The organism is Desulfosporosinus nitroreducens (genome assembly GCF_023897015.1).
GTDB classification, from domain to species: domain Bacteria; phylum Bacillota; class Desulfitobacteriia; order Desulfitobacteriales; family Desulfitobacteriaceae; genus Desulfosporosinus; species Desulfosporosinus nitroreducens.
This window is the reverse complement of the sequence record NZ_JAMHFY010000027.1, coordinates 1-57,671: the sequence shown is the minus strand read 5'-3', so window position 1 is coordinate 57,671 and position 57,671 is coordinate 1. Positions and strand designations below refer to the sequence as shown.

Annotated in this window: 58 protein-coding genes and 5 pseudogenes (1 of these 63 running past the window's edge); 43 read left to right on the top strand and 20 right to left on the bottom strand. The window is 40.1% G+C overall.

Features of this window, described 5'->3' with window-relative positions; genetic code table 11:
• The 17 genes from buk to M8E35_RS21590 all read left to right on the top strand — a co-directional run.
• Positions 1-436, top strand: partial view of a butyrate kinase gene (buk, locus tag M8E35_RS21670; RefSeq protein ID WP_252472395.1) — the 3' portion only. It extends 644 nt beyond the left edge of the window; only the last 436 of its 1,080 coding nucleotides appear in the window; its start codon lies beyond the left edge, outside the window; it ends in the stop codon at positions 434-436.
• Positions 437-1,033: 597 nt separating this feature from the next.
• Positions 1,034-1,681, top strand: a complete 648-nt coding sequence (locus M8E35_RS21665) for a TetR/AcrR family transcriptional regulator (protein WP_252472393.1) — start codon at positions 1,034-1,036, stop codon at positions 1,679-1,681.
• 4 nt (positions 1,682-1,685) lie between these two features.
• Complete coding sequence (locus M8E35_RS21660; RefSeq protein WP_252472391.1) at positions 1,686-2,852, top strand: efflux RND transporter periplasmic adaptor subunit; 1,167 nt, start codon at positions 1,686-1,688, stop codon at positions 2,850-2,852.
• A 12-nt stretch (positions 2,853-2,864) separates the two neighbouring features.
• Entirely contained in the window at positions 2,865-5,957 is a 3,093-nt protein-coding gene (locus tag M8E35_RS21655; protein WP_252472389.1) for an efflux RND transporter permease subunit, read from the top strand.
• Between the two features lie 595 nt (positions 5,958-6,552).
• Positions 6,553-7,755: an MFS transporter gene (locus tag M8E35_RS21650; RefSeq protein WP_252472387.1), complete on the top strand. Its 1,203-nt coding sequence runs from the start codon at positions 6,553-6,555 to the stop codon at positions 7,753-7,755.
• Between the two features lie 138 nt (positions 7,756-7,893).
• A complete protein-coding gene (locus M8E35_RS21645; protein ID WP_252472386.1) occupies positions 7,894-8,526 on the top strand; it encodes a cobalamin B12-binding domain-containing protein in 633 nt (210 codons plus the stop codon).
• Positions 8,527-8,554: 28 nt separating this feature from the next.
• The gene (locus tag M8E35_RS21640) at positions 8,555-9,532 is read left to right on the top strand and encodes a uroporphyrinogen decarboxylase family protein (RefSeq protein WP_252472384.1); all 978 of its coding nucleotides are present in this window, start codon (positions 8,555-8,557) and stop codon (positions 9,530-9,532) included.
• A 319-nt stretch (positions 9,533-9,851) separates the two neighbouring features.
• On the top strand, positions 9,852-10,541 hold the full coding sequence (locus M8E35_RS21635; protein WP_252472382.1) for a hypothetical protein: 690 nt from the start codon (positions 9,852-9,854) through the stop codon (positions 10,539-10,541).
• A 302-nt stretch (positions 10,542-10,843) separates the two neighbouring features.
• Positions 10,844-12,043, top strand: a complete 1,200-nt coding sequence (locus M8E35_RS21630) for an RNA-guided endonuclease InsQ/TnpB family protein (RefSeq protein ID WP_252472380.1) — start codon at positions 10,844-10,846, stop codon at positions 12,041-12,043.
• A gap of 241 nt (positions 12,044-12,284) precedes the next feature.
• On the top strand, positions 12,285-12,722 hold the full coding sequence (locus M8E35_RS21625) for a LysE family transporter (RefSeq protein ID WP_252472378.1): 438 nt from the start codon (positions 12,285-12,287) through the stop codon (positions 12,720-12,722).
• A 178-nt stretch (positions 12,723-12,900) separates the two neighbouring features.
• Positions 12,901-13,809 carry a hypothetical protein gene (locus M8E35_RS21620; protein ID WP_252472368.1) on the top strand — a complete coding sequence of 303 codons (909 nt, stop codon included), beginning with the start codon at positions 12,901-12,903 and terminating at the stop codon, positions 13,807-13,809.
• A gap of 93 nt (positions 13,810-13,902) precedes the next feature.
• The gene (locus M8E35_RS21615) at positions 13,903-14,103 is read left to right on the top strand and encodes a DUF8691 family protein (RefSeq protein WP_092334678.1); all 201 of its coding nucleotides are present in this window, start codon (positions 13,903-13,905) and stop codon (positions 14,101-14,103) included.
• A 31-nt stretch (positions 14,104-14,134) separates the two neighbouring features.
• Positions 14,135-14,341, top strand: a complete 207-nt coding sequence (locus M8E35_RS21610; RefSeq protein WP_252472366.1) for a hypothetical protein — start codon at positions 14,135-14,137, stop codon at positions 14,339-14,341.
• A gap of 75 nt (positions 14,342-14,416) precedes the next feature.
• Entirely contained in the window at positions 14,417-14,650 is a 234-nt protein-coding gene (locus tag M8E35_RS21605; RefSeq protein ID WP_252472356.1) for a hypothetical protein, read from the top strand.
• Positions 14,650-14,823, top strand: coding sequence for a hypothetical protein (locus tag M8E35_RS21600; RefSeq protein WP_309446493.1), 174 nt, complete (start codon positions 14,650-14,652; stop codon positions 14,821-14,823). Before M8E35_RS21605 ends, M8E35_RS21600 begins: the two co-directional genes overlap by 1 nt.
• Before the next feature lie 488 nt (positions 14,824-15,311).
• Positions 15,312-15,689: a BlaI/MecI/CopY family transcriptional regulator gene (locus M8E35_RS21595; protein ID WP_252472354.1), complete on the top strand. Its 378-nt coding sequence runs from the start codon at positions 15,312-15,314 to the stop codon at positions 15,687-15,689.
• Between the two features lie 2 nt (positions 15,690-15,691).
• Positions 15,692-17,728, top strand: coding sequence for a M56 family metallopeptidase (locus M8E35_RS21590; RefSeq protein ID WP_252472353.1), 2,037 nt, complete (start codon positions 15,692-15,694; stop codon positions 17,726-17,728).
• A 317-nt stretch (positions 17,729-18,045) separates the two neighbouring features.
• On the opposite strand, the gene M8E35_RS21585 is transcribed toward M8E35_RS21590, so the two are convergent.
• Complete coding sequence (locus M8E35_RS21585) at positions 18,046-18,825, bottom strand: methyltransferase domain-containing protein (RefSeq protein WP_252472351.1); 780 nt, start codon at positions 18,823-18,825, stop codon at positions 18,046-18,048.
• Between the two features lie 189 nt (positions 18,826-19,014).
• Between M8E35_RS21585 and M8E35_RS21580 the strand changes: the two genes are divergently transcribed.
• The 3 genes and pseudogenes from M8E35_RS21580 to M8E35_RS21570 all read left to right on the top strand — a co-directional run bounded on the left by M8E35_RS21580 (position 19,015) and on the right by M8E35_RS21570 (position 20,563).
• Positions 19,015-19,239 carry a hypothetical protein gene (locus M8E35_RS21580; protein WP_252472349.1) on the top strand — a complete coding sequence of 75 codons (225 nt, stop codon included), beginning with the start codon at positions 19,015-19,017 and terminating at the stop codon, positions 19,237-19,239.
• Positions 19,240-19,464: 225 nt separating this feature from the next.
• Positions 19,465-20,014 (top strand): annotated as a pseudogene (locus tag M8E35_RS21575) (N-6 DNA methylase); the annotation flags it as partial.
• A gap of 300 nt (positions 20,015-20,314) precedes the next feature.
• On the top strand, positions 20,315-20,563 hold the full coding sequence (locus tag M8E35_RS21570; RefSeq protein ID WP_252472347.1) for a hypothetical protein: 249 nt from the start codon (positions 20,315-20,317) through the stop codon (positions 20,561-20,563).
• Between the two features lie 31 nt (positions 20,564-20,594).
• Here the strand turns inward: M8E35_RS21570 and M8E35_RS21565 are convergent, their stop codons facing one another.
• A complete protein-coding gene (locus M8E35_RS21565) occupies positions 20,595-20,972 on the bottom strand; it encodes a hotdog domain-containing protein (RefSeq protein ID WP_252472345.1) in 378 nt (125 codons plus the stop codon).
• A gap of 367 nt (positions 20,973-21,339) precedes the next feature.
• Here M8E35_RS21565 and M8E35_RS21560 point away from each other — a divergent pair, with 367 nt between their 5' ends.
• The 13 genes and pseudogenes from M8E35_RS21560 (at position 21,340) to M8E35_RS21505 (ending at position 32,850) form a co-directional block, all read left to right on the top strand.
• A complete protein-coding gene (locus M8E35_RS21560) occupies positions 21,340-21,540 on the top strand; it encodes a hypothetical protein (protein WP_252472344.1) in 201 nt (66 codons plus the stop codon).
• Between the two features lie 312 nt (positions 21,541-21,852).
• Positions 21,853-22,113, top strand: a complete 261-nt coding sequence (locus tag M8E35_RS21555; protein WP_252472342.1) for a type II toxin-antitoxin system Phd/YefM family antitoxin — start codon at positions 21,853-21,855, stop codon at positions 22,111-22,113.
• A 418-nt stretch (positions 22,114-22,531) separates the two neighbouring features.
• Entirely contained in the window at positions 22,532-22,945 is a 414-nt protein-coding gene (locus tag M8E35_RS21550; RefSeq protein WP_252472340.1) for a MarR family winged helix-turn-helix transcriptional regulator, read from the top strand.
• Between the two features lie 377 nt (positions 22,946-23,322).
• Positions 23,323-25,185: a heavy metal translocating P-type ATPase gene (locus M8E35_RS21545; protein ID WP_252472338.1), complete on the top strand. Its 1,863-nt coding sequence runs from the start codon at positions 23,323-23,325 to the stop codon at positions 25,183-25,185.
• Between the two features lie 331 nt (positions 25,186-25,516).
• Positions 25,517-25,831, top strand: coding sequence for a PadR family transcriptional regulator (locus M8E35_RS21540; protein WP_252472336.1), 315 nt, complete (start codon positions 25,517-25,519; stop codon positions 25,829-25,831).
• Positions 25,832-25,845: 14 nt separating this feature from the next.
• Positions 25,846-26,373: a DUF2812 domain-containing protein gene (locus M8E35_RS21535; protein ID WP_252472334.1), complete on the top strand. Its 528-nt coding sequence runs from the start codon at positions 25,846-25,848 to the stop codon at positions 26,371-26,373.
• 276 nt (positions 26,374-26,649) lie between these two features.
• Positions 26,650-26,850: pseudogene (locus M8E35_RS27045) on the top strand (MerR family DNA-binding transcriptional regulator); the annotation flags it as partial.
• A gap of 21 nt (positions 26,851-26,871) precedes the next feature.
• Positions 26,872-27,399 carry a helix-turn-helix domain-containing protein gene (locus tag M8E35_RS21530; RefSeq protein WP_252472332.1) on the top strand — a complete coding sequence of 176 codons (528 nt, stop codon included), beginning with the start codon at positions 26,872-26,874 and terminating at the stop codon, positions 27,397-27,399.
• A gap of 186 nt (positions 27,400-27,585) precedes the next feature.
• A complete protein-coding gene (locus tag M8E35_RS21525; RefSeq protein WP_252472330.1) occupies positions 27,586-28,776 on the top strand; it encodes a M28 family metallopeptidase in 1,191 nt (396 codons plus the stop codon).
• Positions 28,777-29,198: 422 nt separating this feature from the next.
• A complete protein-coding gene (locus M8E35_RS21520) occupies positions 29,199-29,753 on the top strand; it encodes a flavodoxin family protein (protein WP_252472328.1) in 555 nt (184 codons plus the stop codon).
• A 205-nt stretch (positions 29,754-29,958) separates the two neighbouring features.
• Positions 29,959-30,321, top strand: coding sequence for a BlaI/MecI/CopY family transcriptional regulator (locus M8E35_RS21515; protein ID WP_252472326.1), 363 nt, complete (start codon positions 29,959-29,961; stop codon positions 30,319-30,321).
• Positions 30,322-30,335: 14 nt separating this feature from the next.
• A complete protein-coding gene (locus M8E35_RS21510; protein ID WP_252472324.1) occupies positions 30,336-31,313 on the top strand; it encodes a M56 family metallopeptidase in 978 nt (325 codons plus the stop codon).
• A gap of 10 nt (positions 31,314-31,323) precedes the next feature.
• Positions 31,324-32,850 (top strand): hypothetical protein, encoded by a 1,527-nt coding sequence (locus M8E35_RS21505; protein WP_252472323.1) that lies wholly within the window; start codon positions 31,324-31,326, stop codon positions 32,848-32,850.
• A gap of 348 nt (positions 32,851-33,198) precedes the next feature.
• Here M8E35_RS21505 and M8E35_RS21500 read toward each other — a convergent pair whose 3' ends face one another.
• The 6 genes from M8E35_RS21500 to M8E35_RS27040 all read right to left on the bottom strand — a co-directional run bounded on the left by M8E35_RS21500 (position 33,199) and on the right by M8E35_RS27040 (position 38,391).
• The gene (locus M8E35_RS21500) at positions 33,199-34,272 is read right to left on the bottom strand and encodes a sensor histidine kinase (RefSeq protein WP_252472321.1); all 1,074 of its coding nucleotides are present in this window, start codon (positions 34,270-34,272) and stop codon (positions 33,199-33,201) included.
• Positions 34,269-34,943 (bottom strand): response regulator transcription factor, encoded by a 675-nt coding sequence (locus M8E35_RS21495; protein WP_252472319.1) that lies wholly within the window; start codon positions 34,941-34,943, stop codon positions 34,269-34,271. Before M8E35_RS21495 ends, M8E35_RS21500 begins: the two co-directional genes overlap by 4 nt.
• A 105-nt stretch (positions 34,944-35,048) precedes the next feature.
• Positions 35,049-36,221, bottom strand: coding sequence for an ABC transporter permease (locus M8E35_RS21490; protein ID WP_252472317.1), 1,173 nt, complete (start codon positions 36,219-36,221; stop codon positions 35,049-35,051).
• 3 nt (positions 36,222-36,224) lie between these two features.
• Positions 36,225-36,905 carry an ABC transporter ATP-binding protein gene (locus M8E35_RS21485; protein WP_252472315.1) on the bottom strand — a complete coding sequence of 227 codons (681 nt, stop codon included), beginning with the start codon at positions 36,903-36,905 and terminating at the stop codon, positions 36,225-36,227.
• Positions 36,905-37,786 (bottom strand): efflux RND transporter periplasmic adaptor subunit, encoded by an 882-nt coding sequence (locus tag M8E35_RS21480; RefSeq protein WP_252472313.1) that lies wholly within the window; start codon positions 37,784-37,786, stop codon positions 36,905-36,907. The genes M8E35_RS21485 and M8E35_RS21480 overlap by 1 nt, the downstream gene beginning before the upstream one ends.
• Positions 37,787-38,178: 392 nt before the next feature.
• Positions 38,179-38,391: a helix-turn-helix domain-containing protein gene (locus M8E35_RS27040; RefSeq protein ID WP_373887473.1), complete on the bottom strand. Its 213-nt coding sequence runs from the start codon at positions 38,389-38,391 to the stop codon at positions 38,179-38,181.
• On the opposite strand from M8E35_RS27040, the gene M8E35_RS21475 reads away from it, so the two are divergent.
• The gene (locus tag M8E35_RS21475) at positions 38,383-38,553 is read left to right on the top strand and encodes a hypothetical protein (protein WP_252472311.1); all 171 of its coding nucleotides are present in this window, start codon (positions 38,383-38,385) and stop codon (positions 38,551-38,553) included. The genes M8E35_RS27040 and M8E35_RS21475 overlap by 9 nt on opposite strands.
• 36 nt (positions 38,554-38,589) lie before the next feature.
• Positions 38,590-39,984: an efflux RND transporter permease subunit gene (locus M8E35_RS21470; RefSeq protein WP_252472309.1), complete on the top strand. Its 1,395-nt coding sequence runs from the start codon at positions 38,590-38,592 to the stop codon at positions 39,982-39,984.
• 213 nt (positions 39,985-40,197) lie between these two features.
• Here the strand turns inward: M8E35_RS21470 and M8E35_RS21465 are convergent, their stop codons facing one another.
• Entirely contained in the window at positions 40,198-40,953 is a 756-nt protein-coding gene (locus M8E35_RS21465) for an SDR family NAD(P)-dependent oxidoreductase (protein WP_252472308.1), read from the bottom strand.
• Positions 40,954-41,162: 209 nt separating this feature from the next.
• Between M8E35_RS21465 and M8E35_RS21460 the strand changes: the two genes are divergently transcribed.
• Positions 41,163-42,059, top strand: a complete 897-nt coding sequence (locus M8E35_RS21460) for an AraC family transcriptional regulator (RefSeq protein ID WP_252472306.1) — start codon at positions 41,163-41,165, stop codon at positions 42,057-42,059.
• 584 nt (positions 42,060-42,643) lie between these two features.
• Here M8E35_RS21460 and M8E35_RS21455 read toward each other — a convergent pair.
• Both M8E35_RS21455 and M8E35_RS21450 read right to left on the bottom strand, forming a co-directional pair.
• Positions 42,644-42,964, bottom strand: a pseudogene (locus tag M8E35_RS21455) (thioredoxin domain-containing protein); the annotation flags it as partial.
• A 285-nt stretch (positions 42,965-43,249) separates the two neighbouring features.
• Positions 43,250-43,492: a helix-turn-helix transcriptional regulator gene (locus M8E35_RS21450; protein ID WP_252472304.1), complete on the bottom strand. Its 243-nt coding sequence runs from the start codon at positions 43,490-43,492 to the stop codon at positions 43,250-43,252.
• Positions 43,493-43,641: 149 nt separating this feature from the next.
• Here M8E35_RS21450 and M8E35_RS21445 point away from each other — a divergent pair, with 149 nt between their 5' ends.
• Positions 43,642-43,830: a hypothetical protein gene (locus M8E35_RS21445; RefSeq protein WP_252472302.1), complete on the top strand. Its 189-nt coding sequence runs from the start codon at positions 43,642-43,644 to the stop codon at positions 43,828-43,830.
• A gap of 132 nt (positions 43,831-43,962) precedes the next feature.
• Here the strand turns inward: M8E35_RS21445 and M8E35_RS21440 are convergent, their stop codons facing one another.
• The 3 genes and pseudogenes from M8E35_RS21440 to M8E35_RS21430 form a co-directional block, all read right to left on the bottom strand.
• Entirely contained in the window at positions 43,963-44,148 is a 186-nt protein-coding gene (locus M8E35_RS21440) for a hypothetical protein (protein ID WP_073031014.1), read from the bottom strand.
• Positions 44,149-44,234: 86 nt separating this feature from the next.
• Positions 44,235-44,405: a YgaP-like transmembrane domain gene (locus tag M8E35_RS21435; protein WP_252472300.1), complete on the bottom strand. Its 171-nt coding sequence runs from the start codon at positions 44,403-44,405 to the stop codon at positions 44,235-44,237.
• A gap of 324 nt (positions 44,406-44,729) precedes the next feature.
• A pseudogene (locus M8E35_RS21430) lies at positions 44,730-44,849 on the bottom strand (DUF2922 domain-containing protein); the annotation flags it as partial.
• Between the two features lie 44 nt (positions 44,850-44,893).
• On the opposite strand from M8E35_RS21430, the gene M8E35_RS21425 reads away from it, so the two are divergent.
• Positions 44,894-45,211, top strand: a complete 318-nt coding sequence (locus M8E35_RS21425; protein WP_373887472.1) for a hypothetical protein — start codon at positions 44,894-44,896, stop codon at positions 45,209-45,211.
• Between the two features lies 1 nt (position 45,212).
• Here M8E35_RS21425 and M8E35_RS21420 read toward each other — a convergent pair whose 3' ends face one another.
• Positions 45,213-45,596: a LytR/AlgR family response regulator transcription factor gene (locus M8E35_RS21420; protein ID WP_252472409.1), complete on the bottom strand. Its 384-nt coding sequence runs from the start codon at positions 45,594-45,596 to the stop codon at positions 45,213-45,215.
• Between the two features lie 105 nt (positions 45,597-45,701).
• Here M8E35_RS21420 and M8E35_RS21415 point away from each other — a divergent pair, with 105 nt between their 5' ends.
• Positions 45,702-45,914 (top strand): helix-turn-helix domain-containing protein, encoded by a 213-nt coding sequence (locus M8E35_RS21415; RefSeq protein WP_176786079.1) that lies wholly within the window; start codon positions 45,702-45,704, stop codon positions 45,912-45,914.
• Positions 45,915-46,091: 177 nt separating this feature from the next.
• On the opposite strand, the pseudogene M8E35_RS27035 reads toward M8E35_RS21415, so the two are convergent.
• Positions 46,092-46,310: pseudogene (locus tag M8E35_RS27035) on the bottom strand (AIPR family protein); the annotation flags it as partial.
• Positions 46,311-46,672: 362 nt separating this feature from the next.
• Between M8E35_RS27035 and M8E35_RS21405 the strand changes: the two are divergent.
• The 3 genes from M8E35_RS21405 to M8E35_RS21395 all read left to right on the top strand — a co-directional run bounded on the left by M8E35_RS21405 (position 46,673) and on the right by M8E35_RS21395 (position 52,713).
• Complete coding sequence (locus tag M8E35_RS21405) at positions 46,673-49,459, top strand: ATP-binding protein (RefSeq protein ID WP_252472298.1); 2,787 nt, start codon at positions 46,673-46,675, stop codon at positions 49,457-49,459.
• On the top strand, positions 49,456-50,382 hold the full coding sequence (locus tag M8E35_RS21400) for a hypothetical protein (RefSeq protein WP_252472296.1): 927 nt from the start codon (positions 49,456-49,458) through the stop codon (positions 50,380-50,382). Before M8E35_RS21405 ends, M8E35_RS21400 begins: the two co-directional genes overlap by 4 nt.
• Before the next feature lie 744 nt (positions 50,383-51,126).
• Positions 51,127-52,713, top strand: a complete 1,587-nt coding sequence (locus M8E35_RS21395) for a hypothetical protein (protein ID WP_252472294.1) — start codon at positions 51,127-51,129, stop codon at positions 52,711-52,713.
• Positions 52,714-52,980: 267 nt separating this feature from the next.
• Here the strand turns inward: M8E35_RS21395 and M8E35_RS21390 are convergent, their stop codons facing one another.
• The 4 genes from M8E35_RS21390 to M8E35_RS21375 all read right to left on the bottom strand — a co-directional run bounded on the left by M8E35_RS21390 (position 52,981) and on the right by M8E35_RS21375 (position 56,874).
• The gene (locus tag M8E35_RS21390) at positions 52,981-54,516 is read right to left on the bottom strand and encodes a DHA2 family efflux MFS transporter permease subunit (protein WP_252472292.1); all 1,536 of its coding nucleotides are present in this window, start codon (positions 54,514-54,516) and stop codon (positions 52,981-52,983) included.
• A 13-nt stretch (positions 54,517-54,529) separates the two neighbouring features.
• Positions 54,530-55,651 carry an efflux RND transporter periplasmic adaptor subunit gene (locus tag M8E35_RS21385; RefSeq protein ID WP_252472290.1) on the bottom strand — a complete coding sequence of 374 codons (1,122 nt, stop codon included), beginning with the start codon at positions 55,649-55,651 and terminating at the stop codon, positions 54,530-54,532.
• Between the two features lie 15 nt (positions 55,652-55,666).
• Positions 55,667-56,323 (bottom strand): HlyD family efflux transporter periplasmic adaptor subunit, encoded by a 657-nt coding sequence (locus M8E35_RS21380; protein WP_252472288.1) that lies wholly within the window; start codon positions 56,321-56,323, stop codon positions 55,667-55,669.
• An 83-nt stretch (positions 56,324-56,406) separates the two neighbouring features.
• Positions 56,407-56,874 carry a CBS domain-containing protein gene (locus M8E35_RS21375; protein WP_252472286.1) on the bottom strand — a complete coding sequence of 156 codons (468 nt, stop codon included), beginning with the start codon at positions 56,872-56,874 and terminating at the stop codon, positions 56,407-56,409.
• A 200-nt stretch (positions 56,875-57,074) separates the two neighbouring features.
• On the opposite strand from M8E35_RS21375, the gene M8E35_RS21370 reads away from it, so the two are divergent.
• Positions 57,075-57,512, top strand: coding sequence for a MarR family winged helix-turn-helix transcriptional regulator (locus tag M8E35_RS21370; protein ID WP_092330869.1), 438 nt, complete (start codon positions 57,075-57,077; stop codon positions 57,510-57,512).
• The last annotated feature ends 159 nt before the right edge of the window (positions 57,513-57,671 follow it).

The following is a 57,671-nucleotide window of genomic DNA, read 5'->3' as shown; positions in this document are numbered from 1 at the left end:
TAATAGATGTGGAGCGCTCCCTTCGGGCGACGTTGCTGGATTATCCTTCTCAGGTAAATACACCCAAAAAGAGCTGAATAATATGCTGATAAAGTCCGGAGGACTTCTGGCGCATCTTGGGACAGATGACGTACGTGAGATTGTTGCTCGTATAGAAAATGGGGACAAGGAAGCGGAACTTATATACAAAGCAATGATATATCAAGTGGCAAAAGCCATAGGTAGTTATTCGGTAGTATTGAAAGGCAAGGTAGATGCTATTGTGCTAACTGGCGGAATTGCCTACGATAAAATGTATGTTGAAACAATTACGGATATGGTTAGCTTTCTTGCTCCGGTGAACGTATATCCTGGAGAATTTGAGATGGAGGCGCTTGCAGAGGGCGCTTGTCGAGTTCTTAGCGGAGAAGAAGCCGCTAAAGTATATAAGGGATAGTACGAGTAAATATGTGATTGAGTTCGCAATTGAATAATAACCCTAATTGCGTAATTTTCCCGGTCGATTATACCAACGACCCACTCCATTCTATAATCCATATAATCACAGCATTATTGAGGTTCAGCCGTAAACGATGGTTGAACCTTTTTTCTCTTAATATGGTTGCAAAATGAGATTGCCACCAGTGGCATGTAAACTTCGTGACCCACTGGGAATACCGTTAGTTGAACACCAAACTAGAAAATTGCCACCCATAATGCTACCCTTTCAGAAGACCTACTCTCTGAAACAAATTACTATAAGCTAATGATCTACTTCAAAAAGTAGGATGTATCAAAAGTGCTTATAATAATTAAGTAATCGTTTTTTAGAATTATTTAGGTTCTGGTCAATTGACCAGGACTTTTTTGTTTGCCTTACAGAAGGATTCGCTGAATTAAAAAACTCGTTTAATTCGGTGAAGACTGATGTACTCCCAGGAGCAAGGGTTGTAATAAAATTAAAGATTGATCTTATAACATTAAAGGAGTATTATGTGGTTAGAATTTCCATAAAATGACCGAACAGTCGGACAATAATTGAATGGAGGTTAATATGGCAAGGTTGAAAGACAAAGAGGAAACCATTCTAAATGCAGCATTTGAAGTGTTTAGAAAGAACGGTTTTACAAATGCCAGCATGAAGGATATCGCAGCAGAGGCTGGACTTGGGAAAGGTACCCTATATGAATACTTTCAGAACAAGGAAGATTTGTTTATACAGGTAGCCAAGGCTGAAACTAGTCATTTCTTTGCTGAAATTAACCGGAGGATCAGTGATAAACTTTCGCTGCGGGAAATATTAAATGAAATGATTAAGTATACCCAGGAAACCTTGGAAGAGACTGAGTTTTTCTTCAAATTTATGGTGTTTGGTAAATTCTTTGAAATGAGCTGCGAGGTGAAGCAAAAGTTATACGAAATGATTTTAAGTAGTAGAGAGGAATCTGTAAACATATTAAGGGAAAAATTTGAGAAAGGAGTAACAGAGGGAATTCTAAGAGAATTCGATTGGGAATTTGCGGCGAATTTCATTCCTGAAATGATCGGAGCCTATTGTAATTTTAAAGCACACATTATGGGTTATTGCTGGACGCAGCAGCAGAAAGATATTGATAGAGAAAAAATGATTGATTTTATCCTAAATGGAATAGCAGCAAAAACAAACTATAGTCGGACACTAGTGCAGTCTAATGAGGGGTGAAGGTATGAGTAAAAAGAGAATAATCTTATTAGTAATTATCGTTGTTATTTTTATCGGTGGAGTTGCGCTGTTTAACCGATACGGAGCTCAGTCAATCTTTGCAGCCAAGGATAATGAAAGTGTGGAACCTGGTACAAGCAACAAGGTGGCAGTGGAAGTAATTAGTCCAAAAGTAGCAACTGAAAGCGAAGGGTTATACTATAAGGCAACCTTGGAAGCTGATCAAGAAGGAATTGTAAGTTCAAAGAATAGTGGAAAGGTAATCAGTATTTTATTTGATGACGGAAAGCAGGTCACTCAAGGTGAGTCGCTTATAATCTTAGATGATCAGGATATTGTAAATCAGATAAAGTCTGCCGAAAGCCAGTTAGAGGTATCAAAAGCTTCTCTGCAAAAGACAGAGGCTAGTCTAGAAAATACTCAACGATCCTACGATCGAATTAAAACCTTAGCAGGACAAGGAGTTGTTGCCCAGGTTGAACTGGAAAACGCAGAAACATCTCTGAAAATGATTAAGGCAGACGTTGCTTCAAGTCAAGCAGCTATTCAAGCAACTCAGACCACTATCGATAATCTCAAAACTACCTTGGCGGATATGACTATCCGAGCTCCAATTACCGGCGTCATGGACGGAAAAAATGTTAGTATTGGGCAGTTTCTTTCTCCGGGAAATGTTCTGGGAAAGGTTAAAGATATTTCATTGATAGATGCTGTTATCGAGATAGACCAAGCTCTGATTCAGACGATAAAAATTGGGCAAAAGGCTAAGGTTAAGCTAAATGAAGACGATTCGGAAAGCTATGAAGGTGTCGTGAAAAGCATTACTCCCTCTGCCGATCCATCCTCAAGATCCTTCAAGGTGAAGGTGCAATTAAATAATGAAACCTTGTCCTTAAGACCGGGGGTATTTGCTAAGGTAAGACTGATAAATGAGGATGATGCAAAAGACCAAAGCTTCGTTATACCAGTAGCGTTAATAACCGGGAACGAAGGTAATTATTTCGTGTACATAAATGATAACGGGATTGTGAAAAAACGGGCAGTAACGGTTGGAAACTTAGTAAACAATCAGGCAGAGATTAAATCAGGCCTTCAAGGAAATGAATCAATAATCTCGACAAACCTCAACATGCTTCAAGAGGGTGATGAGATTACGGTGGGTTCAGAATAGGGGGACTAAGGTATGTTTATAACAAATATTAGTATAAAACGGCCTGTATTTATTACAGTTATCATCATTGTATTCCTTGTTGTCGGAATGCTTTGCTTTCGAGGTTTAAGTATTAATGATATGCCACAAGCAGACTTTCCCTATGTAACGGTGGCCATTGAACAGCATGGGGTTGCACCCGACCAGATGGAAACCAATGTGGCCAAGAAAGTTGAAGAAGCCATAGGACAAATTTCCGGGGTAAAGCATATTTATACAAATATCAGTGAGGGTGTATGCAATGTAATCGTTGAATTTGACCTGGCAAAATCCCCGGATGTTGCGGCCCAGGAAGTGCGGGACAAGGTCAGTTCCATAAGGAAAAGCCTCCCTAATGATATAGAAGAGCCGATTATTGCCAAATATGATTTCACTGCAACCCCTATCTTATCATTGGCAGTAAGCGGCACAATGGATAACCGGGTCATATCCAAGATTGTGGATGATGTCATCACCAAGAGTCTATACACTGTAAGCGGTGTGGGCTCAGTTAAGGTATATGGCAAAGAGGAAAGGGAGATAAAGATCAAGCTGGATCTTGAGAAGCTAGCCGAATATGGTCTGGCTCCAGCGGAGATGGTCAGCGCAGTCCAGAATGGCAACATGGAAAGACCTGGGGGAAAAGTTACCGACGGGCAAACTGAAATATCCCTGCGGACGGATAACAAAGTTAAGAATCTGGAGGATTTTTATAATATTACAGTAGGGGTGCGCTCAGGACGTGAGATTAAGGTTCGTGATGTAGCGACGGTAGCGGACGGAATAAAAGATAAGGACAGTATTTCCTATTATGATGGTAAAGAGGCCATCGGGGTCGATATTATCAAACAGTCAGGTTCGAATACGGTGCTTGTCTCGGATAATGTAAAGAAACAATTAGACTTTATCAAAGGAACTCTCCCTAAAGGAATAACTGTCGATGTTGTGGCGGATAATTCTGTCTCGATACGTGATTCCGTCGACGAAGTCGTAAAAACGATTCTTGAAGGATGTATCCTGGCAATCATTATCGTGTTTATTTTCTTAAGGGAATGGGAAAGTACCTTGATCAGTGGAATTTCCTTACCAACATCGATTGTTACAACCTTTATTGCCATGAAGGTCATGGATTTTTCTCTGAACACCATGTCGCTGATGGCCCTGTCATTAGCCGTGGGCTTGTTAATTGATGATGCCATTGTCGTGATCGAGAATATTGTCCGACATTTACATATGGGCAAGCCGCCTATGCAGGCAGCCAGAGAGGCTACCTCAGAAATTGGGTTAGCGGTAATGGCAACAACCTTTGCTGTAGTTGCAGTTTTTGTTCCTATCGCCATGGTTTCGGGGATTATCGGCAAGTATTTTGTGGAATTCGGACTTACCGTAGCCTTTAGTATGCTGGTCTCCTTATTTATATCCTTCACCTTAGTGCCGATGATGTCTTCCAGATTGTTAAAGGCTGAGAGAAAGACGAAAAAAACCTTTGTGGGTCATTTTCTGGACTGGTTTAATGACAAATTTGATTTGTTGGGAACAAGCTATTCTAAATTTCTGAAGGTTGTTCTCAATCATCGCCTTATCACCCTAATCTTTACGATTGGAATTTTTGTTGCCAGCATGAAGTTGATTCCTCTGTTGGGCTTCAGCTTTATCCCAGCCACGGATGCAGGGGGTATAAATATTAGTGTAAGTACGGACTCTGGTTTGACACTGCAGGCGGTCGGGGACAAAGCTAAGGAAATTGAAGAAAAACTTAAAAAATATCCTGAAGTCACTCACGTGTATACAACGGTCAGTTCTGACAAAATTGCAATCTATGCTAAATTAACGGAGAAACAGGAGCGAGAAAAAGCTGCTAAACAGATTGCTTCTGAAGTTAGGGAAGACTTAAAAGGAATCACTGGAATTGAACTGGCAGTAAAAGCAAGTTCCTTAGGCCCCAACGAAGGTAAGGATGTCTCCTTTATTATCCTGGGGAACAACACGGAAGCAATGCAAGCTTTGGCGCTGAAAGGGAAGAAGATGCTCAGTCAGGATCCTCATGCCAAAGATGTAGAGCTGGATCTTAAAACTGGCAAAACGGAAACTAAACTAGAGGTGGACAGAGATAGGGTTTCTGATCTGGGTGTTAATGTGTCCCTGGCGGCCACGACGATACAGGCGCTTTTCGACGGAATAGATGCGGGCAAATTTGAGTGGGCAGGGGATAGGTATAATGTAAGGGTATCCTTGAAAGACGATCAGCGGAAGAGCTTAGACAATCTGAATGGTATTTATGTCAATGGTTCAAATGATCAAATGATCCCCCTTGCTAATGTTACTAAGAAAGTTCTTTCCACTTCATATTCAACTATCCATAGGTATGATAGATTGACTCAGATTGAGCTTTCAGCAAATGTTGAAGGAATACCTACGGGGGACTTTTTAAACATGTATACGAACAAGCTCACGAAAGAGTTGGATATTCCCGAAGGAGTCTTTGTAAAGGTTGGAGGCATGAACGAGATGATGCAGGAAGGCTTTGCTAGTCTTGTAACTGCGCTCTTGATGGGTATCCTGTTTATGTTCTTGGTTATGGCTATGCAGTTTGAAAGCTTTTTAGATCCTGTTGCTATCATGTTCTCTTTGCCAATGGCGCTGATCGGTGCTGTTCTGGGACTGTATATTGCTGGAAGTGAGCTGAGTATCTTGTCCCTGATTGGAATCATCCTCTTGATGGGACTGGTGGCTAAAAACGGTATTCTGCTAATAGACTTTACCAAGCAGAAGATGAAAGAAGGATTTGAAGTAAAAGCGGCTTTGATTGAAGCAGGTTCCGTCCGCTTAAGACCTATTCTCATGACAACTCTGGCCATGATCTTCGGTATGATCCCCGTTGCAGTTGGTTCAGGATCGGGTGCTGAGATGCGTGCGCCGATGGGGCATGCAGTTATTGGCGGTTTGATCACTTCAACCCTATTAACATTGTTTGTTGTTCCGGTGGTCTATTCTTTACTGGACGATATGAAGAAAAAGCTCAGCAGGAAGGCTAAAAAACCTGCATCCCCAGTTTGCCAAACGAATAAAGAGATATCATTGAACTGAAATTGATGATGAAATGCACTCCCTTTTGAGATATTTCTTTTAACAATTTGGAACAAAAGCACAAGCAAACGATTCGGATGAGCGGGTCGGATGCTTGTGCTTATTTAGATATATGAATATAAGAAATGATCTGCTTGCGGAGGTACGCTTTTTATCACTGGATATCTAATACAGTATCGGCTCCCTTGATGTCGACCATTAACTGCTCTTGAGGGTTATTAGCATGGTAATAACCTTTTTTCGTCATATAATTAAACATTTTTTCATGTTGCCGTGAGCCAGATAGACAAAAGACTTCCTTTGCAGGAGGTCTTTTTTTAGTAGGGACTTAAGTTGCAGATTTGTTTCGACGACTTGTTTGAAAATTTATTCAATTAGACAAATGTTATGGTTGAAAAAGCTTCTTTTTCGTATTATTATGAATATATAGATATATATACATCTGTATGTATATACAAATTTTATTCACACAGATGGATTATATTCATCGAAAAGGGGGGAGCGATATTTAAATAGTAACGGTTGGCCTGAAACCATTCACCATGAAAATCAAGGACTTATGAATACAAAAATAGTTGATAGAAAGGAAGATATTATGAATGATAAAAGGCAGTCCTTAGTATTATTGGCTATCTTCTCTTTTGGTTTTCTGGCTATGGGTATTGGAACCATTACACCTGCCATAGCAACTATAGGAGGAGCATTCCCCTCTATAAGTTTCAGTACCCTGTTGCTTGTATCCACGATTCCTGCCCTAGTATCCATCCCGGTATCAATCCTTGGAGGCAGTGTTGCCGGAAAATCTGTGAAATATAGGACATTAGCGCTCTTTGCAACCTTGGTGTTCAGTATCGCAGGAGCAATTCCCTACTATTTGCAGGATTTTAACCAAATACTGTTGGCTAGAGGTCTTTTTGGCTTGGGACTGGGGCTTATTATGCCCCTGAACAGTGCTTTAATTTTTAATCTCGTACCGGAAGATAAGCAGGCCGGCGTCATGGGAATCAATAGCGTTGTCATGAACATCGGAGGAATTGTGCTCCAATTGCTGGGCGGTGTTCTTGCTTCAATTGGCTGGAATTATAGCTTCTTAGCCCATGCTCTTGGTATAATTACATTTATAATAGTATTGGTTTTCCTGCCGGAACCTCAAAAGCAAGAAATGTCTGCAGGTACAGATGGTAAGGCAAGGGAAAAATTAAAAATGCCCGGCTCAGTTTTTGGCTGGAGCTTATTATTTGGAATAGTTACAATTTTAGACTATCCATCCCTGACCAATATGTCTTCGGTACTTTTGACCATCAAAGCCAACGCTGCAGTTGCCGGAGTGGTCCTAATGTTTATGACTGTCGGAGGAATGGCGGCCGGAGCAATATTTGGCAAAGTGTTTCAAAAATTTGGTCGGCAGACCCTTAGTATAGGACTTGTCTTTTTTATAGTTTCCCAAGTGATTTTTTCTTTCAGTCAAAGTGTAACTTTGTTTATAATAGGGGAAGCCTGTCTAGGTGTTGGACTAACCCTTAGTATGTCATCGATTTATATGCTTGCCGGTGCATCAGTTCATCCCAGTCAGACTCCCATGGCTATGTCCATAATTGTGTCAGGAATGAATTTGGGTGGATTTCTTTCCGGATACTTTTATGCAGCCATTATGGAACCTCTGCATATTACTACCTTAAGATTTCAGTACTATTTCGGGACAGGTGGATATTTAGCTATCTTAGTATTCTTCTTAATCTTATTTGCAGTCAAAAAACCCGTACCTCTGGAATCAGGAAGGCAAACCCCTGCCCAATAAATTCAAGTTGACACAATTCTTAATGCGGTTTTCTCTTAAGCTAGTTAACATTGTCAACTCTAAGATATAATGTTTTTACTCTCATAGATACTGCAAAAAAGTTACTGCTAAAATTAACAATCAAGGAGGAACTTAATAATGTCTAAGATTAATGAAGTAAAAGCGATGGTAGAGGCAGGAAAAGCCAGACTCGTACCAGGACTGGTGCAGGAAGCCTTGGCTGAAGGAAATGCAGCGAAAGATATTCTGCAAGGAATGGTTGACTCTATGCGTGTTGTCGGGGATCTGTTTTCTGCAGGAGAATTATTCGTGCCTGAAATGCTGATGGCAGCTAAAGCTATGTCCAAGGGTGTGGAAGTGCTAAAGCCGCTGTTTGAGGATCAAAGCACCTCATCTTTAGGGACATGCATTATCGGTACAGTTGAAGGTGATCTCCATGACATCGGCAAAAATCTCGTTTCCATGATGATCGGAAGTGCCGGATTTGACATGGTTGACCTGGGCGTAGATGTAACACCAGCGAAATTTGTAGAGGCAGTTAAAGACAATGAGAACGTAAAAATAGTGGCCTGTTCCGGACTTTTAACAACAACTATGACCAAAATGCAGGAAACCGTTCAAGCCCTAAAAGCCAGCGGACTCACAGGCTTCGAGGTTATTGTCGGCGGTGCACCTGTATCAGCAGAATATGCAGCGTCAATCGGGGCAGACGGTTTTGCTCCCGATGCAGGCAGTGCGGCTGTTAAAGCGGTTGAACTAGCAAAGAATTAAATAAGCAGCTACTTAAGGAGGAAGGATTATGCTGACTAAGAAACAAAATCTATTGGAGACGATTAAAGGTGGGAATCCCGATCGGTTTGTCAAGCAATATGAGTTTATGCACTTTATAATGGAAGCTCCCGGCGGCAGGTTTCCTCAACCGGGGGAAACAATTAAAAATGATTGGGGCATAACCTTCAAATGGCCGGAAGGTCAACTGGGCGGTTTCCCGGTCCATGATGATGAACACAAAGTACTCAAGGATATTACCGAGTGGAAAAAATACGTTAAGGCCCCGGTTATTCCGACTTCCGACGAAGCTTGGGCTGCGGCTATCGCCCATGCCAATACTGTTGATCGCAATGAGGAATTTGTAACCTTGTTCGTTGCCCCGGGAGTATTTGAAATGACCCATCATCTTATGAGCATGGAAGATGCTTTGATGGCTTTATATGAGGAGCCGGAAGCTATGCATGAGCTCATTGATTACCTTACTGAACATGAGTTGGCTTATGCCAAAGCCTTGATTGATCATATCCATCCGGATTGCATTTTCCATCACGACGATTGGGGCAGCCAAAAATCCTCCTTCATTTCTCCTGCTATGTTCGAAGAGTTCTTTCTCCCGGCTTACAAGAAAATATACGCTTTTTATAAAGCGAATGGGGTGGAGCTTATCGTGCACCACAGTGATTCCTATGCGGCTAACCTGGTTCCCTTTATGATCGAGATGGGAGTAGATATCTGGCAAGGAGTCATGACAACGAACAACACACCTGAACTTGTCAAGCAATACGGCAGTCAAATCAGCTTTATGGGGGATATCGACAGCGGTGTCGTTGATTTTCCGGCCTGGACACCTGAGATAGTTGCCAAAGAAGTAGAGCGGGCCTGCAGGAATTGCGGAAAGTTATACTTTATCCCTTGTTTAACCCAGGGAGGAAATTGGAGTTCATTCCCGGGAGTATATGACTCAACCAATGAAGCGATTGAAAAAATGACTAAAGAAATGTTCTAAATAGAAGATTTTTTGGGAGAGGACGGTAGTCCTCCGGAAGAAACAAAGGGGTTCAGCGTAAAAAGCTGAACCCCTTTGGATTAGGTACATACGGGATAAAAGGTAATTCAGTCGTTAAAGTCAATTGGCATTGAGCAGTATAACTTTGGAAGCAGGCCTTTGATTTCCCTTTGAATATGATGACCCGATAACTTCGGCATTTGAGTTTGTTGTTTAATGAGGTATGACGAAAGGTAATTACCAAGAATTGTAGAATAAGATATAGAATTGAAAGCATATTGATTGGTTTTTCTTAGAGACTGTTGAGGAGGAATATGATATGGACAAAGATTACAAAGGATTGTTAAAATACTCAGGTCTTATTTTCATATCAGTTTTGCTAACCTCTAAACTACCGCGTGATTCTTATTCAGTCATCCAATACATTATTAGGCCGATAAGATTTGAACATTCTGTTCTCTACCTTTCGGGGGTAATTCCATTAGCAATGCTTTTTATTGGAATAAAGGGATTGAATAAATTAAAATGGTTTGCAGGAAAGAGTAAGTTACTGATATTTATCATGGTAATTGCTTTTGTAATACCGATTATGCGAAGCTCAGTAGATTTTGTGAAAATCACTTATTTTAGAGGGATGGATAATGAACTAAGGTCAATCGATTTCAAAGATACAGACATCAAAATTAGCGAGATAAAAGCAAATGAAGCTACAATAAATGTGAGACTTTCATTAACTGATTACGGGCGAGATATGAGTAAGTTTAAGGTAAGAATGTATTTGCCGGATTCCTTGGCGAATTATTTTAATGAAGACTTTCTCGAATTTGAGGAATTATACAAAACTTATGGTCATCAACATGAATTAAACATTGATAAAAAGATTAAGGTGCAATTAGCAAACGGTACAACTATTAACGACATAAGTGATACTGATTGGGATTGGGACACCTTCAAGTATGAATTATATAATGACTCAAGCTCCACCGAATTAACTTACCATGGGATTTGAGCTGTTTTTTTAAGCGAATCTTATTCCATATCTTGCGGTTGTCGTTGAAAATAAGCAGGGTCGCAATAACGTCCTATACGTTCAGTAAACTAAAACGCTATACTTCATTAAAGTATCATTTTAAGGAGATATCTTTGATGAACACTGCAGCTTTTTTAGCTTACTGCTTTATCATCGCGCGGCGAGAAGACTCCCATCCTCTATAGGTGGTGAGATGAATCGCCGCCCCAAAGTATTACCGGAACACCTGTTCCAAAACTGTTCTTCCTGTGGTAAAATAAGGGTATAGAACATTGGAGGGGGTGTTCAAAATAATCCGAGTCTTAAAGACAACGTTCCATACTACTAAAGACAACATAGAACGTCTCTTTGCCTGTAATCGCACATCTGCTCATGTTTGGAATGACTGTTTAGGATTGGCCAAAGAGCATTTTCAAAAAAACGGTAACTGGATTGACCGAGGGACGTTGCATTTAGCAACCAAAGGTCAATACCCAGTCCACAGTCAGTCCATACAGGCGGTATACGAAAAATACATTGATGCTAGAGAAAATGCCCATAAAGCAAGGGCATTGGGATTCACCCAAATTCGGTACCCTTACAAAGAAAAAAAGCATTTCAATACTAAATGGAAAAAAGATGGGTTTCGGGTTGGCGAAAACGGAAAAATCGAGTTAAGTTTGGGGCTTTTCAGTGGTAAACGTCAAAAACCTATAGTGGTTCGAGTAAAGGATTTGCCCTCCGGCAAAATTAAGGAGATTGAACTTGTCTATGACCGGGGTCTGCGGTTAGCTATAGCCTATGATGACGGCATAACTCCAAAAGAAAATGATAATCTTGGTATTGCGGCAATAGACCTGGGTGAGATCCACACCATAGCTTCAGTTTGTGATAATGGTCAAGGAGTGATCATTAACGGTCGGAAGATCCGAAGTCTCAAACGATTACGTAATAAGAAAATGAAGGAACTACAAAAGAAGATAGCCAAATGTCAAAAAGGTTCTCGTCAATGGAAAAAGTACCGGCGAGCTTTGTACTACGTCTTGGGTAAGAGTGATGCCCAGTTGACAGATGCCCTTCACAAAACCACCCGTAAATTCGCAAATTGGTGTCTGGAAAATAAAGTAAAGGGAGTCGTTGTAGGCAACATGGAGGGTGTACAACGAAATACTTCTCCCAAAAAGAAAAAGAACAAGCGCAAACGTTCCCGTAAATATAATCAAAAGATGTCTCAATGGCAATTTGGTCGAACCACAACCTACCTGAAATACAAATTGGCAGCCGAGGGAATAAGTCTACAAAAAGTCGATGAATCCTATACAACACAAACGTGTCCCGTTTGTGGGAGGAGAAAGAAAACATCCTCTAGGAATTACAGTTGTACTTGCGGATATCAGGAACACCGGGATATCCACGGAGCGAAGAACATCTTGAGCAAATACAAATATGGGAAGTTCCGGGAAATATCATTGGATCAACAAAAGTATCTACGGATCGCCTAAAGCGGGAGGTAGTAGATGCCATGAACCTGGCCCGTATGCAACAATTGCATATAGTTGCCGGCCTTACCGAAATAATGTACTCGCGCCTCGGGTGAGGTATCTCTAAGCGAGATGCCATTGAGACATACATTTTGGGCTTGCCGGAAGCCCCTACCTCTAATGTTGTGTAGGTGGGGGAGGTTCACTGTAACCTTTACACCGGGCCCAACCAATATCGTTATTCTGTCAACGGTCCAAAACTATGGCCCGAAAAAAGCCTGAATATGCAGCTGGTGCGGCGCTGGCCTTTGGATTATTGCATATTCTCTCGGTGACCTTCAATAGTGTATTATTTGAGGCACTCCCCAAAATTAAACTGGTCATGGGCGGAGTAGGGGCGGTTTACATGCTTTATTTGGCCTGGAAACTATCTAAAATGGATGTATCTGCTGCTGAAACTACTGCTGAAACTGACCAAGTCGGAATCTCATTTAAGGAAGGATTTTTGATGCAATTCATCAATCCGCGTGTTATTTGTATTGACGGTTATTTCAAATTTCATAATGCCTTATTATTCATCCCTTTTTCACCGGGCTTTGTTCGTTTTAATTATTACAATAATAGGATTAGCGGCTTTTGTTTCATGGGTCATTTTTGGGGAGATACTCAAATATTTTTTGCGCACTTATCAATTGAATAATGAGCTGTTGTTTAAAATGCCGGAGCCAAGAGAAATCTTGGCTCTGGCATTTTAACGGGCGTTTAACCAGAGTGCCCCCTAGCCGGTGCCAATCCCTACTCTCGGATCATCGTAAACCCTACTTTCGAGAGGGTTCCTAAGGGTTTAAAAAGTGTATAAATAAAAATGGGGATATGAGGTGAAATTAGTGCTTTCTTTAGCAAAACTATTGAAGAAGGTTCTGGCAGTCTTAGTTCTGATTGCCATGGTAATGTCTGCGTATATGCTTTGGGCACGCCCTTATCAGCTTAATTGGGGTGCAACGGAATTGGAATTGAATCAGGCCATGCCGGGAGATCACTTAGATCCCCAGCCGGAATTCTTCGCGACTCGGGGGATTACCATCTCAGGTACGCCGGAGGAAATCTGGCCTTGGCTGCTGCAGATGGGATATGGTCGAGCCGGGTATTATGGCTATGATATTGTGGAAAACCTCGGAAGTCCGCGAGGGATTCGCAGTGCCGACCACATCTTGCCGGAGTTTCAAGAATTTAAAATTGGAGATGAGGTGCCGATTAGTTCAGTTGCCCGTATGGTCTTTTATGCTATTGAACCCAACCAATACCTGATTTGGACGGGAACGAATCAAAAGGGTAGTTTTCTCTGGGCATTATATCCTATGGATGATAAGCAGACTCGTTTAATCAGCCGTATTCGCTGGTCATTTCATTGGACAGAGCCGGGCTTACTTTCTCTGGATTTATTCACAGAATTCACCGACTATCTGGCAGTCCGGGAAATTTTGCAGGGGGTAAAGGGCAGGGTAGAAAAGCAAAGCGAACCAATGGCCAGGCAAAACATCGAAGTTGCAATCTATGTGCTGACTGCTCTGACCTTTCTGGTCACTTCATTATCCTTGCTCATTCGCCGACTAACCTTGAAGCGTTGGCTGACAGGATTAGCCACAGGGGTGGTCTGGCTGGTAACTTGGTTTTTACCTTTGCCGATTTGGGTGGGAGTTTGCTTGGAAGTTCTGGTATTCTGGACACTCTTTAATCTTCGGGACTTTTTGACGAAAAGATGTAAACTAAATGACAATACCATTTAAATAGGAAGATTAAATTTGGAGTTCATAACTGGGCAATTACTCTTCTGATTTGAAAGGGTTTGGAAATGGTGCTGAGGAGGTGGGGATGAGCAGATGGAATATTACGAGATAATAGTCAATGGCCACCTAGATCCGCGTCGGGCAGATTGGTTTGCGGGACTTGAGATCACCCAACTTTCAGGAGGGAAAAGCCGTCTGGCAGGGGAAGTAGCAGATCAAGCCGCTTTACACGGCATCTTAAATAGAGTTAGAGATATGGGCTTACAGTTGCTGGCGGTAAAACGGCAGGATTGACATACAACTACAAACTATTGAGGGTGAAAAAATGAGAATTATTACTATCATAATGTCTTCATTATCGGGGCTTTTATTACTAGCTGTCTTAATTTGTGGACTCTGGATAAAAACTCAGAAAGCTACTATGGCAGTACCTGATGATGCGATTAACTTTCACATTAATCTGGGAGTGGTCACCGTAGTAATTACGCTTTTGACCATAGGTATGCTTTACTTCAAGGCTATGCGTAGTTGAAACTGTAAATTAGTTATGCTAACAAGTTTGGGCTGTCCTGCTGGACAGCTTTTTGTCGTTTAGGAAAGTATAGATTTGCTGCCTGTTCCATCCGAAGCCCGTTTGCGTATACTGAAATTAGGGCTTGCTAACCCAACTCCCTTTTTTCCTTTCAGGCAACCGGAATCTCAGGATTTTTCTGACTTAATATCCAACTCGGACTTTGAGCAATCCCGCAAGGGTGATGTAGGGAAGCATCTTTGTCCAAACCGAGAGGCCAAATGGTGCACCGGTGCACCATTTGATCCCGGCGCACAGCCGGCAGGCTGATGCAGATCTTCGAAGAATATGGAGATCAACTGTTTACTTCCGGTGATGACGGCAGCAGGTCAAATTCGCCGACGTCGGCGAATTTGACCTGCTGCCAGGCCCTTTTCCTCCGGGGATTCAGGGAGATGAGCGGGTCGAGGCTTTGGGCCGCCAAAAGGAAGCAATCGGCTTGATGAAAGAAGCGGTAGACTTTGCGGCCCCGTGAAGTGGCATGTTAAAAACATCTTCGGCAAGCTGGGGGTGGGGAGCCGCACTCAGGCAGCGGCTCAGGCCCGGCGTTGGGGGCTTTTAAAACAAGGTGATCTCTAATCACAAATTTTTATAGTTTTTTATTTTTGCTTCATCACGATCCATTGTTCAGGCAGGCCTTTGCTATCTTTAACAAAGATGGAGTTCCTTGAATACTTGAAGGTTTTGTATATTTGATTGACAACGCAGGCATTAGTATTGGTGATCTTTTCTAGGGTGTTTGTATTTCTAAATTAGTAGCCAGCGACTCATTAGGAGCATTTAAAGCCAGACTTTTTTGACAGTCTGGCTTTGTAAACGTTGGCTTTTATTTCGCTTTCAGTTTACTTATCAGGATGTAAAAGGAGATTGACAATTATAACTACAAGTGTAATAATGACTACAAAAGTAAACGGAAGAATGGAGGAAACATATGGCTGAGACACCGAAAATATCTGATGCTGAGTGGGAAGTTATGAAAATAGTTTGGTCAAGAAATTCTCCTCTTACCGCCAACGAAATTGTTGATGCCTTAGAAGGCATAGCGGAATGGAAGCCTAACACAGTAAAATCATTAATCACAAGGTTGGTGAAGAAAAAGGCTCTGGGTTATAAGGAAAAGCGCAGGATCTATTTGTACTATTCCTTGGTTAGTGAGACTGAGTGCATTAGGTCAGAGACCCAATCTTTTGTCAGCCGGGTTTTGGGCGGGGCATTTAAACCGCTGTTAGTTACCTTTCTTCAGGAAGAGGAATTATCGAAGGATGATATTGAAGAGCTGAAACGCATCCTGGAAGAAAGGAGGGAGTGATAGTGCCGCCAATTCATCTGGATTATCTTAGCTTCTTTGATTGGGTCTGGAGTGCTTCGGTAAAGGTAAGCTTCCTGGTAATTCTTCTACTGCTTGTGAAATTAGTGGTGAAGAACCGAATCGGAGCCCGTTTGCACTACTGGTTATGGGTTGCTGTTTTTGTCAGTTTGCTTGTACCATGGGCTCCCCAAAGTTCATTGAGCATTTACAATCTTACCAACTTGGATATACAAAAACCGGCTTCTCTCCAAGGAGGGACGGAAATGCCTTCACGTCTTTCCGCAGCAGGCGTTGGAATTAGTGATCAAGAAAAGGTTGATAGCTTAAATCAAATTGCCGCGGCTCTAAAGCCGAGTGTATTACATAATATGGGCGAACCCCAGAATGCTCTGGCCAACTACCGGTTCATTCACCGGCTTTTATTCTTCCTTTGGCTAATAGGGGTTGCTGTTTTGTTCATGATTACCGGCTTAATCAATAGAAGATTTACGATAAATATTCAAGGCCTGCCTGTAGTTGATGCCAATTTAGTCTCTGCCTATATAAGAGCCAAGAACAAACTAAACATCAAGGCCGAAGTTCCTTTAATTCAAACGAAGATAATCACAAGCCCATCGCTCTACGGATTATTCCGTCCCAAACTTTTAGTGCCGGTTGGCCTTTTAGAGGAATTCAACCCTGAGCAGCTTAATCATGTCTTTACGCATGAGTTAAATCATTTCAAATCTAAAGACCTATTGGTAAACTGGTTGACCCAAGGTTTGCTTATACTCCATTGGTTTAACCCTCTGCTTTGGTACGCTTTGCTAAAATTGCGGGAAGATCAGGAAATTGCCTGCGATTATTTGACGATTGAAAAGATGGGAATTGACGACCCTGAGGAATATGCCTTTACGCTGCTCAAGCTAGCAGAGAGCAACTTGAAAGTATCAGGAATTGTCAGTGTGACAAGTTTGTTGGGTACACAGTCACAGATAAGGAGAAGAATCGGAATGATAAAAGATTTTCGTAAAGTACCTTTAAAGTGGGCTTTATTTGTTATTCCAGTCGTAGCTGTTTTGGTATGGGTAACATTGACCAATGCTAAGGTGAGCACTTCCGGTACAGTTGGCAAAGTGGCTGCCGTGACAAATGGCCAAGCGGGTGAGGCTATAACTCAGTCTGATCAATCTTCTTCTGTGCCTGAGGGAGGCTTTAATTACCGGCAATATCTGCCCTTCACCCCCTTACTGCCGAGCTACACTGCCGGCTACGAGCTTACCTCTTCGCAGATCAGCAGCAACCAAAACATGCCTCCGGACAACACTTCCGGTGTAGGGTACTTAGCTGCCTATGGCAGCCACGCAGCATTTACAATCTCAGAAGGGCCCTACAAAGGGATAGAGCCTAATATTTCGGATTACTCTACAAAAACCCAAATTCAAATAGGTGATTTGCCGGCAACATTATACGTCAGAGAGATTGGAGATGCCTTTATTCGATTTACAAAAGATGGTGTGGGGTATACTGCCAGAAATATAATCGGCGGGGGCATTTCAATCGAGGAGTTAAAGAAAATCTGTGCCAGTATAGCAGTTCCGGCTGAAAATCCGCCTTCAGACATTTATATAGGAAAAGGGGGCACTTCGGCTACAGATGGGTTAAGCTTTAAGACTATCCAAGCAGGGGATGTAGTCATTCCCCAGGGATATAAATTCGATATGCAAAATTCTATGATCTATATTCAAGGGGACAAAAAGACAGAAACCTTTTCGTTATACCATACGAATACGAAAGGAACATCAACACCTTTCATTAATGTACAGATGATCAAAGGAGATCACCCGTGGTTCGCTCCAGTGGCAACGCCGGACTCAACATTTGATACGAAACAAATTGACGGAATTGACGTTAAACTGCGTAAAAACTATAATGATCGTCTGCCGGCTGCTGTATTTCAAATTAGCAGCGGTTTAAGATTTGAGATTGCTTCGACGGAATCGCAAGGGATTATCGAGACTATGGTGAAATCGATTGTGCAAGCTTATGCCAAGCAGTAGGGACTAATCGTCAGTAAAGTTGGGAGGAAAAATGGACTATAATCAGGGAAAGGTGATCCCGCCGGAAAAGCGAACTCAAGGAGCGAAAATTTTTGGAAAATAAGCATGAGGCTCAGGCAGGGCAGCCTTCCGGGAAGTCGTTGCGGAAGTGGGCGACGAGGTTTTGCGAAATTGCCCGTTTTGACGGGAATTAAGCTAGCTTACTGAAAGACGGAAAAGCCCAAACCTCCAAACCTCCCTTTCTCCATGAAAGCTGCCGCTGTCTCTGCCGATGGTATGTTATAGAGTCTGTTATCGATGCCGCCAATCATGATAGCTCAAGCCTGCAATGTTCCCCAGATACCAAAGGTCATATCCCTCACAAAAACTGCATCTGCATTTTGCCGTTCACCGTTCAGTCTTTCTTCCAATAAATCAATATCGATTTCTTTTTGATTAGCAGTACCCGATTGGATGATCCGGGGCAGCATCATCTTTACGACCCACGCAAGATCGCTGCCTGTTTCAGGTGTTTGTAAAACGGCTTCCGCCCTTACCTGGGCAATCGTTAATCCAGCCTGCTTAAATACGCAATATAGATTTAAGCCAATATGAACATTACCGCCTTCTTTTGCCACGGTATCCCAAATCCACGCTTGAGCTTGTGTATGTAGCGGTAAATCCATATTCTTAAATGATCCCATTGAATCGCTCTCCTGAAAAACAACCAACCCATTTGTTTTCAGGTAGGGCAGAAGACTCTTAACACTGTGAGTTGCATCTGGTTGATACATCAGAACTCTGCGTCCGATAATCGCATCAAACCGCCCAATGTTTTGCGGCAACCCGCTAATTTCAGCCTTAATAAATTTTGCATTAATGATGCGCCTTTCGACAGCGGCATTTCGAGCTATGTCAAGTGCTGCCTCGTTTGTATCAAAGCCAATTACTTCACCGTCATCGCCCACAATTTCTGCTGCCAATAAAGTTACATCTCCGGAACCGCAGCCTACATCCAGTATCCGGAACCCTTTTTTAATACCTGCATCCATTAAAAGCCGATAAGTAAAATCTTCGCGCTGATTTATCATAAATGCCTTCAATCCCTTCTCATTCATTTACTCGCTCGTTTATAATAATAAGAAATATCGCTTAAATATTCAAATGCCCCTTTGAGACGGCATTCATTGTAGCAGAGCATGACGTATTGACTACAGGTAAAGCAATCCATGTTCGGCTCTATTGTGTTCTTGTCCTAAATTACTCTAGGGTACCATGACTAATCTAATTAAGAAGGGAGAATCTTCATGTTGTTAGTTACAGCAATTTTGTTTCTTGCAATCGGTTTATGGTGTGTACTAAAACCAGAAATCGTTGGAATGTTTGATGGGTTTAAAATCAAACCCTCAACTAATCAGTATTATCATAATTACATTAAACGTTATGGTCTGGCCTTATTTATAGTAGGAGTTGGCACGTTAGTGTATGGTTTGCTAACGATTATTTTGGGGAAAAGTGGCTTGTTGTTTTAATCAATCTTGTTTGAATGCCTGATCTTATTTTTTAGGATAGCCAAACTCTTCATGGGTATTTAACGCCGAGGCAATTTGTGCGGAACGGTACTTCAGGCTAAGGAGGTATTGGAAAGACTTGGTGTATTGGATGGGAAGTCAGAACAAGGGAAAGATGGACCCTATGAAATGAACAATTTTTTGTGTTTATTCCCTCTAATAAAGGGGTTTGCGTTGAAATCATAGGCAGATTATGCATTCATTTTACACAGTTTGTATCACCTGAATGATACGGGAACAATGGCGATTGTACTGCCATGGTGTCTTGTTCCGTGGTGCGGCAGAAGGTGCGATCCGTCAAACCATAATTGAGAAAAACTACCTTGATACAGTGATAGGGTTACCTGCCAACTTGTTTTACGGTGTATCCATCCCAACTACGATTTTAGTATTCAAGAAAAATCGTAAAACAAAAGATATCTTGTTAATCGATGCAAGCAACGAATTTGAAAAAGGTAAGAATCAAAATAAACTTACTGATAAAAACATCAATAAGATTATTGCAACTTACAAAAATCGTGTGGATGTTGATAAATACGCTCACGTGGCAGCACTTGAAGAAATCAAAGAAAACGAGTTTCACTTAAATATTCCTCGCTATGTAGATACGTCTGAAGAAGAACAAGCCATTGATCTTGATGAAGTGAATAAGCAATTAGAGCAAGATAAACAAGAAATTGCGGAGCTTGAAGCTAAGATCAATGAACAGTTGAGAATTTTGGGTATTAATGTGTAGGAATTGAAAGAGTCAAGGATATTGTTTCTTGACTCTTTTTCATTGATAATCCGTTTTAGTGAAAAATACTCTTCAACCAAGGAACCGGTAGGTTCTCACAACATCATTTTTGTCTACTCAAGGCATGTTGAGAGTATAATTTTGATGACGAATAGTGGTTTAAAGGAAAAATGAGGCGAGTCAACCACTATATGTTGTGGTTTTAGAGCAAAAAGCGGACGAATTTTTAGGCAAAAACAGCGATTTGGAGATATGCACGATTATCATCTTTGGGATTTTCGTTTTTTAGGTGGAATAAGGGTGCCACTTGAAAATTCGTGCAATTGCCGCCAAGGGGATGCCAGTGGGATGCGGCATCTTTTTTTCTTTGATGGAAAGAGCTTCAATCCTTTGGATTTTACTCTCCAGGCGGAAAAGCCGTTAAAGAAGGCCCGACACCGCAAAGAACAGTATAAAAAATTGCGCAATCCCAAATCTTCTGGAGCCAACGTATCTCGGTGCTTGCGAAATAGAGAACGCAAAAGAGGTCTAATGATTGATACTCATTAGACCTGCTCAACACAAGTGTTTGAAGGCTAAACTAATCACGGATAATCCCGTAACTGTTTCCAACAAGCACTTCTTTACCGTGTTGATTTTTGTAAAAGGATTTCATTGCAACTTCAGTGAAGCCTTCCTTTTTGTCGGCTTTCGTGATAGTTAGTTCACATGTAATTGTGTCTCCTGAAAAGACAGGGCGAATGAACTTACTGACCATCTCTCGTGCGATATAATTTAAGTCACCGCCGATTTTTGTTCCGACAGAAGCAGTGAGCAACCCTTGTGCCATGAGTCTACCTTGGTCATCTCTCTCAATATGGTGGCTTCCCTTATCTCCAGTTAGTTCTCCAAACTGCAATATTTCTTGTTCTGTAAAAGTTTTTTGATAAGCAAAAACATCGCCTACTTTTAAATTCATAAAACCCATCTCCCAATCGACTATTTATTTGATTTTAATTATATAAAAATTCTGACTTATTGAATATGCATTGGTAGAATTTTTGTTAACTAGAATAAGAGAACTTTACAAAATTCTTAAACTGTGAGGCATTGGCAGTTAACCCCTTCAGTCTGCCACTCAGCCTTATGTTGAAATCATTGTCATCTATGGTAATTTTCACATCGACGACTTTGTCTTTGGGAAACACTGTTTCGTCGAGGATAGCGTTAATTGGAAGGAATGTGCAGATGAGATGTGGAAATCTATATACAACGACATCTAGCTATTATTGAGTGTTTAAAATTATTAAGTTATACAGAAATTTAGGGTTGAGGGGGGAGGATCAATGATTTTGAAAATCATAGGTCTTTTGTTTTTGGGATTCGTATTACATTTAGCTACAATTCTGTTGTCTCGTCATGTTGACCCAGTTGACGAATCAAATGCAGTAGTACGATATTTGGCTTCAATTGTGATTATGGGATTTAATATTCTTAAGGTTTTCATTCTATTTGCCATTGTTTTGCTGGTAATTAATATACACTAGTTTGTAAACTAGATTTTCGCGGTATTAAGGGGTGAGAATTTGGTTTTTAAAAAGTATTAGATTATTATCGTATTGCATGGCGGGAAGCACTGCACCCCCAGCGGAGAAATAATACCTTGCCAATGATGTAGGAGCCGATACTTTGAATTCAAGTTTTCTGAATTTGAGATTAGCACTGAAAGATATTTTGTTTTCCAGAGCAAAAGAAAGTCGCCAAATTCCCGTCTATATAATTATGAAATGACGTGAAAGGCATTTTGTTGTTAAATGAGCATAATAGCGATAGAATAATCAAAAGAGGGAGCGAGTGTTATGCCACAGATCAGACCTATTACAGACCTTAGAAAAACTTACGAAATTTCTGACCTGTGCCATGCGAAAAACGAGCCTATCTTCATCACTAAAAACGGTTATGGCGATTTAGTTGTAATGAGCATCGAAACCTACGAAGCAATGCTTGATGAAAACGAGATTGATAGAGAGATTGCAAAGGCAGAGGCAGAGTATCGTGCTGGCGGCAAATTAATGGATGCCAAAGAAGCGCTCAGCACTCTGCGGAGAAAACATTTTTGATATTGACGAAGCGAAAGAGCAGGTTGTTATTGTGACTATTAGATATTCGAAAGGTCAGTTTTAGGGTCAGGAGCAGTTCAGCCCTCATCGTTTTGACGTTTAGGGTTGAGATAATCTCATCTTTGACAGTTAAAAATTATAAAAAGCTTGAAAGCCCTCGCATTTGCAAGGTGTTCAAGCTTTTTTTTATGACCCTTCGCGAAACGACAAGTTTCGCCGAGTACAAACTCTGGACGGTGGATATCGTACAAGCTTGCGGCTGCTGAGAAAATCAGTACGATTGGAAGAGGATTAAGACTCTGCAGTGGGTAACTTGTTTCCGAATTGTAATATGGATTGTCAGGAAGAGATATTTTTAGTATAATACAACTTGAATATCAAACAATAAGATGATATAACTAAATTTGGAGGATGGCTTATGATTGAGGAATTAACAAATGAACTTTTATTTTTCTTTAACGGGTTTTCGTCTTGGGAAAATTCAATAGTACGTGCAAGTGATTTAACAATTTCAGAGGCCCATGCCTTAGAGGTATTGGGAGAACACGAAAAAATGAATATGAAATCTCTAGCTCAAAAACTGGGAGTTACGACGGGAACTACGACGGTAACAGTCGATAGGCTTGAGAAGAAAAATTTTGCAAAACGTGAATCAACTCAGGAAGATAGACGGGTTAACTTAATTGTACTAACAGAAAAAGGGAAAAAGGCTTTTGCAGAACACCATAACTACCACATACAATTAACGGAACAGATGGTTTCAGTTTTGAGCGAAGATGAAATAAGGCAATTTCAGGATACCCTTAAAAAGATAAATATGGAGACTTTTTAATCTGGGTCAGTAAAGTCTATCCCCAATTAAAAGGAGACAGGAAAAACAGATCCGTAAGGACCAAAAAAAGATACTTAATTGCCTATTTTAATAAAGACTAGAAACCATCAGAAGAGAAGTCCGTTCTTGCCGGTTTCTCGTTTAACAATATCTGTAAACCTACTGAAAACAATGTTGTTTTGAGGGGATATTTTTATCTTAATATATCTTGAATTTCAAATAGTAAGAATATCTTATTTAAGTTGGTGGGCTTATGAATTGAGTAGAAGGTTTGAAAATTTTTCAAAACGTTGAATCAACCCAGGAAGATAGAAGGGCTATCTTAATTGCTCTAACTTAAAACGGTAAAAATATAGGTATATGAAAGGATGATATAGTTGATAAAACTATTAAAAGACGACGAAAAAAGGACAGTCCTATTTCTTGTGATATCGTTCATTTCCGTCGTAATCAGCTTCTTAAATGTAGGGGATTTACCCTTTGATGTCGCATGGTTGGCAATTTTATTGTGCGGGATACCGATCATCAAGGGGGCTGTTATCGGCCTCGTTACCGAATTTGATATTAAAGCCGACGTGCTGGTATCCATCGCCTTAATTGCCGCGGTTATCATTGGCGAAATTTTTGCGGCTGGCGAAGTCGCCTTTATTATGGCAATCGGTGCGTATCTGGAAGAACGCACTGTGGCAAAAGCCCGAGCAGGCATTGAAAAACTGGTGCACCTCACTCCTACAACTGCAAGGGTCGCCAGGAATGGCGAAGAAGTTATTGTCCCTGCCGAGCAGGTCAAGGTTGGTGACATCCTCCGGGTGCTTGCCGGCGAAACCATTGCTGTAGACGGCATTATTATCAACGGTCAAACCTCGGTCAATCAGGCAGTGATGACCGGAGAGAGCCTACCGGTTGACAAGAGCGAGGGCGATGAGGTTTATAGCGGTACGGTCAATCAGTACGGCACATTCGAAATGAAGGCTACAAAAGTTGGCGAGGACAGCTCCCTGCAAAGAATGATAAGGCTGGTACAGTCGGCCGACGCCGGCAAAGCGAAGATTGTCGGGATTGCGGACAGATGGGCTACCTGGATTGTAGTAATTGCCTTGCTTTCTGCCGGAGCCACCTGGTTAATGACAGATGAAATAATCCGCGCTGTGACCATCTTGGTCGTATTTTGTCCTTGTGCTTTGGTGTTGGCAACGCCAACCGCTATTATGGCCGGTATCGGCAACGCTACGAAATTTGGTATCCTGATCCGCGAAGGCGACGCCTTGGAAAGATTATCTGCGGTAAAGCGAATTGCCTTTGACAAAACAGGCACGCTCACCTATGGAAAACCTGACGTCGCAGCCGTTGAGAGCTTTGATCCCAACCTGACCGTTGCTGAATTGCTGTCTCTGACGGCTTCCGCAGAGCTGCGTTCCGAGCATCCGTTGGGAAAATCCATTGTCGCTCATTACAAGCTTGCCTCAACCCCATCCTTACCAGAACCCAGCGATTTTCAGATGCTTGCGGGGCGTGGTGTTTCCGCTCTAGTAGACGGCCGCGCGATACTTGCCGGGAATGCAGAACTGCTGCGCGATAACTCTATCCTCTTACCCCCAACCATCATAGACAAGGCGGATACATACAGAAATGACGGCTGCACCATCATCTTTGTATCTGTGGACGGTCAACCTTCGGGTTTTATCGCATTGTCGGACACTTTACGGCCCGATGCCGTGAATGTTGTTAGGAACATTGAGAAATTAGGGATTAAGAACGTCTTGTTAACGGGTGATAATCACCATGCCGCTTCTCATATGGCAAAGCTCATAGGAATTCAGGACATCCATACCGATTGCCTGCCCGAAAATAAACTGGCTATTATCGAACAGTATCAAAGCGGCGGCGACTTGGTCTGCATGGTAGGCGACGGTGTAAACGATGCGCCTGCGCTAAAAAAAGCCCATGTGGGCATCGCTATGGGAGGTATCGGCAGTGATATCGCCGTGGAAGCAGCCGACATTGCCCTGGTCGGTGACGATATAAAGAGCATTCCCCATTTGCTTGCTTTATCAAAACGAACGATGAATACCATCAAGTTCAATATGGCGATTTCCATGGCACTTAATTTTGCCGCAATTATTCTGGCCATGGTAGGGCTTCTCGGACCTGTTGTGGGCGCGCTGGTACATAATGCCGGTTCAGTCGCGGTGATTATCAATTCATCCTTATTATTACACTGGAAGGATAATAAAAAATGAGCCTTGAGAAATTTTAAACAGAACTATATTCATGGAATAATGGCACACCCAGTAAGATGATTAAAAATTGCCTGTTTGGAGGTCTGACTAATCTAGATTAGTCATCTCAAAACAGGCAATTTTTAAACTGTAGACTGTGAAATTCCTCGTAAGCCATTGTTTGAACAGTGAATTCTTCCTACCTTAATTATAACATACAAAAAATTTTCTTCAGAAAGTTCTATTTGAGGATGAATTCTTAAAAATTATCAAACTATTGACATATACAGTCGTACTGTATAAAATGAGACTATACAGTACGACTGTATAGTCTGGAGCACAGGAGGCATTTATGAACTTAGAAAAATATTTACCCCTAACGGAAACCACTTTTTATATCTTAATGGCTTTGACAGAACCGGGGCATGGATATGCAATCATGAATAAAGTGGAAGAATTGAGTGATGGAAAAGTAAGAACAGCAGCTGGTACCATGTATGGAGCAATTGAGAATTTGATAAAACAGAAATTAATAATGGCAGTTCCTTCGGAGGATAAAAGAAGAAAAGTATATCTGATTACAGATGAGGGAAGGCAGATCTTACAAATGGAGACAGAAAGACTTAAGCATCTGATTTTTGTAGCACAGAATCAGGGTTTCAAATAAGGAGGGCTTAGAAGATGAAAAAGTATTCATATTTTGGATTCTACCATTTTGAACAAGCAAAACCACAAACATTGAATTACCGTGTGGATTATAGAATGTTTGGCATTGGTGGAAAAGCGGAGTTTTTAAATTATGTTGCAATGTTTGAAGATGCTGGTTGGAAACATGTCTATGGAACAAAAATTAGTGGCAGTCAGTATTTTCTGCCACAGCAAGACGCAAAAGTAAATGACATCTTTTCTGATTATGAATCTAAGAGGCAAAGATATATCAGATTGTATCAGCAATGTATAATGAGTGCGGCTTGTGCCATTATGTATTTCATTGTAATTTTATCAATGAATGACTTTAATCTATCAAGTTTTTTGTTCCAGACACCGGGTTTATGGGAGATGCAAGGTGCAAGGTTTTGGGGAGCATTCTGGTTTGAATTTCCATTTATGTTACTACGTTTAATACCCATTTTGCTCTTTGCAGTAGGTGGACTTTGCTACGCAATCTGGGCAATAGAAGCGAATAGATTGTTCGAGAGAAAATATTAAGTCCATAAAATAAGCTCATATGCGAAACATTGGATGGTAAGGAGCTCATTTCGCCAGAAGACTTAAGGGCTGCTTTTATCAACAAAATACTCAGATGGTCTTTTGCTGTTACTTCTATGACCCTGCGAAGCATGGTATTTGATGTTAATGATGGTACTGTGGATGTTTGCTTTGGGTCTCCGGCAATTTAAAGAATGTGCTAAGTCTTGCTAGAGCGTTCGTCAGTTGGAGCGACAGAATGGTGTATTACAATGGATTTGAAGTAAAAAAGGGGGTATTAAGATAAATACCTACAAACTATCTAAGTTATCAAAGCTATTTGGGATACATGCAAACACAATAAGGCTTTATGAAAAACTGGGATTTATACAGGAAGCGAAGAGAGAAGCGAATGGCTATCGTATATTTACCGATATTCATTTGAATCAGATTAAAATCTGCCGATTAATTTTTGGTCACCCGTACACCAATCGACAGATACGTCAATTGGGTTATAAAGTGATTGAAGCAGCATCAATATGTGAAAGCGCTTTATGTCGTTTACATACTATTGAATATATTGAGACGATTCGAAAAGAAATTGTTAGAGCACAAATAACTACAGAAATGCTTAATCAATGGATTAACCTAGAGGTTAGGCCTGTTACAAAGAACCGATATAACCGTAGACAAGCCGCAGATTTATTGGGTACCACAATAGAAACAGTTAGGAATTGGGAACGGAATGGACTTATCTCATCTAATAAATACGGAGCCATGAACGAGAAAGTGTTTAGTGACTCAGATATGGAACGACTGAGAATTATATATATGTTAAGACAAGCGAGCTATAGTATGTCCTCCATCCACCGAAGTTTAGTTATGTATGATGGTGGATATAGAAACTTGGTTCTACCCTTGCTAAATGAGCCAGCAAATGAAGAAGATCTATTGTCTGCAGGCGACCGCTGGCTAAGCACCCTTAATACGCTTGAGTGTGATGCCATGGAGATTTTACCATTAGTAGATAAAATGGAAAAAATGTAAACTTCTACAACCTTACACTTGCACACCACCCCTTTAATGAATGCTATGATGACTAATATCGTTTAGAAAGCTGTGGTGGTTCATTATGTAAGACCTAATTACTATAATATTTTGCAACTATAAAGTGAGGAGATTTTTCAACATCTAGATTTATATGCGCATTAAAGGACGCGGAGAGGAGTTATAATGGAAAATATTGAATTTCTTAACATTATAATTGAAGAACGTCCTGTAGGTTTAGAATCAAACAAAAGATTATTAAATATTATACAAACAAAAGCCTTACAAATGGGATGGGATGTTACTTCTCTTCCCTTTGAATGCAAGATTTGGAGAAAAGGTAAATCTTTTATAAATATAGGAAAAAAGCCATATGAAATATTTCCAAGTACCTTTTCTAAGCCATATAAAGGATATGGTGAAATAATAGTAATTTATTCCTTAGAAGAATTGGTGAGTATAGATATTAATGAAAAAATTGTTTTTCTACGAGGCAGCCTAACAAAGGAGTCTTTGCAACCTAAAAATTTTCCTTTTTATTATCCACATGAGCACAAATATATTATCGACTTGCTAGAAAAAAATAAACCAAAAGCTATTATTGCAGTTACTAGTAAGCATTCAATGTGCGGACTTGATCCCTTCCCTCTGTTTGAGGATGGTAATTTTTCAATTTCTTCTGCTTACATCAATGAGCTAACTGCGAATAATATCTTGCAAGAAAATGGAATTGTTAATCTCTGCATTGACTCTAAAATCATAAATGAAAATAGTAGGCAAATAATTGCTACAAGAAAAGCGAAAAAAAAGACATTTGGTAAAATAATTATCTGTGCACACATGGATACAAAATATGGCACTCCTGGCGCAATCGATAATGCTACAGGTGTAGCTGTAATGTTGAAAGTAATGGAAAATCTACAAAACTATAATGGAATTTATGATATAGACGCTATCCCATTTAATGGTGAAGAATACTATGAAGTAAAAGGACAATTGGAATATTTAAACCATATAAAGGGCGAGTTTGACTCAATTAAGCTAGTCATTAATATTGATTCACCCTGTCATAAAGATTCGCAAACGGCCGTGTCGTCTTACAATTTGGGGGAGGAATTAAGCACGAAGTTAAATATGGAATTGATAAAAAATACTAATATTATTTTGGGAGAAGAATGGTATGCAGGTGACCACGCAATGTTTGCTTTTAAGGGAATTCCATGCATCGCCGTTACATCATCCAATTTATTTGAAACAGTTATACAGATAACCCATACTCAAAGAGACACCATTGACCAAATAAGCGATAATTTGATTGATCAAACAGCAGACTTTTTGACTGGACTTATCAATTCTGTTGGAGAAAGCGCTCTTTGAAAATAATGCCTTACAAGTGTGAAAGGAGTAAAAAAGTTGCATAGCTTCATGTGAGAGTAAGTAAGCATATTCTGAGAAGTACAGAATAGATCTTCGAAAGTATATATTATTTGATGAGAAGGGATCATCAGTAAGCTCTATTGGATCGAGGTCCAATTAAAGGTAAATTTCCATGAGTGGAGAACAAATTGTTAAGAGGGGATTACTCGAAGAAATTGAGTATTGGGAAGAAAAAACTCGTTTAGAATTAGGTAATGGAAAGGTTAAAGAGTTTGCAAGTTAAGAGTGGTTTTGCAGGATTCTAACATTTAATGAAGAAATAACCAAGATAGGAACGTTGATAGACACGGGTGTTTTGACGATGATTTATTGACATGCATGTATAACATAAATAGATACAGTAATACCGGGAGGCAAATAAATTGGACAAGAAAAACATTTTGGTATTGACCGGTAGTCCAAGAAAGAATGGAAATAGTGACAGGATGGCAAATGCTTTTATCCAAGGAGCACTATCAGTTGGACATGAAGTTGTAAAATTTGAATCAGCGAGGAAAGAAATCGATGGCTGTAAAGCCTGTAAAACATGCTGGAAGAAAGGAAAACCGTGCTCTTTTGATGATAGCTTTAATGAGCTTGCTCCGTTGCTGGAAGCAGCAGATGTCCTCGTTTTTTCCACACCATTATATTGGTTTGGTTTTCCTGCACAAATAAAAGCTGCTATCGATAAAATGAATGCATATTTGGTTGATAACTGTAAAACCCCTCTGAAAATTAAGGGAAGCCTTCTGCTGGTATGCGGGGGAGATGAGGGGATGAAAATATTCGACGGGATAATAACTACCTATAGACAAATAGCCAGCTATATGAAGTGGGAAGAGAAAGGCGTGCTGGCAGTACCGAATGTTAGTGAAAAAGGTGATATTGAAGCAACGGATGCACTTTTAAAAGCAGAGGAGTATGGGAAGTCATTGTAGTAAGGTTCGTAAATAACAGCATAGAATCTATAAGAAGTAACCAAAAGCCGGTTTCCTGAGTGGAAAACCGGCTTTTATTTCCAGAAGATGTCATTATAATTTTGGTTCTAGAAAAATTATGCCACCATGAGACGCTTCTTGACATCTCCAGACTATTGCAATAGTATAAAGGTGTAAACTATTGAAATAGTCTGGAGTGTTTTTATTGGAACAGATCAAGTTATTCGATTCCGAACTGCGATTGATGGAGATCATCTGGAGTAAGTCGCCTTTATCAGCCAAAGAAATAAGTCTGATTGCTGCTGTAGAAATCGGCTGGAACAAGAATACCACCTATACCGTTTTAAAAAAGCTTGTGGAGAAAAAGGCTGTCCAACGTACAAACCCTAATTTTCTGTGTGAGCCGCTGATAACGAGAGAAGAGGTGCAGGCCGAGGAAACTAGAAAGCTAATCAATAAGCTCTATAATGGTTCACTTAAAACTTTTTTTGCTTCCTTTTTGCAGAGGGAAAAGTTGTCTGAGGAAGATGTTGAGGAGCTAAAAAAGATCATCCGTGAAAAGCTCTAAAGGTGGTGACGGCCTTGATCGATAATATTTTCTACTTTGTTTTAAATATGAGCATCACTGCGGGTTTAATCGTTATCATTTTACTGATTATTAGAGGGTGCTTTAGCAGATGGATTCCTAAGGCTGCTATTTATTTCTTATGGGGAATTGTTCTTTTTCGATTACTAGTCCCGATATCAATTCCCAGTGAATTTAGTTTGCTAAATCTGCTCAGTGGCTATCTGACAAAAACGGTAGCTGTATCCAAAGGATCAGAGATCATTCCGAATATCAGCACTCTTAATTCAATTCAAGCAGCAAACTCCTATTTTCCACTTGAATATAAATCCGAAACATTGAAAACTATCTTCACCGTTTTAGGGTCTGTCTGGATCTGTGGTGCGTCTATCTTTGTGATTGCCTTAATAGTTATGTATAATCTGACCGCTGCTCAGTTGAAAAAGGCTATCCTTATTAGGGATAGCAGTGTTTTGGGAAGGTGTAGTGATCGGTTAAGTATTAATTCCAAAGTACGGTTGTTTGAGTCCGGTTTTGTGGTATCCCCAATTGTGTTTGGGATCCTTTACCCTCGGATTATTATTCCAAAAGATGTTGACAAACAATCTCTCGAATATGTCTTACTTCACGAGCTTACGCACGTCGAACGCCGGGATAACTTATGGAAAATGATCTCAATGTTTGCGGTTTGTATTCATTGGTTTAACCCCTTGGCTTGGCTCTTTTTATACATAGCAGATCAGGATATGGAACTAGCGTGTGATGCCAAAGTATTGAAGGGCATGGCAGACGAAGATAGAAGATACTATGCCGAGGCGCTTGTCTCCTTGGCGTCCAGACAACGGGCATCTCTTACTGCATTTGGCGGGACAGCGGTCAAGCAGCGAGTTATGAATATTGTAAGTTATAAGCGCGTTTCTCTAATCATGGCAGTGATAACAGCAATGGTCTATCTTACTCTGGCGTTATTACTGCTTACTAATCCTGGATTGTGAGGTATAAGCAATGAAAAAAAGAAGTTTACAATTCTCAATTTTGGTAGTACTTATTTCTATTCTTTTATTAACATCAAGTAGCAACCCCGACCCCAATGCTATGCCAAGTGATAAAGATAATGCCAGCAAGCTTTTACTAGATGCCGGCTTCTGGCATACGCTCAGTGGGGTGACAACAAATTATGTTAAGCTCGAGGATATCAACCCGAAGGCTGTTCCTGAAATAAAGCTAGGTATGAATATTGACATTTTGGGAGGTTTTATCGTCCAGGAAACAACAGACGGGATACTTTGTGGATATGAAATTAGTCCTTTGCTATCTTATGTTTCTTCTGAAGTCCCAAAGAACACGCCAAAAATTCGCAAGCTTGATAAGCAAGGGAATATTTTATGGGATAAACAATACGATTTTCTTTCAATTTCGGGACAAATTAATAACCTAGTGGCCTATCCTGATGGAAGTTATGTTTTTTCGGTTCAAACTTATCCTCATTCAAGGGACCGTGATTTAGTTTTTGAAAAAAGCTTGATCATTAAATGCGATAAGGATGGAAGGGAGCTTTGGAAACAGGAGTTTGAGGATTATTCGGGTGATTTATTCCGTTATCTCTATTTAACAGAGAAGGAGGAAATTATTGCAGTAGGACAATGGCTAAGTCATAACGGGAAGCAGACGAGCAATGGAGCAGCTGATATTGTGGTTACGAAGCTCGCCAAGGACGGTAAGGTCTTACAACAAAAAGGGTTTGGAGGAAACGGTTTTGAGAATCTTAGGTTTGCTCAATATGACAAGGAACTTGGGATCATAATCAATGGTACAACGACATCGAGAGATGGAGATTTCGGGATTAGGGAAGACCTGCCTTACGCTGATTTTGTAGCATGTCTCGATGAAAGCCTTACTTGTAACTGGGTAGTCCAAAGCAAGGAGAAAGAAAGATTTGTCTATGACCAGCTTGCGCTAGCCGATGGTTTTATCTATCTTCTGGGCATTGATCAAGGTAGGGCTATTATCCCTGCTACAGAAGGATTCCGTAACTATGTTTTAGGGGATGATCAAGGTGTGGGTAGCAGTGCACCTGTTTCACAAGGATTCCTGATTCAGATTGATAAAAGTGGCAACAGAGTGTGGAAAAAATCGCATCTATATACGGATTGGGGAAGTACGATGTCCAACCTGCAAAATGGAGATATTGTCATTGCTTCAGGACAGCAAAATCAAGGAATCATGTTGATTCTCGATAAAAACGGTCAGGAAAAGAAAGGACTTGAGGATTTAAAGTTTGTTGCCAAGGAGATTATGCCTACTCAGGACGGTGGTTTCATTGTTACTGCAATCAGAGAAATTAAAACTATCCCTCAGCCTGCTTATGTTTCTTCAATTTGGTCTGACACAGAGCTTGTTGCGGTCAAGTATAAGAATGATTATTCGGTAGAATGGCGAAAGACTTATGATCGACATAAAGATATAAAGGGTTTGGACTATGTGTTTCCACTTGAAAACGGAAAGATCATTGTGGAAGGATTGCAAGAATGAATATAACACTTGAAATATACCGTATTAGATAATCGTCTTCCCCTAAAAGTCCGAGTATTCAGCATCGAGGAGGCTGGAAGCGTGTTGCGTCCAGCCTTGTTCCTGTGTAAACTGAAATTTCGTTGATGAAATATGCGGCATACATTGGATTTGTCGAATACGATTGGTACTAGCCGTATATATGACATTTGTCATATATACGTATGCTTCTACTCACTACAGTCTTATTGAACTTTATATTAACGATGTATAAGAAATGAAAGAACCGTAGAGAAACTTGAAAGAATTTAGTGAGGGTTGTTCTTAGAAAAACCGGGACGGTGAGCAAATTGGGCGAAAAACTCGATTTCACCCAGGCACTTCTTTTAATTCCACTGTAAATATGGACCCTTTTCCCAGTTCGCTTTCAAAGTAAATTTCCCCACTGGATAACTCAACGATTTTCTTTACTATTGCCAGACCCAAGCCATTACCATCCTTTGAACGTGATTTGTCGGCCTTATAGAATCTATCAAAAATACGTTGCTTATCTTTATCTGAGATGCCTTTTCCATTATCCGCAATATCAACTCTAATGATTCCATCGCTTTTGTGAAGAGAAACTCTAAGGACTCCATTTTGATTTGAAAACTTAATGGCATTTTGAATTAGGTTAAGCCATACCTGTTGAAGGAGATGCTCGTCCCCCAAGTATGATATTTTTTCGAGGTCAATATCTAAATTGAGATTTTTCTTTGTCCAATCCGCTTCAAGGATCAAAATAGATTTTCTGATTTGTTCATCAAGCGAAAACTTCGTTGCTTGTTCTCGGATACTTTTGCTGTCAAGTTCCGAAAGCCTTAATAAATTAGAGGAAAGCAAAGATAGCCTTTCACTTTCATTCACAATAATATCGCTATACTCTTGGAGTTGATCGGCTGATAATTTCCCATCATTGATTAGTTTGGCAAATCCTTTAATTGAAGTAATTGGGGTTTTAAATTCATGAGATACATTTGAAACGAAATCTTTGTGAATAGAATCGATGCTCTTAAGCTCTTTAGACATTAAATTGAAATCAGCGGCTAATTGTCCGATTTCATCCTTGCTTTTTATGATAACTTGGGTATCAAAATTACCCTTGGCTACCTCTTTGGACGCCTCGGAAATAAGTTTGATTGGTTTTACAATTTTTCTTACAGCTAATAAAATGATTATCGTACCTATAATCGCACTCACTTGAAACGTTATTCCCGTGGCTACCCTCATTCTTTGAAATTCAGCGTGAAATTCAAATCGGTCTACATCTAGTTCGCTAAAAACGCTATTGCTCATAATCCACATAATAACCCAAAAGGTTAAGGTATTTAATAACCACCAAATTCCTAAAAAGATTAAGGCGAATTTCGTATAGATTGAATTGAAAAACCGTAGCTTTTTCATTTGAATTTTTCAACCTTATATCCTAGTCCTCTCACAGTCATGATTTTAAATTCTTCATACTTATCAAACTTCTCACGCAGCCTTTTAATATGGACATCCACAGTTCGTTCGTCAGTATCGCTATCAAATCCCCAAATTTCAGCCATTAGTTCTTGCCTTGTAAATATTTTTTGGGGATAGTTCAATAGTTTAAATAGTAAGTGAAACTCTTTTTGGGGAAGTAGGATTGCTTCGTTTTTTGTTGTCACTGTTAAGGTGTCATGATCAAGAGTTATATCTCCGAGGACGATTTTATGCTCATTAGAAATCTTAGCACGTCGAAGCAGAGCAGAGACCCGCAGCAACATTTCATCAAAATCAATGGGTTTAACCATATAATCATCTGTTCCTACTGAAAACCCTTGTTTCTTGTCTGCAAAGGTTTCTTTGGCCGTAATCATGAGGATGGGCAGGCTGTATTTAGCTGTTCTAAGTTCATTGGTCAGGGTATAACCATCCATATTGGGCATCATAATATCTAAAATGATAAGATCGATGTGTTCTTGACCCAATAAATCTAAAGCTTCTAATCCGTCCGAGGCGGCAAAGACATTATAGCCATCACGCTTTAAATACATTGTAATCAGCTTTCTTATACTGTCGTTATCATCAACGACTAAAATATTGACCATTTAACGTCCCTCCCAAGCCCCCAAAACCAAGTTTTAAGGGCTATATTTCTAGGGTCTAACTAAATATTGACGGTTCACTTCTAGCAGGAGGTGGGACACCATTGATCATAAACTCCTCAGTGCGTCAATGGGATTTAATCGACTTGCTTTTCTGGCAGGCATATATCCAAACACAATACCCACTAATCCTGAGAATCCTACAGCAAGTGAAATGGTTGATATTGAAATCGAGAATCCTGTTCCGATTAAAGTTGCAGCAGTATAGGCAATTACCCCACCGAGTACTAAGCCGATCAGGCCACCGACGACTGAGAGGAAGATAGCCTCGATCACAAATTGAAGTTGAATTCTATTCGGTGTTGCTCCTAAAGCTTTGCGCAAACCAATTTCTGTCGTACGCTCAGTGATGGACACCAGCATCATATTCATAATACCGATTCCGCCAACAACCAGTGAGATTGCGGCAATCCCGGCAAGGAGCAGGGACATCATCGACATCATCGATTCAAAGGATTCTATCATATCTCCCATGTTAAAGATGGTATAGGCATTATCCTTATAGTTAAAGGCTGGATTTAGCACTCCCTTTATTTCTGTTACAGTATCATCAGCTAAGGTGGTATCTTCAAGGAACACATCTAAACTTGAAATATTCTTTACGCCTAAGCTGCGCAATGCTGTTGTATAAGGGATAACTACTGATTCATTATTTGATCCCATGCTAAATCCGCTCGAACCTTGCAAAGTGCCTATCACAGTATAGGTTGTCCCGTTGAGCATGAGCTCTTTGCCAAGGGGATTAACACCATAGAAGAGTTCATTGACAATATCGTTGCCTATAATTGCAACTTGATTTTTACTATCTAGGTCAAGGATATTGATAGGTCTGCCGGTTTTAAGCAAACTGGAATCCATGTTAAAGTAAACGTCGTTTTTGCCCTGAACTGCTACATTCTCAATGACCTTTCCATTGTAGACAATTCCAGTCTTTCCTGAAATCGTGGGTGATACACCACTGATATTGCCTACTTTGGAAATATTGCTGATATCTTCTTCATTTAGCCCCTGTTTAAGGGGAGTACCCATAGCAGTTACTGTCACTTTGTTAGCGCCAAGTTCGCTCACTTGATTGCTGATACTGTTGGTGGCACCCTGAACAATCGTAATCAAGGCAATAATAGATGCTACTCCAATCACAATACCCAGCATTGTCAAAAATGAACGGAGCTTGTTTTTCACGATATTTTCCCAAGACATCAGGATACTTTCCAATAGCATCTGCTAAACCCCCTGTTCTGTTAAATTTCCGTCAAGAATTTTAACAACTCTTTGGGCGTGACGGGCAATATCAGTATCGTGGGTAATCATAATAATTGTTCTTCCATCATGATTAAGTTCTTCAAAAAGCTCCATCACTTGAGCCCCGGTTTTTTGATCTAAGGCACCTGTCGGTTCGTCGGCAAGCAGAATCGTCGGCTCAGTAACCAGTGCACGAGCAATAGCAACGCGCTGCTGCTGACCACCAGAAAGCTGATTTGGCAGATTTCTCGTTTTATCTGATAATCCTACACGATCCAGTATTTTCGCAGCCCGTTGTTTTCGATCAGAGGATGAAAGGCCGGCATAGATCAAAGGAAGCTCCACATTCTGAAGTGCACTTAAGCGCGGCAAGAGCTGAAAGCTCTGAAATACAAAGCCTATTTCTTTGTTTCGTATAAAGCCAAGCTCGATTTCATCAAGCTCGTTGATATCATTGCCAGAGAGCAGATATTTACCCGATGTCGGGACATCCAGGCAGCCGATAATGTTCATCATGGTAGATTTCCCAGAGCCTGAAGGTCCGAGTATAGATAGGAATTCACCAGAATTGACGGTTAAATTTACGTCATGCAAGACCTCCAGCTCTTCCTCACCCATATAGAAGCTTTTGAAGATATTTTGCATGTTAAGGACTTCAGCCATTAAACGTTACCTCCCGTCCCATTTATCCCTCCGCCGGGGAATTCCAATCCTCCAGTTGCTGCAGTCTTTGTATAGAGAATGGTTTCTCCGCTCACAATACCACTTTTAACTTCTACTGTTATACCATCATTAATACCTGTGGTTAATTCTTTTTTGACAACGGTATCGCTCTCACCTTGCTTAAGGATATAGGGCTCGTTATACTCATTAAATTGAATAGCCGTCATAGGCAATGTGACAACTCCACTCACCTTATTACTGATAATCTTTACCTCTGCTGACATGCCATTTCGAATACTCTCATTTTCTTCAAGGTCGATTGTCGCTGTGAAGAAGGTCACTCCATTCATGATCTGCCCTTCTTTAGATATTGAACTGATGTTGCCTTTAATTTCTTGGTTTATTGCTCCGATTTTAACAGATGCTTCCTTACCTCTCTCTATGGCCGCAATGTCGTATTCGTCGACCTTAACTTTGATTTCGAGATTATCATAATCGACAACGTCTAATAATTTAGTTCCTGCCATAACCTGGGCATCTTCTTCTACGTTAAGATTAACAATTTCTCCACTGATTTTAGATTTTAGTTCTTCTCCAGCTGTGGTTTTCATTAAGACGGTTCCTTCTTTAACAATGTCTCCCTCGCTGACTAAAATTTTGGAGACTTGCATTACCTTTTCTGAAGTGACAGCTTGACGATCTTTGGTTTCAACATTTCCGGAGAAGGAATAGTAGGTGGTAATGTCTGCGGTTTTAGCAACGACGCTTTCATAGGGTGATGGGGTTGGTTTCATGAGAAAGGTCAAGGCAACTACCGCAACTGCCGCCACTATAACTCCCGTAACAATCCATTTAAAGTTTGATTTTCTTTTCTTAGTCATTTTTTTATAACCTCCAAATATATTTCTCGAACTCACGAACATAATCTTAACCTTGCTGTATGAACTCAATATGAACTATAACTTAGAAAATTTATGAGAATTATCCATTTAACATCCGGTTTTTCTAAGTTACTTGTAGTTTCTTCATTCTCTTGTGACTCCTCGAGTGTTGTGGAAGTTTGATTTGTGGGATAGATACGGAAACAGAACTTTATTGTAAAAAAGAGTAAACCCCGGATTAATCCGGGGTTTTAGAGGAATGTCCTGCAAATTACCTCACAATAAATGAAAGCAAGGTGATTGCCTTGCTTTCATTTATTGTATACAGAACTTGGAACAGCATCGATGGACCTCTTTTTTCGGGAGCATAGAGGGTTCCTTCCCGCGTGTTTTTATACAGTTTTTTCCCTGTGGTACTCCTTTAGTATTTCCAATGATATCGCAAGATATAACATCTCATCGTTCGAATCAAAATCGATGTTAACCATTTCTCGAATTTTATTCATCCTATAGAAAAACGAACTGCGCTGTATAAACAGCTTTTTGGCTGCAGCCACCGCATTATATTTGCATTCGAAATAAGAACGGAGTCGGAGATGCGTCATATCCGTTCCGCCTATGAAGAGACAGAAACGGCACTGGAATACGGCATTAGGAAGACGCCGGATTTCTGGTATTATAAGTTTGACGAGTATGTTTTGGTTATATACTGGACAGCTGTAAAGGGCAATACGAGCCGGAACGCGTCTGCAGTGAAAAACTATTAAAGCTTATGCAGCATGATGAAGACAAAAAGACCGAGTATGTCAATCACCATAGAAGTGGAGCTCGATGGAGGGACAACCCTGGATAGTGCTACTAAGACCACTAAAAAGATGGAAAGTATCATTAATAAGTATCCTGAAGTGAAGTATCTATACTCCACGGTTACACCTAATAAGATTAACATAAGCGTAAAATTGCCGGATAAAAAAGACAGAAATGAATCCTTAAGTGAATTTGGCAATAAAGTGCGTAAGGATTTGCAGCAAGTTTCTGGAATTATTATTGCGCTGACTACAGGCTCAGGTATTACGTCAGGAAAGGACGCTCAGTATCACTTCAAAGGCAATGACTTTAACCAGCTTTTAGACTATTCATTGCAAGCCGAGAAAGTCTTAAAACAAATGCCGGGAGCGGTTGACGTAAGTATGAATTACAAGGCTGGAAAGCCGGAAGCAAAACTTGACGTAGATCGCGATCGGGCGGCTGATCTAGGTGTGAGTCCGGTGGTTGTTGCTAATACCTTGGCAACGCTTTTTAATGGGTCTATCGTAACCCAGTATGAAACAGAAAAAGATCGCTACGACGTTAAAGTATTGCTGCAAGATAATCAGAGAAGGGATTTTGACAGTTTGAAAGGAATTTATGTTCCGGGGACAAATGGTGAGATGGTTCCTCTTGATATGGTCACAAAGCAAGTCTTCAGCACAGGTTCAAGTACTATAAACAGATATGACAAGGCCAGAGAAATCCAAGTGACTGCCAATATCGTCGGAGTTGCCAGCGGTTCCTTTGATACGTTGTTTAATGACAAATTGAAAAGTGACACGATGATGCCGGCTGGGGTAAGTCAAGCTGTCTCTGGAGATCAGGAAAGGCTGACAGAAAGCATCGCCAGCTTAATCACGGCATTTTTAATGGGAATTTTATTTCTCTTCTTGATTTTGGCTGCTCAGTTTGAAAGTTTCCTTGATCCATTGGCGATTTTGTTTTCCTTGCCCTTCGCTATCAGTGGAGCACTACTGGCCCTATTTCTTTCAGGCAGCAACTTAAGCATGATGGCATTTATCGGAATAATTATGCTCATGGGGCTAGTCACCAAAAATGCGATTTTATTAATTGACTTCACAAAGCAAAAACGGGTAGAGGGAGTAGAGCGAAGTGCAGCGATACTTCAGGCCGGCTCCACGCGACTTAGACCAATAATTATGACGTCTTTAGCGATGATTTTTGGTATGCTTCCCTCAGCGCTCTCAACAGGTGCGGGAGCGGAATCGCGGGCACCTATGGCTTATACCATCATAGGCGGGTTAATCGTATCGACGGTTTTAACCCTGGTAATTGTACCTGTGGTATATACACTGTTGGATGATCTTAAAGGAGTGTTTAAGAAGAAACCGTCAGTCGTTCCAGTGCAGGAATCGCTTAATAGTTGAAATTATAGGGAAAATTTACATTCCCTGCCGAGTATATTGAACTATCATCAGGATGATGCCTATAAATATAATACCGGTTACGAATTGATTTCTTATCATCTGACATTAAAGGTCCGTACCTTCTATATATGAGGAGATTGAAAATTCGGCGGTTTTGAGGTCTGACTAATCTAGATTAGTCCCCTCAAAACCGCCGAATTTTTTCTCGCATTCTTAAAGCAAATGTCCGCCAGACACTTCAATGTCCTGGGCTGTAACCCAGCCGAAATCATTGGACAATAGGTTCACAATGACCTTGGCAAGATCTTCGGGTTGGCCGATTCTGCCAAACACAGATTGCTCAGCCAGCGGCTTGATGAATTCAGGATGTTTATCGAATACTCCATCGCCAAAATTGCTGAGGGTAGGACCGGGAGAAACTGCGTTGACCCGAATTTTACGAGGGGCAAGTTCCTTGGCGACGTAGCGAGTCCAAGATGAGAATGCTGCTTTTAGCGAGCCGTAGGCGGAGTACCCTGGAAATGATTGATTTTTGGATGTGCTCGTGGTATTAACGATGGCTCCACCATCATCCATGAATCGGACGAGGTGTTGTGTTAAAAAAACGGGTCCTTTGAAGTTCGTATTAAGAATCTTGTCGAAGTACTCTTCGCTCATCTCAGTGAACATCATTGGCCCACCAACACCGCCATTATTGACTAAGTAGTCAAAAGTTGTTCTGTTCCAAATTTCTTTGAGGTTCTTTTTCACTTCTAGAACGAAACCTTCGAATGTTGATATTTGAGTCAGATCCAACTTCAGTGCTGCAGCCCGAACTCCTTTATTCGTCTCAATCTCCTTAACGACAGCTTCTGCTCTATCCTTATAGGAATTGTAGGTGAGAATGACGCTAATTCCGCGCTTGCCAAGCTCAAGGGCGGTCGCTTTTCCAATGCCATTACTTCCACCTGTTACGATTGCAATTTTCATAAGATCCTCCTTTTTGTTGTCCGATCTGGATTCTATTTTAGTCGTTTCTGCTGAAATAACCTAGATCCAATGGTGCCCTTTGATTGCCTAAAACCACCAATATTGATTTTGAAATGCCTGTACTATCCTATATGTTTATATAAAAATAGCCTAAAAATGCCGCAAGGTTTCAGGATTGTGTTGGGAAATAGCAAATGGTGTGATAGAATATGGGTATGAATAATGTTTTAGATGAAATTATCGATCTGATGAAAAGAGCAGGCACTCGACCGATGGAAACCGGAGTACCAGGGCTAAGCATGATTAAGGGAGACATTCCCACCCATCAACTTGCAGCGCTCTACAAGCCGATGATTGGCTTTACAGTTCAAGGAACAAAGATTCTTGCAATTGGGGAGTGCAGCACTACTATGGAAGGACCTTCATATTACGTGTTACCGGTACATGTTCCCGCAACGGCGAGTGTACATCCAGACTGTGATGGTCGTCCTTACATGTCCCTCGGTCTTGAGTTGAATCAGAAGGTTCTTCAGAGTTTATTAAGAGATCTTCCTGAAGATCTCATACCAACTGCTTCTGAACATTTTTTCGGAGCTTGTGAGATAGACATTGAATTTATGGAGGCATGGCTGCGCTTATTGCGATTAACGAAAACATTAAGAGATATTCCAGCTCTTGCACCAGCTTATGAACGGGAAATCCTTTATCGCGTTCTGATGGGACCCCATGGATGGTATCTGAGGCAGCTTGGCTTGCGAGAAAGTAATTTCTCTAGGATTTCTCAGACTGTAAAATGGCTTCGCGATAACTATACGAGGCCAGTTGACATCGGTGAGATGGCATCAAAATCTGGTATGGCTATGAATACTTTTCACCGTCAGTTTAAACGGGCAACGGGCTTAAGCCCCATTCAATTTCAAAAGCAATTAAGGCTTTTGGAGGCTAGAAACCTCATTGCCTTTGAGGGCTATGCAGTAGCCGGCGCCGCATATCAAGTCGGCTATCAGAGTCCCTCACAGTTTAACCGGGAGTATTCCCGCTTCTTCGGTTCATCTCCAGCTCGGGACACTGAAAAACTAAGACTAATCGAAAGCGCAAGGGATTAACTACTAGCTCTCGATAAACTAATCACTTTAAAAAGTTCAGTAATTGCTTTAAACTATCCTATCGAAGTGAATGAAGGCTTGGAATCTAAAGTGGTCAAAGGGATAAAGCTTGTAGAGCAGTATTGTACTGTGTTTAACATCATGAAATTAAGCGCTGACATTGAGGTGTCATGTTATATAAATGGGGTAAAACATAATTGATTAGATAATTAATTAAACTGAATGCTGTATGTACAGGCGGAAAGACAAAGGGGCTGTCGCAGTAAGACAGCCCGAAAATAATAAAAGACGGCGACTGGCAGTGCCAGAAGCCGTCTTTTGTCGTAAAATATAAGTTGATGAAAGCTAATTAAATAATTTCTAGCCTGTTCGTGCCTATCTGGCCAAAGGCTTTACCTAAAAGTGAGGCTTAAATGGATTTTGGGTTTTCAACCTAAAGTTGAGTTTGTAAGAATATCAAATATTAAGTTATTGAAACGCTCTTCCCTAAACAATAAAATAGGGGCATAAAGGAGCGTGAAAAGATGAGAGTCGATTTGGCCCAAAATATATGTAGGTATCGTAAAGAAAAAGGGCTTACTCAAGAAGAGTCGGGCAAGAGCCTGTCCTTGAGGGTCGTCGATATCAGCAACAATGAAGTTGACCTTATCTCGGTATTCTTTCTCTAGAGCCAGCACCACGGGCTCCATGCTCCTACAGCTGGGTCACCATTTGGCATAAAATTCTAAAAAAGTCAGTTTCCCAGATTTTTGAGCTTCTTGGAAAGCAACCATTGGTTGATTAGTTGGGTGGAATTCCGAAGGGCTTGAGTATCTGGGAATTATTAATGCCATTATGGACAAAATGGCAACCGTTAGTATGATTAGGACCTTGGTTTTTGTCTTCGTAATCCACACCTTTAGCATTTTATCAAGGCTGCAGCCCTTTATTTTAGAATAAATCTTATATTGAAAAAAGAATGGAGACAACTCCTATTATGACAGAAGCACCGATTGCGGTCAAAGCAAGGTACCATGGAAATTACCCCATGACCACACTGAGTTGACGAGGATAGGAAGAATCGAATTCCCAAACCGAGGGCCTGGGAATTCGATTCTTTTCGTTATCATTCAGATGCAATTTGTAACACCATTTTGTATTTGTAAACTTTAGCAAAATGAATCTTACGCGCGTAAGATTCTTGGGATAAGTTATTTAATTTCTTGCTCTAGATCAGAAAATAAATCAGAATCAAAAAATTCCTGTACACTGATTCCGAATCCGTCGCACAGCTTCTTGATAGTTACAATTCCCGCATTGTAAGTTATGCCGTTCACGATATCATTCACAGTTGACTGAGTTACGCCGGAAGCATTGCAAAGGGCATTGACTGTCAGCTTATGTTCTTTGCACAGCATTTTAATACGTTTGACTACTGCTTGGGAAATATTCATTTGATCACCTCTAACCGTTATTCCGTTAAATCTAAGATAACAATGTGCATAACAAATGATTACCGGAATACCGTTGAAAATAAAATAGAGATGATTTATACTGTTAATGCTTAAATAAATTAATGTGCGGGGCAAAAGGAGATTTCAGCATGGGGAAAATATCTCTGGATGAAAGGCTGAAAAGAGAAAAGGAAAAACTGCACAGGCTTGTTGAGGAAGCCATAAATAATGGAATTCCGATTATACAGGATGAAGCAGTTATGACACAGAACCGCAAAGTTGATGCCTTGGTGGTCAGACTGCAAAAAGAACTGGGGCATCACATGAGAAGGAAATAAGACATCGAGATAAATAGCTTAGCTATCGGAAACCAAACTTGCTCGCTGTGATGGCGGTCAGAAACGGGAAGAAGTTATTTGGATCAATCCGGTTGCAGCGAGGTCGATAGGGACAACGTCGTTCTGGATTTTTCAGCTGATATCAAGAAGGCGTTTAAGAAGCGATGAAAATTCAGCAGTATCGACGTTAACCTCAAGAATTGTTTCGTCCTTGGGATCATCGGGATACATCACAAAGGTTAGTTTACCGGGTTCCGATTCAAAGATTTCCAGCACATTCTTATCATCAAGGATTTCAATCTTAAGCTTACCGGACATATAAACAACCCCTTTGTGATGATAAACGAAGATTAATGCAGCTCAATATTTTCGCGGGTTGACCAACCCATGATGTCATAAACAATTCAGTAACCAATAGCAGCTTCTAGTAGGTTGAAGAGACCCAAGATACTAGCTGCGGTTGCTATCCATCCTTTGAAAAATCCCATAGCGGCTAAACCGAATAAAACCAAGCTAATAACAACACGTATTCCTCTGTCTAAAGCGCTTAGATTTCTCTGAAAGTTAAGTTCCACAATACGTCCCTCACATTTAATTAAAGATATGTTAATCTTTCCCCCAAAAACTTAAGGGTATTCCTTGAGACTGATAGGCTAAATGGCAGAAAATGAAAATGTCATTCTTCCCTTGGTATAACGATTTCTTATCCGTGGGAGCCCCGAACTTGACGCTGTGGTCATTAAGGTCCGAGAGGTTGAGCGCAAAAACCACTACATAGGCACTAAGGGTGGTTCCACAGATAGGTAGTGTAGCAGGTTGATTTAGAAAAAAATCTTTATAGTGAAGAGGACTGCCGGCAGCTATGACGCTGTCGGCAGTTTCCTTTTCCCTTTGAACAGTTAAGCCTGGGGAGGGTCATAAAGACCATTTGTTGTCGTATCAATGACCTTGATATCCCGTATTCTCGTCAGGGCATTGCTGGGTGTTAAGGATATATCGCTGGCGATAAGGGAATTCATAGCAGGGTCATCAAGTATGGGGAATGGATGTTGAGAAAAAGACCATGAAAAATAAGAAGCTAGCGGAAAATTCGAATTTAAAGAGCTACCAAAGGGTGAGTAATGAGCTGGCCGCTGCCCAGATCAAGCTGCTCACGTCTAAAATCGCTTTTTTCTTCGTGAGTTTGGAAAAAGCGTTCAAGGAACTGAGTTATGAGATGGATTTGCTGGCAAAGGTTGATGACCAGGTGCATGGAGAGTATGCGAAGATGCTGAATGGGTTTTTGATTAGACGATGGAGGAAAGAAAGGGGAAGTAGAGAGGGGGGAGTTGTTAATTATTTTTTGTTGTTAAGAATTATGAAAAAGCATTATTTGAGCTGATTTACGGCTTAGCCAGAACCTTCTCTAAGATAGCTTCAATGTGTTCCTGGGTACAGGGTTTGCATACGATTTGTAAAGGTTTGACCTGCATGAATTGATCGTGATCCTCTGCGGATGTCACAAATACTATACTGCTGGCTGACATGGACTTAGATTGGCGTATTTGTCTGGCAGTCTCAAGACCGGTTAGCTTTTTCATGCTGTTATCAAGAAAGAGGAGGTCAAAAACCAATCCCTGCATTTCAATTTCTTCGAGAAGCTCCTCGCCGCTGCTGAATTCGTAAATATTAAATACAACATCATTTTCTTCTTCATATAGATGAATTAGGGCCTCCAATAAGCGACGGGACAACGGTCTGTCATCGCAAATGCCGATGGTGAACAAAACATCTCCTCCAACATCAAGGGTTTGTTGAATAATTTCAGGACAAATAGTCCAATATGTCAATAGGACTATGCGTCCTAAGATATACTTGCTTTGGTGATGATAATGCGCTTAAAAATACGTGATGTTCGAGAAGATCATGATCTAACCCAGCAGCAAGTTGCACAATACCTGATGTGTGATCAATCTTTGTACTCTAAATATGAGCGAGGAGAGCGTGATGTTCCGCTGAATATCATGATTAAACTCGCCCAGTTTTATAAAACCAGCATTGACTATTTGGTCGGGCTGACAGAAAATAAGAAACCTTATCGCTGAGTGAGAGCTGAAGTTCGGGAAAGGGACGCTTTGGATTTTGTAAAACAAATTGTTTCTTTTTAGCCGGGGTTAAACGCATTTTCGCCTGAAAATATTGTCCGCGGGCACGTTCACAGAACCATTTTGTTCATATTGCGCCCCCTCAGCCTGCGCAAAAATTCTTCTCGAGAATTGCTCCATACGCACATGAAATGGATGTGTTGCAAAAAAGTCAGCATCGCTGACCTTATTTTGGCTGTTTGAAGAACGAGATATATTTCTAATAAGTTCTGTTGCTCGATCCTGATCCATTTTACCAATTTGAGTGAGCTTCATTTGCACGTAGATTCCACCCAAATCTATTTGTCTTTGTGTCTGGTATTTGAAAGAGAAACAGTGGTTTGTCCCCCAAAATATTAAAGGACTTCAGAAACAAGGCTGGAGGGTTTTAGTTATATGGGAATGTGAATTAAAAAAGCAAGTTAGAATAAAGACACTAGAGGATTTAATTAAAGATATAGAAAGTGGTTTATAGGTTATTTGTTCCGCCGTTTCGATTCAATAATATCATTTTGGAATACTATAGAAGAGTTTCTTTTTAAAATGTATCTGTGAATAATTGGCCAAAGTAATTTACCCCTATCTATAATTTAAAATCAACAAAATAGGAACCAAGTCTCGTTACTTTAAAGTCTAAAAATTATCCCTAATTTTCACAGATTGAAAATCAGGGATAATTTAGTTCTAATAATAATTCGTTAAATAGGAGGGGTTTTATTTTGAAGCAAGATTGGCTAAGAGACATTTTGATGACAATAGATAATTTTAAAAATTATGTTCCAAAAGGACTTAAGCTATTAGAAAAAACTGACTCTAAGGATACAGAACAACTCTTATCAACACTTAATAAGGTCTTTGAGTTAGAGGAAAATGCTATAAAAGAAGAGTCTTCTAAGGCATATGTGACGGACACCTATGAAAACAATGTCAGGCATTTTGCAGTACAGCTGGTCATGGCAATGGTTTTAAGTCATAACAGACTTAAAGAGTATGATACTTATAGAAGTCTGCTGGGGCAAAGACATGTTGCCTATGGTTTTTATAGTACTTTTGAGCGTGGATTTGTTGAAAACACAAAAGATTATCAGGAAATTCTTGAAGATGAATCTTTTAAAACGCCGCTTTATTTAGGATTGGTTAAGTTTTTTCAAAACTTTTATGGGAAGTTTTCGGATAACGAAGAAGCAATAAAGCTTCTTTGTCAATTTTATCCTAAAGATGTTAATTTATCTGGAAATACAGATGACATTACTAATGCGGTTTTTCGGCATATTACCAACGCAGGAACATCGAGTGATGATGGCTTTGCCTATAAAGGTATTGATTTAATCAGTAAATATATTGGCAACTTGCCAAAAGAAATTATAGATAAATTACTACAAAAATATGAGCTGTATAGGATTATTAATGAAAAAGTCTATAGACATCAAATTTTCACGATCATTAATAATTCAATCTTAGAGTATAAGGAAAAACTAATATATAAATTCAGTTGCTTAGACAGCCTGCTTCTGGCGAATTATATGAATAACAGCCTTTATGAAAAATATAGTGAGCATGACTCAGAGTTTGTTCCTCAGTATCTTAATTCGAAAATTAATCTGTCAGCTGAAAATATTGGGCTAATTAAACAATCTATGACAGATAAGGTTTATGCTTACTGGACGAATGGCTGTTCAGCAGAGCGCTATTTTGTCATAGATGAAAAAGTCGTTATTAACATTAGCTTTAATGCTGATAAAAAAGAGATTTGGATTAAGCACACTTATAAGTCATCAAGTGGGAAAAAATATGATTTTAAGTACACAGATTGGATGTTAGACAACTATCAATCCAAAGAATTTGAACAGGAGCTATATGATTTTGTATTTGATGAAAGCAGCCGTGAGATTATTTATAATCATTTGACGTTCTCTCTGCTTTATCTTAGCAATTATAGAGGGATGAGTGAGCAATTGATCAATTTTGACCATAAATTCACTTATGACGAAACTATAAATGAACTTAGGATATCTGATATAATATCGCCTATTCCGTATTTTTACGGGAATAAGGTTCACTCGCTATCATGTATAGTGGGCATGAACGGTACGGGTAAAACCAGTACGGTGGACTTTTTAAGAGGTACATTCTTTAAACTCCTTCGCTTGATTGGAGAATATGATGTTCCTTGTGAAAATGGTTATGTCAGAGAAGAGGCTTATGAAGCATATGGCCTTTTGGATAAAGGCTGTGAATTTTTCGTGGTCTTTCACTTAGGTAGTCAGCCGTATTATTTGACTAATATAGAAGGTGTAACTGATTCAATAGCAAAACCATTTAACCGCAGTGCTTACAAAAGTGTCAATGAACTGAGTAAGATTGTTTATTTTTCAAATATGCTCAGTGTTAATCAAGACTATCTCTATATTGATGAGAATATGACATCAAGGAATAAGAGCTCAGAAAATGATCTGGCAAATTCTCTTCGCAATTTTAGGCAGGCGGACTATTCAGAAGCCGCAAGTTTTATACAAAAACGAAAGGCAATAGAGGCGGCTAGACAAAAAGATAGCGGCATTCCAGTAGTCAACAAAGATTTATGTTACCAATTGGCATTTTTAAGCTATTTGACTCCTGAAAAACTGGAATATTATTTTGATATGCCAGCGGATAAGGAGTTTACTCTCAAAAGTGCTTTATTAGATATAGAAGAATTACCGATTACGGCGGCGCATTCACTTTCAGATATGATAGGTGGGGGTGGACGGACACTAAAGCTGTTTCTCACATCGACTGATGCCAAGTTAGAGTATTTTTCGTCGGGGCAATATGCTAAGTTTTCATTCCTTGCTAAACTATATTGGTTTCTAGAAGGTTATCAGATATATATTAAGGATTTTGAATCTATAATCGAGAAAAAAGTATTTAGTCATGATGAAGTACTTATAGAAGGGGAAACAGCGCTCATATTTATTGACGAAGGTGAACTTTATTATCATCCGGAGTGGCAGCGCAGTTATATTAAAACGCTCGTTGATAGTTTTCATAATACTAAGACAGAATCGAAACTTCAAGTGGTCATTACAACTAATTCCCCGTTTATTATTTCCGATATACTCAGCGAGGACATTACTTACCTTTCAAAGGAGGAGAAAAGCTTTGACCGCACCTTTGGTCAAAATATTCATAAACTCCTTATAGACAATTTCTTTATGTCTTATACCATAGGTGACTACAGCCGGGAAATGATTGAGAAAATTATGAAATGGCTGCATGAAGAAAATGACGTTAACGTTGGAGAAGAACTGACTAGCTACTTTGGCGAACCAATAGAACTTGCGGAATATTATAAAAAAATACGCTGTTTAATTGAAAAAATAGGTGAACCAGTCTATAGAGAAAAGTTATTAGATATGCTCAGCAAGTCAAAGCTGGGTATAAAATCTAAATATGAAGCATTATTAGAACAAAAGTATGCAATTGAGCGTGAGCTTGAGGAGTTAAAGGTCAAGGTGAAAGTATGATTCAACTCGATTCTTATTCAGTGGATTTTGAAAAGGAGTATTGGAAAGTAGTTGACAAAATAATAGACAGTAAAACTCAGAAGAAAATTGTTAATAGTTGTAAAAAATTTTTGCCCAATGACTTTTTTGCGGGCAGTAAAGATGAATTTTTCAAGTCATTAATCCTTGCCCCATTTGAAAAATTGAAAAAAGCAGAGGTATATATAACTAAAAATACGATTAGTACCATGAAAAATGAATGTTTTCGCAAAACGAAAAAGAAGTCTCCTTCTTTTAAAATAGTGTACAAGACTATTCACGACGCTTACAAATCAGTTGCAAAATCAGAGGAAAAGGGTACATCTATGCGTGTCCGAATAGTAAAAAACACTGGGCTTACCGTTTGTCCTTACTGCAATAGAGATTATATTAATTCCAGGGCAGAGAATGTTTCTGGTGCACAATTAGACCATTTTTTCAGTAAGTCAGAATTTCCTGTGTTTGCAGTATGTTTATATAATCTCGTTCCTGTTTGCGGTAACTGCAACAGAGTTAAAAATACTCAATCATTGTCATTTACTTCACCTTTTGATAACAGCATAGATTGGGAGAAAGATATTTCTTTTTCTTACAGTGGCAGCACTTTAAAAGACATAAAGATTATAATAAACAACAAGGGGAATTTGGCAAATAATATAAATGGAATGAGAATTGATGAAGCTTATCAAATCCATGGCATTGAGGTTTTAGAATTAATAGAAAAGGAACAAATGTACAATAGTACACAGAGAGAAGAGTTGAAAAGGGTGCTTGCTCCAGTTAATCTGACTGATTTAGAAATCAAAAAGATTATTTTTGGTTCCGAGATTACGAAAGATTGTATGAGAACTAAGCCGCTTGGGAAGATGATGCATGATTTACATAAAGAGTTGAAGATTTACTAAAAGCTTTAAAAATTCAACTGGCTATTTTTAACCACCCAGTTCCTCCCTAAACACTGAGAGAAAGGCCAAGTGCAACAATAAGATTTACATCAGCGGGATTAGCAACGCCAGAAAAGGACAGGAGTATCCATGCCTATAGGATTGGATGAACTGGAAAGGGCGGCTTTCGACGGCGTCACTATAACGGAGGTTCTCAGGCCAATGATATTTGGCAGGGTTTCCGAAATCACCAGTAGCTTAAATGAGTCGATTGAAAAATCGGCTGTTTTGAGGTTTGACTAATCTAGGTTATCCATCTGGCCAATTTTTCAAACGAGGTAAGTTTAAAAGTTATAAAAAAGAGGTTTATAATTTTAGATATAGACTTCTTCTGAAAGTAACATTTTTCAGAGCAATTAATAATGAAAGGATCATTGAGAAGCAATAAACTTTTATTTCCGATTATTCATTTTCCTATCTTAACATATTATCGTTAGGCTTTCAGTGTAGGGGGGAGGTATTGAATTAATCATCAACATTTTAAACGATTGGCTAAAAAATGATTAGTGTGCGGTTTTATAGAACCACTTAATTTGTGCTTATAATATGTTTCTTAAACCTGGTTAAAATACTGATTTAAGTCAAGAAGGACAGTCTACGACTCACCTTACCGTGCTTTGTAGTGATCTTTTCCTAAAATAGTCTTAACATGAAAACGCTCACTGTTTTTCTTATCTATTTGTGTCACCCAGAGGTAACGGCGAAATGGAGGTTGAAATGGAATACAATAGTTTGCAATCAGACATAAGACTGGTTAAAACTTCAAAAGAAGACGCCATTAAAATAATAAAGCAATTTGAAAGGAAATGGATTTATGTAAAACTAATTGTAAATAAGGTCGATAATTATTCCCTACAGGATTATGTTGTTAATTATAATAAGTTTAAGATAGCATATGTAAATGAAGATTCATATTCCCGACTATTATTTGTATATGGAATTGAAGATGAAGATCGTCTTATTATTTCGATTGATGAAATTGTTCAAACAGAAAAAAGTAATACGGAAGATGAAGTGTTGTTAGTATTAAAGAATGAAAAGATAATGACACATATTTGTATTAAGTCTTTTGTACCCAATAAAGAGAGGCTTATTCACGATTTATTAAATATGAATCAGAATCTGATTATTACGGAAGGTAAGACTGATTGGAAACATTTAAAGGCAGCTTTTAAAAAATTCAATTCAGACGGTTTGTATAATGATTTAGAGTTTAAGTTTTTAGAATATGATGGAAGTTTAGCTGATAGTAATGATAGGCTTAAAAATAAAAAAATAGGTGGGGCAGATACTTTAAATACTATTTGTCAATACAATGCTCTTTTTTATAATGAAAAACTTCGTATTTTTGTATTTGACTCTGATAAGGAAAATATCAATAAACTTTATAAAACTGAACAGAGTTATCAATATTTAGGGAATAATGTTTATGTTGTGATATTACCATTACCGAAATTTAGACAAAACACCCCTGCAATTAGTATAGAAAACTATTATACTGACGATGAAATAAAAATAAAAGATAAAAATGATAAGCGACTATATCTAAGCAATGAATTTAACTTTAATAAAGATGATGAAAAAACAGGAAATAAAATTTACTCATTAAAAGCAAAAGAAGATATGCCCAATTTAATTATAGACGATGAAGTATATATAAATTATCGGGGTTTAGAAATTGCCAATAAAGATGAACTAAAGAATTTGATCAAAGAAGGTAAATTAAAAAAAGCCTATACATTGTCAAAAAATGAGTTTGCAGATAATATACTGAATGAAGTAGTTCCATTTAATTCATTTTCAAAAAATAATTTTAAGTTATTTTTTGGTGTTATTGAAGAAATATTTAAAATAAAAGCGCAAACGGCACTAGATGAAGAGCTAGGATTAATATTTAAAAAGGAAATTCAAAAGGATGTCGAAATAGAGTGTTACAAGGAACATCAAGATTTACATTTAAATATTAGATTTTCAGCTGAAATTATAAAAGAACTTAGAAATAATGGGCTCAAAACAAATACCATTTATACAAAAGACAATAAGATAATCATAGCTCAAGCAATATCTATAGAAAAAGAGATAGTTTTAAGTGAAATTAATATTTCTATAGATATCTTAAATTTTATATTGAAAAAAGCTGATAATTCTAATAACAGAGTTTATTTAAATACCTTTAATCGATACAATGATTATGTTTGTTCGTTTGAATTATTTCAGGGTGATAATGGTTACATCGCTTTTAATCATCTACTAAAACAGTTAAAACAATACAGCATTCATAGCAGTAAATAATATGAATTTTGGTGAAAAAGCCCCATTATGCTGAAAAGAAGAACTGCCGGCAGTCGGTTTTCAGTCGAAGGATTAAGCCTGGAGAGGGTCGTAAATAGGGTCGACAAGGAGGGTTAACCCGTCCGGGCTTGTACCAAGAATCTTACGCGCGTAAGATTCTTGGTACAAGCCCGGGAGCAGCCTCTCTCTTTTATGACGAAGAACATGCGGCTTGAAAACCCGCAAAAGTTAAGATAAAGAATTATGAACCCGCTTCAAACCATCCGCTTAAAGAGCCGCTTCCTTCGCGGGAACCATTTTCTGCTTCGTCTTAGCTGTTCTTCTCTTGATAAACAAAAAAACACAGGGAATACAGACAAACAAAGGTATGGCGGAAATCAGAAAAGTATCCGCAATAGCAGAGTTTAAGGCTTCTTTTTGAATAATACCGACTAAAACAGCACTGGCACCACCGGTTGCCGTGGCAGCATCTGTACCCATTTGGGCAAGTGCTGATGAAATCTGACTAAGAAATTGTGTCGCCAGATAGGAATCGGAAGGAATACTGTCCGCGATGTTCCTGACATGAAAAATCTGGCGATTAGTCATGATCGTGGTAAATATGGCAATGGACATAGTCCCCGCAACCTGACGCAAGACATTGGATAAGGAGGATCCCCGTCCGATAAGTTCTTTGGGAATCGAATTCATTCCGGCGGTGGTAATTGGCATCATACATAGCCCAATTCCCATTCCCCGCAGGGCCAGAAGCACAGTCAGCCAGGGAATGGGTGTATTAATAGCCAGGTGCTGCAGCTCATAGGTCGTCGTACTCATTAAAAGCAAACCGGCTATAGCCACAGGGACTACCCCTAGCTTATCAAATAGCCTGCCGCTGAGGGGCATCATTAAGGCCATTAAGACACCTTGAGGTATCATAATAATCCCCGTGTCAATGGGAGTTAACCCCTGCACATTTTGTAAATAGAGGGGGACAAGAAAAGACCCTCCCATTAACCCTGCCATGACCAAACCGCCGCAGATCACACTTAAGGTAAAAACCGGATTTTTAAATAATTGTAAATCGAGGAGAGGGTCTTCCGCTCCGGCTTCCACCCAGATCAGCAGCAGCAGGCTAAAGAAGGAAACAAACAATAGGCCTACGATATATAAGGATGTCCAGCCTTCTTTATTTCCCTGACCTAAAGCCAGAAGCAGGGTCGAAAAGAAAATAACGGATAATACCGCTCCCCCCAGGTCAAAGCTGGCTTGCTTCAGCGGTGATTCTTTAAGCAGGAATATCCCTGCCGTAACGGCAAAAATCCCAAAGGGAACACTGATAAAAAACAGCCAGCGCCAGCTAAAGAAATCAATTAAATAGCCACTGACGGTAGGTCCAACTGCCGGGGCTGCCATAGCCGCGATTCCCCATATGCCCAAGGCTGTGCCGATTTTGTTTTTAGGAACAATCCCGTAAATGATCGTCATGCTTAAAGGGGAAAGTACCCCCCCTGATATGCCCTGCAGGACCCGAAAGGCAATCAGGCTGATATCACTCCAGGCCAAACCGCATAATACCGAAGTTAAGGTAAAGCCGGCTAAGGAGATGATGAATAGTTTCTTAGTCCCAAACCGGTCACCCAGAAAACCACTGAGCGGTATGACAATTGCGGCAGCCAAGGAATATCCCGTTAATACCCACTGCATCGTATCAGTGGTAGATCCAAACACATTGGTCATTTCGGGAATGGCCACATTAATCAAGCTATTATTGAGAACCGTTACAAAGGTTCCCAATATGACCGCGCACAAGGCTAACCACATTCTGTCGTCCCTCCTAATTAATCTGGACTTTAACCCCGTCGGTCAATTGGGAGCCTGGATTAATGACAATCTCATCATTATTGGCAACTCCGTTTATGACGTAATTCCAGTTAGAGTCTTTTTCCTTTAATTCCACCTGGACGAGACGAGCCACATCTTTATCTACCTTGTAAACATAATATTTCTGGTCTTGCTCTATAATAGAGGACTTAGGCAGTTCTGAGATTTTCCCGTTCATGGAATCCAGGGAGATCCTGGCAATCATGCCAACCCGTAATACAGCTGAAGTATTGTCTATCCTTATTTTTACAGGGAAGGTATTGTTGGTTGAATCGGATACAGGGCTGATCAAGTCGATTGTTCCGTTAAATTTCTGGTCTATCCCGTCTACAAATACTTCTACAGGAGTCCCCGGCTTGACCTGAAAAACTTTATCTTGAGGAACGCTTACCTGCAGCAGAACTTCCTGCATGTTAACGATCGTCAGCATTGAGACCCCGGGAGAGGCCATTTCCCCCGGATTAATCAGCTTTTCGGTTACGGTGCCGTCCAGGGGAGAATAGATGGACGCATCCTGTACGGCACTTTGGGCCAGGGCCAAAGAAGCCTCGGCTCCGGGCAATCCGGCCTTTGCTTGCTCGTAGGCTGCTTCAGCTGTCTTCAGCTGAGTGTTGACAGCATCAAAATCACTTTGCGGAACGACTCCGGCTTCCGCCAGGGCTTTGGTTCGATCGTAATTGGTTTGGGTGTAGTCAAGGGCAATTTTAGTCTGAACAATGGTTTGTTTTAAAGTTTCCAACGAGCTTTGGGTTTGGATCACTTTATTCCCACTATCAAACGTATCCAACTGAACAAGCAAGTCGCCTTTTTTGACAATGGTGCCTTCCTTTACGTTTACCCCGGTCACCTTGCCAGCCACCTTGGAGAAAACTTTCGCTTGTTGGTCCACAATAATCTTGCCGCTTAAATTGGCATCATTGGTGGTACTGCCGACTTTCATTACTTTTACCGGTATGGCTGTCGGTGCCGGATTGCCGGAAGATGTAGTCTTTGCAGCGCAGCCGGTCACTATTAAAGCCAATGTTGAAGATAAGAGGGTAATTGCTAATAGTCTGTTGATCATGCCTTTGCTCATGTTTCTTTCACCTGGTTACCCTTTCGCTTGGATTTTTAAGACGACGTTCATACCGGGAGATAATGAAAGCCCCTGTTGGTCATCAATGGATAGTTTGATGGGAATCCGCTGGGTTACCTTGGTGAAGTTGCCGCTGCTGCTGAGAGAAGGCATCAAGGAAAAGCTGGAAACCGTCCCTTCACCGATTTCGATTATTTTTCCTGTCAGGGTATGTCCAGGAAAACTATCCACGGTAAATTCCGCTGTTTCTCCGTTTTGCAGGCGGCTGATATAAGTTTCCTCAATGTTAGCGGAAATGTATAGGTTGCTTTTATCCACCACTAAAGCGATAGGCTGGCCGGGGGAAAGAACTTCCCCTTCTCTGGCCAGGGTTTTGGTTACGGTTCCCGTGATGGGAGCTCGGAGGCTGGCGTTATCCAACAAGCCTGTGGCCAGATTGTTCGTATCCTGCTGACCGACAATCTGGTCAGCGACTACCGTATCACCCTGTTTTATCTGAAGGCTGAGGAGCTTTCCTGATATGCGCGGCATAACCCGGTAAGTATCCCCGTCAATACGGGCGTCTTCAGTAGACACGTAATGGAACCCTTCATACCAGTAGTAGTAACCAATACCTCCTCCGGCAACAACCATTAAGGCTAAAATGATATACAGCACTATTTTTCGTTTCATTCTTATAACTCCTTGCTCTTTCTAACTGGTTAATCGGGTGTTTCCTTTTATATGTAATGATAGTTTGAGGCTGGCCTGCGTCCCTAATGGTCAAAGCCCTGCAGAAGATCCTTGAAACAGTGGCGGATCACATCCCCACGGCTGATGATGCCAACTAATACTCCATTTCGCTCAACAGGCAGTTTCTTAATTTTCTTTTTCCCCAGAATAGTAGCGATGTTTTCAACTTCTTCGTCCCAGGAAACTTTAATGACCTTACTCTGAGCAATCTTAAGTACCTTTAAATCAAGCAGGAGTTTTATTCTTTCTGGGAACTCCTCATCATCCTTAATTACGGTAAAGTAGTAGAGTGAATCAAAGATTCGATGTTCATGGGTGCCGATATAGCGCATGATATCCCCGTCGCTTATGTAACCAACAATTTTACTTTTAGTGTTGATTATCGGAACACCGCTGATCCTGTGAGTAATGAACTTAGCAATGACTGCACCGACTGTATCGCTTTCTTTAACGGTATAAACATCACTTATCATAATTTCCTGAGCCTGCATAATTACCCTCCTAACCTTTGCTTGTACGCTTTTTAATATAGTTGTATGATGAAACTATGTAATTGTATTATACAACTAAGTTGTCTGATGATCAATTCCTGATTTTTAATGAGATTTTCCTCGTTTTTTAAAATCTTGTGGTTATGATAGAATAAGTCGTGTTATAAATTCGGCAACGGCAGTAAGGAGGCAATACTGAAATGAATGAAAATTGGCTGGAGACCATTCTATCTGAATTAGCCGTCCTTCACCGCAGTCTTGGATCGGCAGCTAAATATAAAAAGCCCGGAACCATTGAACGGTCCGCCCATCTGTTGCTTGGACAAATTACTTCTCAGGGTCCAGCCGGTGTCAAAGCTTTGGCGGAGGAGTTCCAGTTGGATATTTCCACCGTAAGCAGACAAGCAGCAGCCCTGGAGAAAAAAGGATATGTCTATCGTATGCCGGACCCTTTGGATAAAAGGGCGTATTCACTTCAGATCACGGAACTGGGAATGAAAGAACTTATGAACTATAAGCAAAAACGTTTGGCTGATATGGGGGAACTGCTCAAAGATTGGTCTGCTGAAGACTGCGAAGCATTCGGGCAGCTTTTGAAAAAATTCAATCATACCTTGTTGAATTTGACCAGCAAGTAGAAAATCATCAAGGCCCGTACCTTCTATTATGAGGAGATTGAAAATCCGGCGGTTTTTTGGTGGCGTAAAATAAATAGTTTACAAAAAAAAACCCCGAGATTTTAACTAAGTGATGGTGTGTTTGGTGGGAGGGGGGTGAGTAAAAATTGGGGAAAAAAA

What these genes read in the sequence shown, in the direction of transcription:
- M8E35_RS21665 (WP_252472393.1), top strand. Translation starts at nt 1,034, where the DNA reads ATGGCAAGGTTGAAAGACAAAGAGGAAACCATTCTAAATGCAGCATTT.
- M8E35_RS21660 (WP_252472391.1), top strand. Translation starts at nt 1,686, where the DNA reads ATGAGTAAAAAGAGAATAATCTTATTAGTAATTATCGTTGTTATTTTT.
- M8E35_RS21655 (WP_252472389.1), top strand. Translation starts at nt 2,865, where the DNA reads ATGTTTATAACAAATATTAGTATAAAACGGCCTGTATTTATTACAGTT.
- M8E35_RS21650 (WP_252472387.1), top strand. Translation starts at nt 6,553, where the DNA reads ATGAATGATAAAAGGCAGTCCTTAGTATTATTGGCTATCTTCTCTTTT.
- M8E35_RS21645 (WP_252472386.1), top strand. Translation starts at nt 7,894, where the DNA reads ATGTCTAAGATTAATGAAGTAAAAGCGATGGTAGAGGCAGGAAAAGCC.
- M8E35_RS21640 (WP_252472384.1), top strand. Translation starts at nt 8,555, where the DNA reads ATGCTGACTAAGAAACAAAATCTATTGGAGACGATTAAAGGTGGGAAT.
- M8E35_RS21635 (WP_252472382.1), top strand. Translation starts at nt 9,852, where the DNA reads ATGGACAAAGATTACAAAGGATTGTTAAAATACTCAGGTCTTATTTTC.
- M8E35_RS21625 (WP_252472378.1), top strand. Translation starts at nt 12,285, where the DNA reads ATGGCCCGAAAAAAGCCTGAATATGCAGCTGGTGCGGCGCTGGCCTTT.
- M8E35_RS21615 (WP_092334678.1), top strand. Translation starts at nt 13,903, where the DNA reads ATGGAATATTACGAGATAATAGTCAATGGCCACCTAGATCCGCGTCGG.
- M8E35_RS21610 (WP_252472366.1), top strand. Translation starts at nt 14,135, where the DNA reads ATGAGAATTATTACTATCATAATGTCTTCATTATCGGGGCTTTTATTA.
- M8E35_RS21600 (WP_309446493.1), top strand. Translation starts at nt 14,650, where the DNA reads ATGCAGATCTTCGAAGAATATGGAGATCAACTGTTTACTTCCGGTGAT.
- M8E35_RS21595 (WP_252472354.1), top strand. Translation starts at nt 15,312, where the DNA reads ATGGCTGAGACACCGAAAATATCTGATGCTGAGTGGGAAGTTATGAAA.
- M8E35_RS21585 (WP_252472351.1), bottom strand. Translation starts at nt 18,825, where the DNA reads ATGAATGAGAAGGGATTGAAGGCATTTATGATAAATCAGCGCGAAGAT.
- M8E35_RS21580 (WP_252472349.1), top strand. Translation starts at nt 19,015, where the DNA reads ATGTTGTTAGTTACAGCAATTTTGTTTCTTGCAATCGGTTTATGGTGT.
- M8E35_RS21565 (WP_252472345.1), bottom strand. Translation starts at nt 20,972, where the DNA reads ATGAATTTAAAAGTAGGCGATGTTTTTGCTTATCAAAAAACTTTTACA.
- M8E35_RS21560 (WP_252472344.1), top strand. Translation starts at nt 21,340, where the DNA reads ATGATTTTGAAAATCATAGGTCTTTTGTTTTTGGGATTCGTATTACAT.
- M8E35_RS21555 (WP_252472342.1), top strand. Translation starts at nt 21,853, where the DNA reads ATGCCACAGATCAGACCTATTACAGACCTTAGAAAAACTTACGAAATT.
- M8E35_RS21550 (WP_252472340.1), top strand. Translation starts at nt 22,532, where the DNA reads ATGATTGAGGAATTAACAAATGAACTTTTATTTTTCTTTAACGGGTTT.
- M8E35_RS21540 (WP_252472336.1), top strand. Translation starts at nt 25,517, where the DNA reads ATGAACTTAGAAAAATATTTACCCCTAACGGAAACCACTTTTTATATC.
- M8E35_RS21535 (WP_252472334.1), top strand. Translation starts at nt 25,846, where the DNA reads ATGAAAAAGTATTCATATTTTGGATTCTACCATTTTGAACAAGCAAAA.
- M8E35_RS21525 (WP_252472330.1), top strand. Translation starts at nt 27,586, where the DNA reads ATGGAAAATATTGAATTTCTTAACATTATAATTGAAGAACGTCCTGTA.
- M8E35_RS21505 (WP_252472323.1), top strand. Translation starts at nt 31,324, where the DNA reads ATGAAAAAAAGAAGTTTACAATTCTCAATTTTGGTAGTACTTATTTCT.
- M8E35_RS21500 (WP_252472321.1), bottom strand. Translation starts at nt 34,272, where the DNA reads ATGAAAAAGCTACGGTTTTTCAATTCAATCTATACGAAATTCGCCTTA.
- M8E35_RS21495 (WP_252472319.1), bottom strand. Translation starts at nt 34,943, where the DNA reads ATGGTCAATATTTTAGTCGTTGATGATAACGACAGTATAAGAAAGCTG.
- M8E35_RS21490 (WP_252472317.1), bottom strand. Translation starts at nt 36,221, where the DNA reads ATGCTATTGGAAAGTATCCTGATGTCTTGGGAAAATATCGTGAAAAAC.
- M8E35_RS21485 (WP_252472315.1), bottom strand. Translation starts at nt 36,905, where the DNA reads ATGGCTGAAGTCCTTAACATGCAAAATATCTTCAAAAGCTTCTATATG.
- M8E35_RS21480 (WP_252472313.1), bottom strand. Translation starts at nt 37,786, where the DNA reads ATGACTAAGAAAAGAAAATCAAACTTTAAATGGATTGTTACGGGAGTT.
- M8E35_RS21475 (WP_252472311.1), top strand. Translation starts at nt 38,383, where the DNA reads ATGCGTCATATCCGTTCCGCCTATGAAGAGACAGAAACGGCACTGGAA.
- M8E35_RS27040 (WP_373887473.1), bottom strand. Translation starts at nt 38,391, where the DNA reads ATGACGCATCTCCGACTCCGTTCTTATTTCGAATGCAAATATAATGCG.
- M8E35_RS21470 (WP_252472309.1), top strand. Translation starts at nt 38,590, where the DNA reads ATGTCAATCACCATAGAAGTGGAGCTCGATGGAGGGACAACCCTGGAT.
- M8E35_RS21465 (WP_252472308.1), bottom strand. Translation starts at nt 40,953, where the DNA reads ATGAAAATTGCAATCGTAACAGGTGGAAGTAATGGCATTGGAAAAGCG.
- M8E35_RS21460 (WP_252472306.1), top strand. Translation starts at nt 41,163, where the DNA reads ATGGGTATGAATAATGTTTTAGATGAAATTATCGATCTGATGAAAAGA.
- M8E35_RS21450 (WP_252472304.1), bottom strand. Translation starts at nt 43,492, where the DNA reads ATGAATATTTCCCAAGCAGTAGTCAAACGTATTAAAATGCTGTGCAAA.
- M8E35_RS21445 (WP_252472302.1), top strand. Translation starts at nt 43,642, where the DNA reads ATGGGGAAAATATCTCTGGATGAAAGGCTGAAAAGAGAAAAGGAAAAA.
- M8E35_RS21440 (WP_073031014.1), bottom strand. Translation starts at nt 44,148, where the DNA reads ATGTCCGGTAAGCTTAAGATTGAAATCCTTGATGATAAGAATGTGCTG.
- M8E35_RS21425 (WP_373887472.1), top strand. Translation starts at nt 44,894, where the DNA reads ATGAAAAATAAGAAGCTAGCGGAAAATTCGAATTTAAAGAGCTACCAA.
- M8E35_RS21415 (WP_176786079.1), top strand. Translation starts at nt 45,702, where the DNA reads ATGCGCTTAAAAATACGTGATGTTCGAGAAGATCATGATCTAACCCAG.
- M8E35_RS21400 (WP_252472296.1), top strand. Translation starts at nt 49,456, where the DNA reads ATGATTCAACTCGATTCTTATTCAGTGGATTTTGAAAAGGAGTATTGG.
- M8E35_RS21395 (WP_252472294.1), top strand. Translation starts at nt 51,127, where the DNA reads ATGGAGGTTGAAATGGAATACAATAGTTTGCAATCAGACATAAGACTG.
- M8E35_RS21390 (WP_252472292.1), bottom strand. Translation starts at nt 54,516, where the DNA reads ATGTGGTTAGCCTTGTGCGCGGTCATATTGGGAACCTTTGTAACGGTT.
- M8E35_RS21385 (WP_252472290.1), bottom strand. Translation starts at nt 55,651, where the DNA reads ATGAGCAAAGGCATGATCAACAGACTATTAGCAATTACCCTCTTATCT.
- M8E35_RS21380 (WP_252472288.1), bottom strand. Translation starts at nt 56,323, where the DNA reads ATGAAACGAAAAATAGTGCTGTATATCATTTTAGCCTTAATGGTTGTT.
- M8E35_RS21375 (WP_252472286.1), bottom strand. Translation starts at nt 56,874, where the DNA reads ATGCAGGCTCAGGAAATTATGATAAGTGATGTTTATACCGTTAAAGAA.
- M8E35_RS21370 (WP_092330869.1), top strand. Translation starts at nt 57,075, where the DNA reads ATGAATGAAAATTGGCTGGAGACCATTCTATCTGAATTAGCCGTCCTT.